The following is a 57671-nucleotide window of genomic DNA, read 5'->3' as shown; positions in this document are numbered from 1 at the left end:
CTTAATTTTGTAACAGGTCCTAATCATTGTAGTTTCTGTTGTCCCGTACAGGTTAACGAGCTGTATTCTTGCATCAAATACGGTATACCAATTGGCTAATTCTGACGGAATGATTTTTTCTCCAGACATTAAAACATGAGTAAGAGTTTTAAAGTTATTGGCAGTAATTTGATTATTGTTAAATACTCTAAATAAACTCGGAACACAGTGAATTAAATTAATTTTTGCATCATCGATCCAAGACACCATTTTTTCGGGTGTAAAGAAATCTTCATCGCTTGGTGGAATACAAATAGTTCCTCCTGCCAATAAAGGCGCAAAAACATCTCTTAGAAAAGCATCAAAATAAGGACTAATAAACTGACTAATTCTGGTTCCTGAGGTAATAGAAAAAGTGTCTATCTCCCATTTTAAGAATTGCAATAAGCTACTGTTCTTGCCAATTATACCTTTTGGTTTTCCAGTAGTTCCTGAAGTGAAATATACATAAGCACTGTCTTGCGAATCATATTTTGGATACTGAATGTTTTGATGGTCACTATCGTTATCACAATCCAATATATCTTCTATGAAAATATATTCTATAGATGGATTTTGACTTAGTAACGGACTATCTTTGGTAGTAATCATATACGATAGATTCAAATCTTTTATGATGTTTTCCATTCTATTGTTTGGCATGGTAACGTCTAAAGGAACAATGACTCCTCTAGCATTTAATGTTCCTATGATAGCGTAAATCAGGTTTGTTTTATCTGCCAATTGTAGACCTACAAAGGCTTCAGAAGGCATCTTTTTATTCAATAAAACAGTGGTAATCTTGTTTGCAATTTTCAGCACATTGGTATACGTTACCAGTGCATCCCCATTATCTATAGCTACTTGATTATGATAGGTTTTAAAGCTTTTTATTAGTTCATTTTGAAAAATCATAACAGTGTTTTTTTCAGTTATTATTGTTTATGAATGTTGTTTGTATTTTTTAAGAAGTGAGAAATGATTTCAATTTCTTTCCTTGGTTTATTCTGTTTTATGAATAGGGAACCCCATTGCAACGAGAAACTACTGTAGAAACAGTAGCTTCGCTACATTTTTAAAATAATCTGTTTATGCTAAAGGGTTTTTTTATAAAAGTCTATTGTAAAGACAGGAGGTAATTAAGATTTAAAAAACTTATCTAAAAGCATTCCAAAAGTGATTACAACAATTAATAAATCACTTTCAAAAGGAGCATTGACTGTAAACCCTTTTTGGCTATACTTCTTTTTAAGTTTTTCGATTTCGTCTGGGTTAAAAAATCCTTGTTTCTTTATCAAATCGTATGACAATAGATCATTAATATATTCGATATTCTTTTGTAATAAATAAGGGCTTCCCGGAGCAATGAAATGAAATTTTTCTCTTTCGAAGACTTTCTTTGGTAAAAATCGAGTAGCCATTTGTTTCAAAATATACTTCTCTGTAAATCCATTAAGTTTTAAGTCAGAAGGCAAATGTGTTGAATACTCTATGAGTTCCTTATCTAAAAATGGATATCGTACCTCTACCGAATTTGCCATGGCCATTCTATCACCGTGATCAGAAACCAAATGATCAACCAACCTCATCTTGTAATCGATATATGCTCTTTTATTTAACACATCTCTGTTTTTTATACGATCTGTATTAATTAAAGGGTGATTTAGGCAATTGATTTCGTCGAACGAAGCATTAATATCTGCTGAATATATACCTTTTTTGAGTGAATTAAATTCGGTGTAGTTCCTTTCATAGAAAAAAGATTCGTCTCCCCAGAGTTTTTTTCTCAACGCTCGTTCTTCTGGAGCTATTGGATCTTGAGTGGTATTTAATCCTTTCATTTTATCGAACCTGTATCCCACGTATCCCGCAAAAAATTCATCGGCTCCTTCACCAGAGAGAATTACTTTTATATCTTTCTCTCTAACTGCTTCAGATAGCGATAATGATGCTGTGTTATATGTTTCTTTAATAGGGCATTCACTATGATAAACAGAATGTAGTAATCTTTCGCTAATATCATCATAGAAGAATGTTTTCTGATTAAGCTTTGCATTACTTTGCTCTGCTATTAATTTTTGATAAACAGACTCCGAATATTGTGAGTCTATGAAATCAATAGAAAACGCTTCTTTCTTTATATCGGGAACCAATTGATTTACTTTCGCTGTTATCATAGAAGAGTCTAATCCTCCGCTTAAATATAACCCAGAAGGAACATCGGCTCTTAACCTTAAATTGATAGCATCATTAAATACTTCCTCTAACTCATTTATATAAGCAGTTTCTGGTTTACCGTTCATTTTCATTTCTCCTTCTGGATACATCAAATCCCAGTATTCAACATCTTTTATTTCTCCATAGGCATTGACCAAAAGAAAATGTCCGTTCTCTAAACTTTTAATATCCTTGAACATGGTTCTTGGGCTTACTAATCCCGGAAAAGTAAATACTTGATCCAATCCGGTTAGGTCTACTTGTCTTTTTACCAAAGGGTGCTCTAGGATAGCTTTAATTTCTGAACCAAAAATAAATGTGTTCTCAACAAAAGTGTAAAAAAACGGAATGATACCCATTTGATCCCGTGCACAAAAAAGTCTTTTCTCTTTTGTATCATACAAAGCAAACGCAAACTGCCCATTTAACTTATCTAAAAAATCAGTCCCGTATGTTTCATACAAATGAACAATAACCTCTACATCAGATTCAGTTTTAAAAACATGTCCTGCATTTTTTAGTTCTTTTTTTAATTCGATGTAGTTGAAGATTTCTCCATTACATACTACTAATATCGACCTATCTTCGTTATATATAGGTTGCATACCATTTTCTAATCCGATAATACTTAATCTGGTAAACCCTAATGCAACATTATCAAAAAGTAATGTATCCTGAGCATCGGGACCTCTATGAATAAGTTTATTATTCATATTTTCAATTATTCTATTATCTTCTCCTGAAACCCCACTATCGAATTTCAAAAAACCACAAATTCCGCACATAATTTTATATTGTATTTTTTAATAAATTAATGTTCAAATCGATTTTGAATGACTACAACTCAAAACTAAAATCCATAACTTGATTTTCTAACATAACATCCTGAATTTCAACAGAATCATCTTCTAAAATTGTATTTAATATGTTAGAGAAATACCCCTTTAACACCTCTATCATTTCTTTATCATAAAGTTCTTTACAATAAATAAAATCAATATGCATCTGATGATTGCTTTCGCTTACTTCAATTTTAAATTCATAAGGAGAAGTTCTGGTGTTGTTATTAATTAGTATAGGGTTGAATTTTAATGTCTCTAGCTCCTCATCACCTTCAACTGTATCAGAAACAGCAAAATGCACATCTACTATTGGGTTTCTTACTACTCTTTCTTCTTTATCAACTATATCAACCATCTGATCAAATTGAAAATCTTGATTATCATAAGCTTCAAGTACAGATGTTTTTACTTCTTCTAAAAATTGCTTGTAAGACATGGTAGCGTTAACATCTATTCGTAATGGTAGAATGTTCACAAATGTCCCTACAAGATTTTTAAGAGATGTGTGGGTTCTTCCTAGTACGTCTGTACCAATTATAACATCACTTTTCCCAGAGATTTTTGATAATAGAATATAGTATACTGATAGCAAGAACATGAAATTAGATACTTTGGCTTGCTTTGTTTTCTCCTTTATTCCTTCGTATAAAGAGCCTGTAACATCTAATCTATCTACATCCACATAAAAAGTTCCAACTTCGTTTCGATCTTTACGTGTTAGCAATTCAAGTCGAGGTAATTTGCCTTTAAGTTTATTACTCCAATATCCTTCTTGTTTTTCAATTTTAAGGTTCGAATTTCGTTGCCAAGAAGCATAATCTACGTAACGAGTTGCAATAGGTTCCAGATTTTCTTCAAAATATAATGCCGTAAAATCCTTAATTAAAATATCTAATGAGATTCCGTCGCAAACAATATGATGAACATCTATAAATAAAAGATCCGAAGCTTGATTTCTTTTTAGCAAAGCACAACGAAATAATGAGGTCTCTGATAAATCAAAAGAACGGACAAAGCTTGAAAAAGCATCTTCTACATTAGTAAACAGATCTTCTTCTAACTGCTGAAGTTCAAAACCTACATCTTCATTTACTTTTTGTACCACACCATCTTCTAGTAGTACAAAACTTGTTCTCAGACATTCATGACGATCAATGAGTTTTTGAAATGTCGCTTCAAGTTTTTCTGCACTACTTTCATCACTAATCTCTAAAGCGGTAGAAATGTTCCATCCTAAATCTTCTACATCTAATGATTGCTGATAATACATTCTTTCCTGAGCGGGAGAAGTTGGATAATATTCCTTTTTTTCTACCGAAGGAATGACAATTTCTTTTTGAACTGTCGCCTTTTCAATTACCTGAGCAAGTTTCTGAACTGATGGATTATCAAAAACATCTTTTAAATTGAGCTTTACTGCATTTAATTTTCTAATTGCACTAATCAAAAGGATGACTCTTATAGAATTCCCTCCTAGTTCGAAGAAACTCTTATTTACACTAATGGATTCTTCATCCAATTTTAAAACTTTAGCAAATACTTCTATCAGATTTTTTTCTAGCGTAGTAGATGCAGGAATATAGTCGTTATGAATAGCTGTATCCGGCAATGCTTTTTTATCCAGTTTACCATTTTGTGTTAAAGGCATTTCTTCTAATTGTATAAAATTAGATGGAATCATGTATTCTGGTAAACTCTCTGCTAAATGAGCTTGTAATTTTGAAGAATCTAATTCTTTATTAGCTACATAATATGCAAATAATGTTTGCTCTCCCTGAATTTCTTTTGGTACAACATATACTTCGGTTATTTGATCATACAATTCGATTTGTGTTTCTATTTCTCCCAGCTCAATTCTAAATCCTCTAATTTTCACCTGGTCATCTATTCTTCCTTTATACATCAGGTTACCATCATCTAATTGTATTACAATATCACCTGTTCGGTACATTTTTTTACCTTTCGTAAAAGGATTTACTATGAACTTTTCGTTGGTTAAATCTGCGCTATTCCAATATCCTCTTGATATACCATCCCCGGATAAGTATAGTTCACCTTCAACCCCATTGGGCACTAGATTTAAATAATTATCTAATACATATACCTGCATGTTGTCAATTGGTTTTCCTATAGGTACCGAATTAGTATGCTCCTTAGCATCAAATTGATAAATCATACAACCTACCGTTGCTTCTGTAGGACCGTATTCATTATACTGGATTACTTGATCCGAAAACTGATCATTAATCGATTTTGCCAATGAAGTTTCAAAATTCTCTCCTCCCACAATTAGCTTTTTAGGAGTTGTATTTAATGAAGTGCAGGTGCTATTTTTAATTATTTTTAAATGAGAAGGTGTAAGTTTTATCACGTCTACTTCTTTGTCAAGAAAAACTTTCTCTACCAGTATTTCGTTTTCACTTTCAGGATATAAAACTATTTTATTACCGGTAATTAATGGAGTAAAAACAGATGTAATAGTTAAGTCAAAAGAAATGGAAGTAAATAGTGCAAATGTTGCTTTTTCATTATTCACATACGTTTTTGCGCTCCAATTAATATAATTAGTTAATGATTGATGTTCAATCATCACACCTTTAGGTTTCCCTGTAGATCCAGAAGTATAAATGATATACGCTAAATCAGTATTTTTTACAGAATGACCGAGGTATTGTTTTTCAAAGGAAGCTAGATCCTGTTGTACCTCATCAAGGTTAATCACATCAACATCCAACTCTTTTAACGGGTTTTTATCACAAGTTAAAATCGTTTTTAGATTTGCTCCTTCGATAATAGCATGTATTCTTTCTTTCGGAAGCTTCAAATCTATGGGAACAAACACCGCTCCTGCTTTTAATGTTCCCAGAATAGAAGGTATCAAGTGTTCATATCGATCAAGTAGTATTCCTACAGTATCACCTGTTTTGATATTTTTTTCATGGTGGAGGTATCCATAAATTTGATTCGATTTACTTTGCAGCTCCCTGTAAGTCAAACTTAGATCATTACATTGAAGAGCGATTTGATCAGGTGTATCCTGTACTTGGTTTTCAAAATGTTCTACAATCGTATTCTTTTTCTGATACGCTGTTTTTGTAGTATTCAACAATTTTAGAAGTTCTTTTTCTTCCTTATCCTCTAACAGTTTTATATCAGATAATTTGCAATCAGGGTTAGTAATGATCTGATTAATAATCTTTTTATAATACTTGATAAAGCGTTCTACAGTTTCACGTTTAAAGAGATCATATGAATATTCTAGTTTTAGCGTTAGATGATCTCCATTTTCTACAGCAGACAGTAGAAGATCGAACTTAGATACATTAAGAAACTTTTCATCAACACCATTAAAAACAGTTAATTCTAAATCAGGAATTTTAAGTTGTGTTTCTTCAGTACTTAATTGATACTCAAACATGGTATCAAATAATGGGTTTCTACCTTTTGTTCTGTCTATTTTAAGAGCTTCTACCAGTTCTTCATAAGGATAATCTTGATTATCAAAACAAGCGATCGCCCTTTGCTTTACCTCAGCAAGAAATTCTCTGAATGTATAATTCCCTTTCGGATAATTACGAATTGATAATGTATTTACAAACATCCCAATGACGCTATCAAAATCTGCATGTTGACGGCCTGCAACAGGCGATCCTACAGTAATATCTTCTTGATTGCTTAACTTGGATAATAGTATATTAAATACGGCCAATAAAACCATGTAATTTGTAGCTCGCTCCTTATCAGCAAGTTTAGCCAAACCATCAATTTCTTTTTCTTCTAACTTTATCCAAACTGATTCTCCTTTATTACTTGACTCCAGAGGTCGAACAAAATCTGTAGGCAAATCAGACGGTACAATATCACCAGAGAATTGTTCTAACCAAAACTCTTTTTGATTTGAGATACGCGCTTGTTGTTCTTCGGCATGTTGCCAATGTGCATAATCTTTGTATTGAAGATTTAATGGAGGTAAGTTTTCATTATTATATAATTTCATAAAATCTGAAATCAAAATCCCTTGAGAAATCCCATCAGTGATTATGTGATGCATATCAACCATTAAGATATGTTCTGATTCATTTATTTGAACAAGTCCAACCCTTACTAATGGTGCCTCATTCAAATCAAAAGGACTTATAAAATCATTAATTATAGTAGGGATTTCATCTAAATTCGCCTTAATTTGAGTGATCTCAAAATCATTGTGCTCTTCTATTTTTTGCATTGGCACTCCATTAATCAAGGAAAAAGAAGTGCGGAAACTTTCATGTCTTTCCAAAAGCTTCTCAAAAACCTTGGCAAAACGTGTTGTATCTAAATCACCTACTAACTTTACAATTTGAGGTAAATTATAGGCTAAAGATTCTTTGGCATATTCATGAAGGAAATAGAGTCTTTTTTGTACCGAGCTAAGTTGATAGTACTCATTTTTCTCAGCTTTAGGTATGTTAGTATACTCTTTTGAAGAACTCTCTAATTCGGCTTTTTTTGTACTAATACATTGGCTAACCAAACGTACTGTACCACAATCGAAAAATTCTTTAATAGACAATTCTACATTGAACGCTTTATGAATTCTTCTAAGCATCGTTAGCGCTTTTAGAGAATCACCGCCTATTTCAAAGAAATTATCTTCTATTTCTATAGATTTCCCGAAGAAATCCTCCCATAATTGTATTAGTCCTTCCTCAAGAGAATTTAATGACACATCACTGTCTTGTAGCCTTGTGTCTATAAGAGATGAGTTACTTTCTTCAAGATTTTCTTCAGAATTTCGTTTAACCCAATCGTTTAATCGCAGTTGTAAATCTGTTTTTGAAACTACAATTTGCTGAAGGTCCTTTAATGATAAAACATGTTCAATAGCTTCATATATTTCTGAAACATCGAGACTAGCACCATCTGATGGATTTTCTGAAAAATTCAAGCCATCAAAGTTGACACATAACCAGTTTTTTAAGCTTCCATTAGACAATTTTTCCTTTACAAAATAATCCATAAAACTATTTGCCGAAGCATAGGCAGCAAAGCCCAAACCTCCTAGAATAGATGATAATGAGGATACTACAAGACAAAAATCTAAACTTTTATCTTTGAAGACTTCTTCTAAAACTTTTATACCTATTGTTTTGGCAAAGAATTGGTCTTCAAAATCCTCTTTTTGCAAATGTTCGATCAGGTTAATTGAAGCTCCATGAATAACTCCTGCAGCATGTACAACCCCATTTATTAATCCAGTTTTTTCAATCTTCGCTACTAGCTTTTCAAAGTCATACTTCTCAATGATATCACAAGAATAATATTCTATTTCTCCATTAAATTTTTCAAGTTCCTGATATCTTTCAATTCGTGTTTTAAGATTTTCACTGGTTTCTTTGCTACTTACTATTTTTTTCCACTCGCTTCGGTCGGGTAATTCTGTACGACCAGTGAGTATTACTTTAGCATTAAATTTTTCAAGTAAGTATTTAGAAAGTATATACCCTAAATTACCAAGGCCACCTGTAATTAAATAAGTTCCTTGATTCTTAAATACACTTTCTGTCTTTATATTATCTACATTAATCGGCTCATACGTTTGCGACCATCGATGTGCATTTCTTAAAGCAACACTTTTTCCTGGCTCTTTATATAAGATTTCTTGATATATTCTTTCTGCATCTTTTCTTTTATCCTTTGAGTGTAATGAAACATCAATATGACCTGTACTGATTCCCGAATATTCTTGCGCTATTACTTTTAATAATCCAAGTTGCATTCCTTCTTCAGAATTTCCTTCTTCATTTCCAACAATCGTATGCAAATCATTTGTTAGAACAATAAGTTCTTTTTCTTCCAGATTGAAATAAGCATTTAAACTTTTGATGGTATTAAACAGAGTGTAGAAATTCGTTTCTTCAATTTTATACTCTAATGAGGGTTCATTCTTATCATCAGAAACAGGCCATGCATATACTATTCTATCTGGCTGTATTCCTTTTTCATGCAAATCAGAAAAAAGCTGTTCGATATTTTCTTTACTCTCAGGATTTACGTGGTATGTTCCTGAATCGTCTTTATAAAAATTTTCTCCTCTTTTTACACAAATTACAGATGCTGCATTTTTCTCGAATTCCTCCTGTAAAGATTTTCCAATACCTAATTCATCAATAAATAATAGATTAACCTTATTCTCGGATGGATCAGTATTGATGTTCAACACAGATGTTTTCTTCCAGGAAGGTTCATAATATCTTGAAAAATTATTTCCGTTAACCGACCCCGAGATTTCGGTCATCATTTTATAAGCATCTACATTGGTTGGATATGCCACTTTATCAAATGCGTATGTTGGCAAAGATACTTTAAGGCGTCTCTCATTTTGGTAAAAGGCATCCCAGTCTGGTTCTACTCCTTGTTCCCAAATGCTTCCTAAACTTGATAATAGATAACGTTGATCATTGGCTTCTTCTAAAGAATGCCTTACCAAATTTACAATTGCCTGATCTTTATTTCTTGACGGATTAGATCGTACTAATGAACTTAATACTCTACCCGGCCCAACTTCTACAAATAGAGTTTGGGGTTTTTTGGCTAAATTTTCTATACACTTTGAAAACCTTACTGTACCTCTTAAATGTCTTACCCAATACTCAGGGTTAGTAACCTGATCATCAGAAACCAATTCTCCCGTAAGGTTCGAATAAAAAGGTTTTTGAGGCGAGCTCAGCTCTATTTTACCCAGTATTGAGCGAAATTCTTCTAAAATTTCATCCATCATATGAGAGTGGAATGCATGAGATGTTCTCAATTCTTTACAAGAAAATTCTTTTCGCTCTAAGGTTGCCTTAATTTTTGCAATCTCCTCATGACTCCCAGAAAGTACACATAGGTCCGAACTATTTACCGCTGCTAAAGAAATTGCATTATTTCGTAAAAGATAGGGTTGTAATTCTTCTTCAGATATAGATACACTAAGCATTGTTCCTCTAGCCGCTTTTTGCATTAGTTCTCCTCTCTGTACTACTAAAAATAATGCATCTTCTAATGAAAATACGCCACTCAAACATGCTGCAACATACTCTCCAATACTATGCCCGACCATAACTTCGGGATGTATACCCCAAGAAATCAATAATTGTGCAAGAGCATACTCAATACTAAACAATAAAGGTTGTGCATTTTCTGTATTATTTATTTCGGTTTCATTTTCAGAAAATAAGATACTTTTTAGATCCTTATCTGTGAAACGTCCTAAAATCTCAAAGCTCTTATCCAAACTTTCTTTAAAAACTTCTTCACTATTATATAGATCAAGGCACATATTAACATATTGAGAACCTTGCCCTGAAAACATAAAAACTACATTAGGTTTTCTCTTTTTCGAAATAGATTTATTCGAATGCTCTATTTTTAGATTTGATAATGCATCAGCTACATTTTCTTTTCCTTTGCATACTATAGTCTTTCTGTATCCCAAAGACGCTCGTCCGGTCTGCAAAGTAGAAGCTATATCTGATAATTTTAATTCATTATCTTTTTTAATAAATTCTGAAAACCGTTGTATATTTCTTTCTAAAGCAGCAGTAGTTTTAGCAGAAAACGTTAGTAATTGATAATCTCTACTCGCTGAAGAAGGATCTATTTCTGGAGCTTCTTCAAGTATAACATGTGCATTTGTTCCTCCGATACCAAAAGAACTTACCCCTGCTCTTAAAGGATATTTATCATTTGTCCATTCTTTTAAAGTAGTATTAACATAAAATGGACTTTCTAAAAAGTTTATTTTAGGGTTCGGATTTTTAAAGTGCAGAGATGGCGGAATTACCTTATTTTTTAAAGACATTGCAGTTTTTATAAAACCTGCAACACCTGCAGCAATATCCAGGTGACCAATATTTGACTTTACAGATCCGATAGCACAATATTTTTCTTCACTTTTACCATAAGAATGTGTTAGTGCTTCAACCTCGATTGGATCTCCCAACTTAGTAGCTGTTCCATGCGCTTCGATATAACTAATACTTTCAGGTTCTATCTTCCCCATACTCATGGCTTTATGGATAGCCTGTGATTGCCCATCAATACTTGGCGCAGTATATGCTATTTTATTAGATCCATCATTATTGATTCCGCTACCTTTTATTACAGCATATATATGATCCCCATCTTTAATAGCATCTGATAATCTTTTTAATATGACTACTCCTACACCTTCTCCTCCAATTGTTCCATCTGCATCTGCATCAAATGTTCTGCAATGTCCATCAGATGAATCTATCATTCCTTCTTCATAGAAATACCCTTTCTTAGAATAGTTTTTAATGGTAACTCCTCCGGCAATAGCCATTTTGCACTCACGCAATAATAAGCTCATACATGCTCTTTGAATTGCCACCAATGATGTAGAACATGCTGTGTTAATATGTACCGAAGGTCCTTGTAAATTTAAAAGATACGATACTCTTGAGCACATAAAAGTGATGTCTCTTAAATGAAATGCATTAAAATTATTAACTGCATTATCTAAATTAGATAACAAAGAATATGTCAACCAATTTACATTAGATGAAGCTCCTGCAAAAAGTCCTATTTTATCAGTATTTGTGGTTATATCATAGCCTGCATCTTCTAACGCTTTCCAACAATTTTCATGAAATAGCCTTGCTTGAGGATCCATTAATTTTGCTTCAGAAGGAGTATATCCAAAGAACTCTGAATCAAAGTATTGTTTATCATCTAGATAAGCATTTGCCTTTACATAAGAAGGGTTATTAATATTTTCTTTTTTCTCTCCCTCTTTTAAAAGTTCTTCATCATTAAAAAAGTCTATTGATTCTACTCCGTTTTTGAGGTTCTCCCAAAACTGATCAATATCTGTTGCTCCTGGAAATTGCCCTGACATTCCTACAATGGCAATTTCTACACCGTTATATTTTTTCATATGAAATAAAGGTTATTCTTGTTCGATAAGATTAAACATACTTTCCATTTCCGAAACCTCGTCTTCAGCTGCTTTTTTATAATCTTCTTCACTAGGTTTCGAACTGTTTTTATATGCAATTAATGATGCGATTGATGGATACCGGAACATTTCTGGTATAGAAACCTCCCAATCAAGTTTTTCTTTCATTAAGGAGTTTAGTTTCAATATTTTCAATGAATTTCCACCTAATTCAAAGAAACTCTTTTCTACACTAATTCGATTTATGTGAATCTCCAGGACCTCTGACCAGATCTCTACCAAAGATTCTTCTTGGCTATTAGATGGAGCTACGAAATCATTTTCATGAACCAATAATGGATTGGGTAGTGCTTTCTTGTCAATTTTTCCATTTGGAGTAAGTGGCATTTCATCTAATTGTATAAAAAATGAAGGTTGCATATAACTAGGTAAGTAATCATACAAGTACGTTCTAATGTCATTAGAATCTAATACTTCTGATGCCATATAGAAAGCTGCCAGATATTTTTCTCCTTCTATATCATTACATACTACCACAGATTGCTGAATCAAATTATGAGTATTTAATTGTGATTCGATCTCTCCCAGTTCTATTCTATGTCCTCTTATTTTTACCTGAGCATCCTCTCTACCAATTAATTCTATAGTTCCATTGGCATTCCACTTCGCTATATCACCGGTATTATAGATGATATCGTCTTTCTTAAAAGGATTTTGTATAAATCTTTCTTTGGTTAACTTATCGTTTTTCCAATACCCTTTAGCAACTCCTTTACCACCAATGTAGAGTGTTCCTGGAACTCCAATAGGTACCATCTTCTTATTTTGATTTAGGATTAGGATCTGAGTATTAAGAATTGGAGTTCCTACAGTAACTTTTGTATCCTTTTCAGAAAACTTATGTATTGATGACCAAACGGTAGTCTCTGTAGGGCCATACATATTATAGATGTCTGAAGACATTTTTTCTTGTAATTGCTCTACAAGTATTTTAGGTACCGCTTCACCCCCAAGTAATAATGTCTGTAATGATTCTAAGAATTTTCCTGAACTTCCACCTTCTTGAGTCATTTTTATAAATGACGGTGTAGATTGCATCATTGTTATTGGTTGATGAGCTTTATTCCCTTTTAAGGCAAATAACTGTTTTAGCTCCTCTAAATGAGTTAAACTTTCTAAAACTTTATTATTATCTACCCCAAAGTCAATCAAACATGCTATTTCATCAACACCAATCTTCTTTAGTTTTAAAACCAACTCGCTACATTTGCTTTTTGTACCAATCAGTGAGCTATTTTGGTAATATCGTTTAAATGCATTCTTTAATAAAACCTTCATTTCATCACCATCAATATCATCAGCATTTAATCCAGACTGTTCCATCAGCAATTTATCAACCCCTATTGAAGTTTTTAAATATTCGGTAAATGGCTCCTCAACAATGCTTTCTACTTCTTCAATATCTTCGCCAATAAATGAATGCAACATCACGGCTATTTTTCCACCGTTTTCGTCATGACCATTTTCTACCCGAGCTTGTCTATATAGTTTAATTTTTTCTTCGAGATCTTCTATATTTTGCCCTAATAAATGGGTTAACAAATTAGCTCCGCTCGCTCCAGCACTTTTAAAAGTTTCTGCATTACCACTTGAGGTTATCCATAAAGGCATTTCTTTTTGAATCGGTCTCGGAAAAACTGTAATATCAACTTCTTTTCCTAAACCATTTTCTCTTTTAATAGATTCTCCTCTCCATAATTTTTTCATTACATCTACTTGTTCATGCAAAATTTTGTGCCTCTCTTTATATGAATCTTTAGCTAATGAGAAGTCATTAGGGTTCCATCCAGAAGCAAATGATAATGATACCCGACCGTTAGATAAGTTATCAACTACAGACCATTCTTCTACAATACGTATGGGATCATGTAACGGAGCCACGATACTACCACTTCTTAACTCAACCTGATCTGTAATCATGGCAAGTGCAGCACTTGTAATTGAAGGATTAGGATATAAACCACCAAATTCATGAAAATGTCGTTCGGGTGTCCATACTGCATTAAACCCTGCTTTATCAGCAAATTTTGCAGATTCTAATAGTAAGTTGTATTTATCTGCTTCTTTGTTGTTATAACTAGAAAAGAAAAACAAACTGAAATCCATAGATAAATCCTCTCCGGCCACATATCTATCAAGACCAGATAAAGAAACATTAGAAGGATGTATTACGATCTCTACTCCATTACATATCGTCCAAAAAAGTTCGAGAACAGAAATATCAAATGAGGTACTGGTTACTGCTAACATTGCATCTTTTTCTGTAGCTGGGATACGATCACTAATACCCGCTATAAAATTTACTACATTTTGATGTGTGATAACTACTCCTTTTGGTTTACCTGTCGATCCAGATGTATATATTAAATAGCAGGTATCATCAGGACGTATATGATTAGAAGGGTTCGTTTTCTTCTCATTTACAGTTTGACTTAGATAAACAACTTTTTTATCTATTGTAACTTCGCTCTCTATTTCTTCATCGATCAACAATACTTTAGCGCCACTATCTTGTAACACATACGATATTCGTTCTTTGGGATAAGCCGGATCAATTGGTAAATAAGCAGCTCCCGCTTTTAATATACCTAACAGACCTATTACTAAACTTTCAGAGCGATCCATCATAAAACCTACAACATCATTCTTTTCAATTTGACAAGAATTCTTAAGATAATGAGCTAACTGATTTGATTTTTCATCGATATCTTGGTATGTTAATGTTTGCCCTTCATAAACAACCGCTATCTTGTTAGGTGTTTTTAATGCTTGCTTCTCAAATAAAGACACTACAGTTTCCTGTTCAGAAAAATCTTTTGTTGTCGTATTAAATTCTACTAAAAGTGTTTGTTTTTCTTTTTCTGGAAGTGTTTCTATATCATTAATCGCGATAACCGGATTAGAAGTTACTTCGGATATAATTTCATTGAAATATGAAATAAATCTTTGTATTGTTTCTTCTTTGAATAATTGAGTTGAATACTCAAATTGTAATTGAAGTTCATCTGTAGCTTCATAAACTTGCAAACTCAAGTCAAGTTTAGATACATTATGCTCTGGCTCATATGGTGTAACTTCTAAATTAGAAATTTCTAATGGCTCATTGTCAAAATTCTGATAAGCAAACATGACATCAAACAATGGATTATGATTGATATCCCTACCAAGTTCTAATGCATCAATTAATTCTTCATATGGATATTCCTGATGATTAAATGCATCTAATACTTTAGATTTTACATTTGACAAAAATGTCGTAAAACTAAGATCTCCTTTTGGGAAATTTCTTAATGCCAGCATATTAATAAAAACTCCAACAACAGATTCTATATCTGCATGCTGTCTTCCGGCAACAGGGCTTCCTATAGTTATATCCTCTTCATTAGTTAATTTACTGAGCAGAATATTAAATATCGAAAGTAATACTACATAAAGTGTGGTTTGTTCTTGCTTAGCCAGTCCTTTTAATGCATTCGTTTGTTTGGTATTTAAACTGAAATATGCTACTCTACCTTCATTAGTATTAACAGCGGGTCTGGTATAATCCGATGGTAAATTTAAGCTAGATTGTTTATTTTTAAATTCATCCAACCAATATTCTTTTTGCCTTTGTAATACGAGTTGTTGGGATTTTTCCATTTGCCACTCTACATAGTCTTTATATTGTACAGAAAGCTTAGGTAATTTTTGCTTATCATAAATAGCCATAAATTCCTTAATTAGTATGCTTTCTGAAACACCATCAGTAATAATGTGATGCATATCCACAATAAGCATGTGCTCTTCCTTTGAAATTTTAACTAATCCAACTCTAAGCAAAGAAGGTTCTTGCAAATTAAATGGTCTAATAAATTCTTTAATCGTAGTATTGAGCTTATTTTCTTCGCATTCGTAATATTCTAACTCAAAACTTACCTTGTCATGAACTTTTTGCACGGGATTAGCGCCTTCCATAAGGAATGATGTTCTTAAAATTTCATGCCGTTTTACGAGTTTTTGAAATGCATTCTTAATCCCACTCTTATTCGGCTTACCTTTAATTTTGACTATTTTAGGAATATTATAGGTAACAGCCTCAGGATTAAATTCATGTAAAAAATAAAGTCGTTTTTGTGCAGACGACAATGGGTAAAACTCTTTTTCGGAGGCTTTTTTTACCGGACTGTAGGCCGTTTCTTTGTTTAAACTATCAATGTATTTGGCCAAACTCTGAATTTCGAGGTTATCAAACGCCTCATTCATAGGTACTTTAACATTAAGCTCTTTCTGAATCTTATTTAACATGAGCATCACCTTAATCGAATGACCTCCTAGCTCTAAGAAATTTTGAGTGATCCCAATTTCATCTTCAGCTAATCCTAATAGCTCAGACCAAATTTTTTGTAATACCTTTTCGGTTGTACTTGCTGGTGCTATATATTCTTTCTTTGAAATAATCTCTGGATGAGGCAATGCAGATTTATCAAGTTTACCATTAACCGTCAAAGGGATTTGCTCCATTTTCACAAAATAAGATGGTAGCATATAATCCGGTAATCTTTCTTGCAAGAATCGTTTTAAGTTGATTGATTCTATTTCTTCTTTAGCCGTATAATAAGCAACAACATATTTTTGGTCGTCATTATCCTTAGTTGCTACTGCACAATCATCAAGTTCTGTATATTTTGATAATTGATTTTCTATTTCTCCCAGCTCGATACGATATGCGTTAATTTTTACCTGATCATCTTTTCGCCCAGAAAAAACAATAGTACCATCCGGCATTCTTTTTGCAAAATCCCCTGTTCTGTACATCGTTGTACCAGGCACAAAAGGGTTTTCGAAAAAACGTTCTTTTGTTAATGTATCATTGAACAAATATCCCTTAGCTACGCCTTCTCCTGAGATGTATAATTCTCCCAGCATTCCATTAGCTACCGGATTTAAAAAATCATCTAGTATATAAATCTGGGTATTATTAATAGGAGTACCTATAGAAACAGAAAGACCATTATCTTCGTGGTTGTACTTATAAATCATACATCCAACAGTAGCCTCTGTAGGGCCATATTCATTGTATATTTCTATATTACCATTAAACAATTCATAGATAGCTGCAGCTAAATTCATTGAAAGTTCTTCTCCTCCGACAATGAGTCTTTTTATTTTGGTTCCCTTTGCTATCTGATTTTTTAATACAATACTTTCTTTTATAATTTTTAAATGAGACGGAGTTAATTTTATAGTATCACAGAGGTTATCTTCTATAATTTTTTCTATTAGAACTGTAGTTTCGTCCTCTTTATATACAACTATAGTATTTCCTGTAATTAACGGCGCAAAAATAGATGTAATCGTTAGGTCAAAAGAAATAGACGAGTACAAAGGCATAGTTGTTTTTTCTCCCTGGAAATAATGGTTTGATGCCCAAAATGCATAATTAATTAAAGCTTTATCCTCTATCATTACTCCTTTAGGATTTCCTGTAGATCCCGAAGTATAAATTATGTATGCCAGATCGGTATTCTTTCTTTCTTTATTCTTCTTAGGTTTTTGGGCCTTTATCTTCTTTTGTTCTTTGTTTAAATTCAAAACAGACAAGTCCTTTTCTATAGAAAGTTCATTCTCTCCCCTAACAACAAGGGTATTAATTTTAGAATCAGTAATAATTCTTTTGACTCTTTCTTCTGGATAGCTTACATCTATAGGCACATACGTGGCTCCAGCTTTTAAAACTCCTAATACTGCAGGAATTAGATAGTGTTCTCTTTCTAACATTATCCCAATCAAATCACCTGGCTTGGTATCATATTGATTCGCTAAATACGTGGCAAATTTATTAGCCTCATCATTTAGTTCCCCGAAGGTCATACTTTGGTTTGCCGTTTGCAGTGCTACATGATCGGGTGTTTTTCTAGCTTGCTCTTCGAACAAAGCTGTTATGGTCGACTCGCTCGGGAAATCAGCATTTGTCTTATTAAACTCATACAGATACTGATTTTTCTCTACTTCTGATAGCAAGTTAATATCAAAGAGATTGATCCCTTTGAGATTCAATTTAGACTGTTCCAATGTTTTCTTTATTAAATGTTAATAATTGATTTTTGAGCTTAAAGTGAGTTAAACAACTTCAACTTCGCTAGGCAATAAGACTTGAAGAATCACATGATTCAAATGTGCTAATATGTTTTGTACTGTAGTTTTATCGTACACATTAGCATTATATTCGATTTTAATTTCAATTTCATCATTGGGTACAACTACCAAAGACAGATCGTAATTTGATTGCACAAACATTTCGACATTTTTTACTAAAAAGTCTGTTTTATCCGTGCTCGTTCCTTGATCTTCTAAAACCGGATAATTTTCTACAATAACTATATGATCAAATAGTTCTCTTCCCAGAGTACTATAGGTTTGAATTTCTGACAGAGGGTGGTATTGATGTTGTTCTTTTTCCAGTGCATTTTCTTGCAATTGTTTCAATACGTCTCCCAAATCTTCTCCATCATTATACTTAATCCTTACAGGAATAGTATTGATGAACAATCCTATCATACTTTCTATTCCTTCGATCTCGGTAGGTCTTCCTGAAACAACAGCTCCAAATACTACTTCATCAACATTATTGTATTTGGCTAATAACATTCCCCAGGCACATTGAATAATTGTATTAATGGTTACGCCATATTCTACAGTTAGTTGTTGTAAAAGGCTTGTTTCGCTTTTTTCAATTTTCAAATGTTCAATGGCTAAATCATAATCTTCATCTTTACCAGAACTTAGATTGGTTTTTGGCATTGACACTGGTTGATGATAACCTTCTAAGTAATTTTTCCAATAGCTCTTCGAGATTTGTCTATCCCTGTTTTCCAGCCATTCTATGTAGTTATAATATGAATTAACAAAAGGCAACTCTACTTTTAATCCTTTTTTTCTACTCGAGTACATTTCTCTAAACTCAGATAAAATAGTAGCTGTACACCAACCATCCATTAATATATGGTGATAGTTCCAGATAAGCGTATATTTTTCTTCATCCGTACGCAATACTGTTAACCTCATGAGCAGATCTTTACTAAGATTGAAGTTGTTATGACTTTGATTTTCTTTACACCTATCAACCTCTTTTATAATACTATCTGCTGATACTTCACTTAACAGATCTCTATATTGTACATTTGATTTTCTTTCTTTTAGAACTATTTGTATTGGTCTTTCATAGCCTTCATGAAGAAAAACAGTACGTAAGACTTCATGTCTGGCTATTAATTCATCCATGCTTTCTTTAACAGCTTCAATATCTAATTCTCCATGAATTTCGAACGTCATTTGTCCGAGATAACTTTCTGAATCTGGGTTCATCAAATAATGAAACAACATCCCTTCTTGCATTGGGGATAAAGGATAAATATTTTGAATGTCATAACTTTCTGAAATAGTATCTAATTGATCAAAAGAAAGTTCTTTATACCCAAAATCTGATGGCGAAAATTCTTTCTTACTATAGTTACAGCAGTAAGTAATAAGTTTCTCCAGATTATCTTTCAGAGAAGACATTATCGCTGAGATAGTACCCTGACTGTATTGTTTATCACTATACATCAAGCTCATATTTAGTTTCCCTTCAGTAATAATACCTGCTAGATCCCAATCATAATCTCGTTGTTTTTCGGCAGATACCTCATCTCCTTTGTCTTCTTTTCCAATAGAGAAAGAACTATTAGCGATATCAGCATCAAATTGCCCAAGATAGTTGAAGCTTATCTGTGTCTTATTCTCGGTTTCAATACTATTTTCTGTGAAGTATTTATAAATCAAATAATCGATTCCTTTATTTGGAACTTTTCGTAGTTTTTCTTTTACTTCTTTTACTACTGTACTTAAGTTGTTCTGGTTTGTTTTTTCTATTTGTAGTAAAACCGGATAAAAACTTGTAAACCAACCAACCGTACGGCTTATATTTTCATTTTGCCCTAAACTTTCTCTTCCATGGCTTTCTAAATCAACGAGAAGATCGTTGGTATCAAAAAATTCACTATACGTCCACAAAAATGCTGTTAATAAAATATCATTTATCTGAGTTCCAAACGGGAAATGAACTTCGGATAACAGTTTTGAAGTCACTTCTTCGTCTAACTGAAATTGTTCAATAGCTTTATACTTAAATAAGTTACCTCCCTTTGGATAATCTCTTTTTAATATAGAATGTGGTTTTTGTAATTCTTGGTTCCAATAGGTTTTTGCTGATTTTATGGTATCACTTTTAGAATACTCGAGTAGCTTATTAGTCCAACTTTTAAAAGAATCTGTTTTTAAAGGTAATTTAAGAGCTTCCTTATTTTTTATCTGTTGATACAATGTTTCAATATCTTCGAATAAAATGCGCCAAGAAACTCCGTCGACTGCTAAATGATGTATTACAATCAACAAGCGACTTCCTTTATCCATTTGAAATAATCCTAAATGCATTAAAGGGCCGGTCTGTATGTTAATACCTGATTGTATTTTTTTACTTTCAGATAACAATACCGCCGAAGCATCTTTGGCGCCTCTTAAATCAAAAACATGTAACGAAACCGGAGATTCATCAGTGTCTAAATAACAAGATGTTGGTTCTTCGGTATTTTCTTTATAAACTGTTCTTAAAACATCGTGGTGTTCTTGAATCTTGGTAAAAATTAATTCAACCTCGTTTTCAGTTATACCATCACAAAAATCAAGCAATACAGATTGGTTGAAATGATTTCTTTCTGTATCATTATTTTCAAAAAACCATTGTTGAATCGGACTTAATATTGCATCACCAGTAACAGGTGATTGATCTGATTGCTGCTGTGTTTTTTTCAGTTTTGTTGCTAAGTTTTTAATGTCTTTACTGGTAAGAATTTCTTTTACCGATACTTCATATCCCAAAGACCTAAGTCTGGAACTTATTTGTATAGATTTAATGGAATCTCCTCCTACCAAAAAGAAATTATCGGTGATTCCTATGTTTTCTGTTCCCAGTACTTTGCTCCATACTTTGGTTAATATTTCCTCTTCTTGGTTTGTAGGTGCTACATATTCAGAAATATTTTCTGCAGGTTCGGGCATTAATTTTCTATCCAGTTTACCATTAAGAGTGTATGGAAATTTTTCCATTCTCATAAAATATGAAGGCACCATGTAGTCTGGTATTCTTTCTGACAGAAAGCTTCTTAATTGATTTACGTTTAAATCAACATCTGAAATATAATAAGCAACAAGATACTTTTGCCCCTCTTTTTCTTTTATAATTACTTCGGACTGCTTTATATCATTATGGGTTGTAATGTGATTACTAATCTCCCCCGGTTCTACTCTAAAACCTCTAATTTTTATTTGATCATCCTTTCTTCCTGTAAGTTCAATAGTACCATCTGGAAGCCACTTTGCTACATCTCCGGTTTTGTACATTTTTTCGTACGTACCGAAAGGATTATTTACAAACTTCTCGTCTGTTAACTCCTTATTATTGATATACCCTTTGGCTATTCCTTCTCCGGCGATATGTACTTCACCCTCTACTCCTAGTGGTAACAAATTAGATTGATTATCTAATATATATATCGCAGTATTGGATATTGGTTTACCTATGTTTGAGGTGGTATGAACATCTAGTGTTAAATTATGGGTAGAACCTATCGTGGTTTCTGTTGGACCATATTGGTTCTCAAGACTTATCGCTGGTAAGATCTTTTTACTTTTATTAATTAAATTGACACTTGATTTTTCACCTGCCAAAACAACAAAACGAATTTGATTAGGGTGTCCTTGAGCCTCTATTTCATCTAATACCTCGTTATACAATCCCGGAAGCATGGCAAAATTGGTTACCTTCTTAGTATTAATCAAGCCTGTGATATATTGTGTATTTAATTTTAATTCACGGGGCACCGTAATCATTGCACCTCCAGAAAGTAGTGCTTGATAAAAATTAGAACCAAAGCCATCAAAATGGTATGATATTAATTGTAATGTTACATCTTGAGTAGATAAATTATGATAATCTATTCCCCAAAGTGCATAATTTACAATCCCTCTATGTCTAATTTCGACACCTTTTGGTTTCCCTGTAGTACCTGATGTATAAATTACATATAACAAATCATCTAGATCAATATTTTTTGCTTCTACAGGTGGTCTATCTACTTCATGAACTTCACCAATTACAATAATTTTGTCTTCTTCAATTATAGAAGATTCTGCTTTTTGATCTTCGTAGATTTCTTCTTGCATTAGCAAAAGACTGGCATCACAATTGGATAAGATATATTGCTTTCTGTCGTCTGGATCCTCTGCAGATAAAGGAACATAAGCGTAACCTGATTTTATAACTCCCAATAGACATACTATCATCTCTATAGAATGATTGAACAGCAATCCTATTTTGTGATTGTTTCCTGAAATTTTCTCATGAATTCTTTGGGCTATTGCATTTGCCTTTCTATCTAACTCTAAATAAGTTAGTTCTTGTTCATGATGAATTAAGGCTATATTATTTGGATTACTTTTTACTTGTTCTGCAAACAATTCGGCCACATTCTTCTCTATATTAGCTACCGTAGTAGTATTAAACTCCACGAGTACTTTTTCTTTTTCTTCCTGAGACATAATATCAATATCAGAAAGTAATACCTGGTGATTATCAATAATGACAGATACAATATTTTTAAAGTAAGAGACAAATCGTTGAATAGTTTCTTTTTTAAATAGCTCTGTAGAAAAAATGAGTCTAAGGAATAATTGATCTGCATCATCAACAGCTAAAAGTGTCATATCAAACCTCGAAGAAGTATGATTAAACTGCTCTGGTTTAAAAACCAAACCTTCAGTTTCATTTTTGGCCTCTTCATAGTTTTGGTATACAAACATTACATCAAAAAGAGGATTTCTACTACTGTCTCGGGCTATTTTTAGTTCGTTAACCAACTCCTCAAAAGGATATGACTGGTTTTTAAAACATGCTAATGTTTTGTCTTTTACTTCTGACAAAAATTCCTCAAAAGATTTTTCTCCTTCTGGATAGCTACGTAAACAAACGGTATTAACAAACATACCTATCAAGTTTTCGAGATCTGCATGTTGTCGACCAGCAACAGGAGTTGCGACGATGACCTCTTCTTGACATGTTAACTTACTAAGCAATACATTAAGAATAGCCACTAGAACTGTATATACAGTTGTCCCATCTGCGCTAGCAATATCTTTTAGTTTTTTAGTCTCTTCTTGTCCTATTTCAAAACGAATAAAATCTCCTTCATTATTTCTCTCTAATGGTCTAACAAAATCGGTAGGCAGCTCTAAAGGCTCCAAGTCTCCTGAAAACTCATTTAACCAAAAAGATTTCTCCTCGTTTATACGTGTCTTTTCTTCTTCACTATTTTGCCACTCGGCATAATCTTTATATTGTAGTTTTAATGGTAATAAACTCCCTTTATTATACAGCGTATTAAACTCTTCTCTTATTACAAACCTAGAGACACCATCCATAACGATATGATGAGAATCCATAATTAATAAATGCTCTGTTGGACTCTTTTCTACCAACCCAACTCGTAATAAGGGTGATTTCTTATCTGTCAAATCAAATGGGCGAATAAATGATTTTACGACTTCATCCAATTGATCTTCACGATACTCTAAAAATTCAAGCTTAAAGTCATATTCTTCAGATACTTCTTGCTCTAATTCATCACCCATAAAGGCAAAAGAGGTTCTTAAACTTTCATGTCTTTGAATGATTTGTCTAAATGCATCTTCAATTTTCTTTTTGTTTATCTCACCTAGTACCCATAGCACTTCGATTTCATTATATAGTGTACTCTCTATATCTAATGCCTGTAACAAAAACATTCTTTTTTGTTCTGAAGACGTTGCATAGTATTCTTTAGGTGAGGTATTAGGAATTGTAATGATCTGATTATCATTTCCAATTTCAGATAATTTACTTATTATTTCATTGATTGTTGGATATTGATAAATGTCATTAATCGCAAGGTTTGACCCAATCTTTTGATTTATCCGAGCTGCTAAACTCATTGCTTTTAAAGAATCTCCGCCTACCTCAAAAAAGTCCTCGGCAAGGCCTATTTGCTTACCAAAGAAATTAGAATATATCTCTTTTAAAGTTTTTTCTAAATCATCAACTTCGTTTACAATAGTATAATCTACTTCTCCAGAGGTCTCGGTTATATTGTTTTTAAATTCTTTTAATCGCAACCTTTGAGAGGCCATTACTTTTTTGAGATCACCTGGAAATATATTGAATGTAGATTCTTTATTTTCAAGACATCTGAAGAATAATTCAACTCCTTTCTGCGGAGTTATAGCATGGTCAATTCTCGAATTGATTTCGGCTATATCTTCAATATGATCTTGCTCTCTAACTGCATTTACTGTTAGTCCTACATCATACCAATCACACCAATTAATTGTAAATGCATGAACTCCCCATTGTTTTTTTGCGTATTGTGCATAGCTTTCAAGAAATTCATTCCCTGCATTATACCCAACTTGACCAAATTTTACTTGATAAATAATGTTCCCGATGGAAGAAAATAAAGCTAAAAAATCCAGGTTCTGAAACTTTAAATATTTCTCGAATAATACGATCCCATGAATTTTTGATGCGCTATATTTTATGAAATCTTCTTTTGATCTATTTAAAATAATTCCTCCATAGTCTACTTCTCCAGCAGCCCAAACTAAACCATTAATTTGTACTTGGTTCTTTACTAATTTTTCTGAAAAATCTTTTACGTTAGACTCATTGGCTACATCTAACTGATGTAATTCAACGATAGAACCTAAGTTTTCTATCTTCTGAATTTGAATAATCTTTTTACTGATTTCATCATCGTTACCTTGCGTTTTTAGCCACTTGTTCCAATTTTCTTTTTTCGGAAAATCATTGCGATGTACTAAAATGAAGTTCCCTTGAATTTCAGAACTCATTTGAGCAACTATTGACAATCCCATACCTCCTGTACCGCCTACAATTAGATAAGTTCCATCTGCAGTTAAGCTTACATTTGACACCGTTTTTTCATTGGTAGAAAATGGTTCTATATCCTTAAACCAACGTTCTTTATATCTGTATGCTACACAAACATCTTCTGTCTCAAAAAACATTTCATTGATAACTTTTTCTGCATAGTCTGTCTGTTCATCTTCAGAAGTAAACGGATATGGAATATCTATAACCTTACACTGAAGTGAGTTGATTTCTGAAGGAATAATTTTTGCAGGAGAAAGTATTGTAGCTTTTAGAGGATCTATATCATCATCTGTCACAACTTTAACCAAGTGATTGCCTAAAATCGTTATTTTTACTTCTTCATTGCTCTGGTAATTAGCAATAGTTTTGGTGATATAAGATAATCCTAGATAGTTTTTATCTAGTCCTTTCTCAACTGCATTATAATCCAGAAGCGTATATTTTTCAGAAAGGGGCAAGCTATAAATAATTTCATCTGCTTTAAATTTGATTTTTTCTAGTGCACTCCATAATTGTGTGATATGATCTAATACGGATATATTAACCTCAAATAATCCATCATTAACCTTCTTAAATTGCTTACCGTGTTTTACCTGAATTATATTTTGACGTTTTGTTATTAGCTTTTGGCTTAAAATAGTACTAAACTCTTCTGTTCCGGTAAATAGTAAGAAATTAGATTTTTTATTCTCCAGCTCTAGTGCCTCATTGGGAAGAATTGAACGTTTCCAATTATATAGATTAATGAGTTCAGTTTGATGTGTTCCTGCTTCATTTGTATCCGTAAGCAATTGCTTGCTTAGTAATTTGTTTAAGTCAAAATCAGTAGTGTATTCTTTTCTATCAAAAGCATACGTAGGTAATGATATTTTATATCTTTCTTCTTTACCGTAAAATTGTTTCCAATTAATTTCTACTCCTCTTTCCCATAGTTGCCCTAATTTTTCGAGAAGATACTTTTGATCATTAATTTCCTGTTTTACGTGTCTTACTGTGTTGATAGTGTGATGACTATTCGTTTTGTTCTTATTTTCGTTAACATAATTACTCAATGCTCTACCGGGCCCTACTTCTATAAAGCAAGCATCCCCATGGGTTAATAAAGTGTCAATTCCTTCTTTAAAGTACACCGTGTTTCTAAGATGTTGAGTCCAGTAGGAAGGTTCTTGAACTTCTTGAGAAGAAACAAATTCTCCTGAAAGATTTGATATGAACGGAATTTTTGGTGACTTGATATTTACCTTCTTCAGTTCTTTATCAAAATCAGCTAATACAGAATCCATCATTCTAGAATGAAATGCATGTGACGTATGTAATTTTTTAGAAGAAATTCCTTTGTTTTCTAAGGCCTTCTGGAAGTCATCGATATCTTCAATAGTTCCCGAAACAACAACCGCATTCTCGCTATTTACTACCGCTAAATCAATTGTATCATATGTTTCTAGTAGAGTATCAACCTGATCTTTGCTCGCATTAATATTGAGCATAGTTCCTTTACTGGCTTTACTCATTAGCAATCCTCTTTTTATCACTAATCGGATAGCATCTTTTAATTCAAAAACACCACTTAAACATGCCGCAGCATATTCACCTATGCTATGCCCAATCATATAATCTGGAGTTATTCCCCAATTCATCAACAGTTTAGCTAATGCGTACTCTGTAAAGAACAAAAGAGGTTGAGCATATTCTGTTTGATTGATCTTTTTAGAAGGTTTATCTGCATCTGAAAACAATATTGAACGTAAATCGATGCTGGTATATTCTTGCGCATGTTCTAAACATGTATCAATCTCTTCTCTAAATATATTTTCGGTAGTATAAAGCTCCTTGCACATGTTAACATACTGTGTACCTTGTCCAGGAAACATGAAGACAATATGTTGTAATTCTTCCTGATTATTCGAAGAAGCTGGTGCTAATGATGATATATTTTCTAATTGTTCAAGAGTGTTGTTTATATTTTCGCAAATAATTGTTTTTCTGTATTTAAAACGATCTCTACCTGCCTGTAAAGTATATGCTGCATCAGCAAGATTTATCTTTTGATTTTTACTAAGAAATTTTTTAAGTTTTTCTACATTTCCTTGAAACCCTGAAATGGTTTTACCAGACAGTGTTAATAACTGATAATCTCTACTATTTTCAGAAAGTCCTTTTGAAGGAGCTTCTTGAAGTACTAAATGAGCATTTGTGCCTCCAATACCAAAGGAACTAACCCCTGCTCTTAAAACATCAGATGTTGTTCCCCATTGTTTTAATGCATTGTTAACATAGAAAGGGCCATTAGAGAAACTTATTCCTGGGTTTTGTTTAGTGTAATGTAGACTAGGAGGTAGTTCTCTGTTCTTTAAAGCAAGAACTGTTTTTATGAACCCCGCTACACCAGCCGCCGAATCTAAATGACCAATATTAGACTTTACCGAGCCTATTGCACATTCATCTTTATTACCTTTACCAAATGCTGTATTTAAAGCTTCAACTTCTATAGGGTCGCCCAATGCTGTTGCTGTTCCATGAGTTTCAACATAGCTTATACTATTAACATCAACTTTAGCCATTGCATGGGCCCTTTTTATAACCTCGGTTTGCCCTTGAACGCTAGGAGCTGTATATCCAACCTTACCACTTCCATCATTATTTATGGCAGTTCCTTTAATAATAGCCTGAATATTATCTTTATCCCTAATGGCATCTTTAAGTCTTTTTAATACAACAACTCCAGCTCCTTCTCCTCCTACAGTACCACTGGATTGAGCATCAAAAGGTCTACATTTACCATCTTTAGAGTGTATCATTCCTTCTTGATACAGATATCCTTTTTTAGAATAGTTTTTAACATTTACACCCCCTGCCAGTACAACATTGCATTCTCCTAATAGCAAACTATTGCAAGCCTCATGTATGGCAACTAATGACGAGGAACATGCAGTTTGGATAAAAACAGCAGGGCCTTTGAGATTTAATTTATATGACATTCTTGAACTTAAGAAAGTAGCATCCCTTAAATGCGAAGCCGTAAAACCATCAACAAATCCACCTTCAGGAGGATTCTGGGTAGTATGTAATATCCACGGGATATTTGGGTATCCTGCAGAAAAAACGCCTACTTTTAGAGTACGATCTTGCAGGTCGCACCCACTATCTTCAAGGGCTTCCCAGCAACATTCATGATATAGCCTTACTTGAGGATCCATCAATTCGGCTTCATGTGGAGTATATCCGAAAAATTCTGAATCAAAGTATTTTTTATTTTTCAGATATGCATTGGCTTTAACATAGGAAGGGTTTTTTAACAGTGATTCTTCTTCTCCTTCTTCTGCAACTTCTTCTGCTGTAAAATCACTTATACAATCTTTACCATTCTTTAAATTCTCCCAAAACTGTTCGATATTATCAGCTTCAGGAAACTTACCTGCCATGCCGATTACGGCTATTTCTAATCCTGTATATTTTTCCATAACTACTTTTAAAACTGATTTAATAAATTTATGGTGTCGTTCATGAGTTCAAAATTTCCCATATCTGTTTCTTCTTCAGATTCGACATTGTTGTTAGTTTCATTGCCTAAGAATTGGGCAAGCATTGATATTTCGGGGTAAGCAAAAACTTGAGCCACTGTTATTTCAACTTCAAAAGTTGAATTTATTTTGTCTACCATTTTCATTAGTTTTAGAGAATTCCCTCCGATGTCAAAAAAGTTACTGTGTATTCCAATTTTCTCATTCTCTATCTCCAATATGTCTGACCAAATCTTTACCAACCCTTTTTGAATCTCATTTTTAGGTTTTGAAGATGCTGTAATATCAGCGAGTTTAGGCTCGGGTAATGCTTTGGTATCTAATTTCCCATTTGAAGTTAATGGGATTTCTTCAAGCTCAATAAAATACGATGGTAGCATATAGTCTGGAAGCTTATCTAACAGAAAATGTCTTAGTTCATTTTCATCCAGATTATCTATTGATTTATAATATGCAAGAATATATTTATCTCCCGACCGCTCTTTAACTGTAACCACGGCCTCATCGACTTTTGGATGAGTTAAAAGCTTATTTTCTATTTCTCCTAGTTCTATCCTATATCCTCTAAGCTGAATTTGATGATCTATTCTTCCCATATACTCTAATTCCCAAGAATCTAAAATTCTTGCCAAATCTCCAGATCTGTACAATTTTTCTTCTGGGTTATATGGATTAAGTATGAATTTTTCCTTTGTTAATTCTGCTTTATTTAAATATCCTCTAGCCACACCACTTCCTCCTACATAAAGTTCTCCTATGACTCCTTTGGGCACCAAATTCTGATATTTATCTAATACGATGGTAGATAATGTAGAGATCGGTTTTCCTATATTGCTTATGTTATTATGGATTTCGTGTTCGGTAATTTCCTTATACGTAACATGAACGGTAGTTTCTGTTATACCAAACATGTTTATTAATTTTATATCAGGATATTTTTCTTTCCATTGTTTCAGTTTTCGAGGGTTTAATGCCTCTCCGCCAAAAATCACATAACGCAATTCGAGTGATGTATCTAAGCATGATAATTCTGCTTGAATTAAATTATAAAAAGCACTAGGTGTTTGATTTAAAACAGTAACCTTTTCTTGTTTTAAAATATTGAGATATGCTTTTGTGTCTTTAGCAATTAATTGCGGAATAATAATTAGTTTTCCTCCAAACAATAGTGCTCCATATATTTCCCAAACACTAAAATCGAAGCAGTGGCTATGAAACATCGTCCAAGTGTCATTCGAGGTAAAATCAAACAATGGTTTTTCATTAAAGAATAACCGAACCACATTATGATGTTCTATCATCACACCTTTAGGATTACCAGTAGTTCCAGAGGTATAAATTACATAACACAGATCCGAAGGACTACCAACATTGTTTATGGCCAAATCTGCAGTGCTTATAGTTTTTTCAAAGGCTTGCTCTATATACAGTACCTGCAAATCTGCGTTCAGTTCATTAACCTCATCAAAAGCCGTAGTTGTTAGAATTAAAGATGTACCGCTATCTTGTATGATATATTCTTTCCTGTCTTTAGGATAGTTTATGTCTATTGGAAGATACGCTCCACCGGCTTTAAGAATTCCAAGCATACCTATTATAGTATCAATGGACCTGTCCATTAACAATCCTATAATGGTATCACTTTTTACTCCAAATTCTGTTAGAGCACAAGCAACCTGACTACTTTTTTCATTCAATTCTTCATAGCTAATCGCTGAATCTCCACACTTAATGGCTATCTGTTTTGGGTTTTCATCTACTTGTTTTAAAAACAGATCAATTATGTTCAGATCTTTAGGATAGTTAATTTGTGTATTGTTGAGTTTTTGTTGAAGAACATTCTTTTCTTCTTCTGAAACCAACCTCAAATTTGTAATACAAGAATCTTTATCAATTATTAATTGTTCGATAACATTTTCAAAGTGAGATAATATCTGATGTATTGTAGTTTCGCTATATACATTTTGATTATAATCTATTTGAACTTGAATTTCTTCTCCAGGTATAATGATTACATTAAAATCATAATTGGTTTGTTCAAAAATGTCTACTTCGGTAACCGAAAAACCATTTTCATCATCCTCTACTCCTTTTATATTATCTGAAATCGGGTAATTCTCAAAAACTACAATATGATCAAACAATCCATTTCCTAGCTCGCTCAGCTCCTGAATATCTAATAATGAGTGGTAATGATGTGGTTCGCTCTCAAATGCCGAGGCCTGAGTCTTTTTTAACAACGTTTCTAAGGTGTCTTTTTCATCATACCGAACTCTTACAGGAAGGGTATTTATAAAAAGTCCTACTACATTTTCAATTCCGGCGATTTCAGATGTTCTTCCCGAAACAACATTGCCAAATACTACGTCATCTACATTGTTATACTTGGCTAAAACTACTCCCCAAATGGTTTGAAAAATAGTACTTAATGTAACCGCATTACTTTTTGATATTTTTTGTAAAACATTTGTTTTCTCTTTGCTTAGAAGATGTTTGCAACTCACTAAATCGTAAGATTTTAAAGCATTAAAATCTACATCTTTCTTCGGTAAAGAAGCCAAATGCTGGTAATTTTCTAGATATGTTGACCAGTATTCTTTAGATTGATCCTTATCTCTTGATTCAAGCCATTTTATATATTGAGAATATTTTGGAGAAGGCTCAAGTTTTACAGGATTATTTTTACTGAACCCTAAATAAAGATTTTTAAAATCATTCCATAAAATCGAGGTACACCAACCATCCATAACAATATGGTGGTGAGACCAAATCATTCTATATTCTTCTTTCTGAACTTTAAGAAGAGTTACACGCATTAATATATCCTCGGATAAATTAAACCCTTTTGATTTGTCTTCTGCTATATATAAATTAACAACTTCATCAATTGATAAACGCTCACATTCTTGTTGAATATCTTTATAAATGAAGTCTAATTTTCTTTCTTTTAAAACAACCTGTATTGGATTTTCTAAATTTTTATGCAAGAATATTGTTCTAAATACCTCATGGTGCTTTACCAAGGCCTCCATACTTTTTTCTACTGCTGTCGTATTCAGGTTGCTTGTAAGACTCAATATTTTTTGATCGAAGTACACCTTAGATTCAGGTTCTAATACCGAGTGAAATAGCATCCCCTCTTGGGTTGGTGCCAAGGTGTATATATCTTCTATCTCAAAGTTGGTTTGAATATGATTAAGATCATCGATAGGTAACTCACTGTATGTTAAATCTGAAGGAGTCAACGTTACCTCATTACGCTGACAACAGTGATTTATAACATCTTTTAGACTTTCTTCAAATAACTCTATAAAAGAAACTATGGTTTCTTTTTGATACTGTTGTGTACTATAAACTAATTCTAGTTTTAGTTTTCCTTCAGAAACCCACCCAATAACATTCCAATCATAGTGTTGCTCCATGTTCATGGAAATCTCATCTCCTTTGCTCTCATTCAGCATGTGAAAATTTTCATATGCCGACTCAAATTGCCCTAAATAGTTGAAACTAATACCTGCGTTGCTTTTTTCCTCTAAAGGAAGTATATCGGTGTATTGTGTGATCAAATAATCTACCCCTTTATTTGGTATAGTTCTTAACGTTTCTTTTATATTTCTTATCACATTCGAAATATCTTCACCTCTTTTCTCTAACAAAACAGGATAGATACTTGTAAACCAACCCAACGTACGACCTACATTAATTCCTGGAACAATTTCTTCTCTTCCATGCCCTTCTAAATCAACCCATATATCATTGAGGTCAAATTTCTTGCTTACGGCTAATAAAAATGCCGACATTAAGAGTTCATTTATTTGTGTTCCATATGCAGCATGTGCTTCCGTTAGTAATTGCTTTGTCTCAAGCTGATTTAATTCTAATATCTCGCTACCATGGTTCTTATAGATATTTAGACCATCAGGAAAGTCTCTTTTGATGGTTGAGTTTTCTTTTCTTAATTGAGTTCCCCAATATGATTTGCCTTTTTGATAGCTTTCACTATTCGTATATTTTTTGACTGCTTTTGACCAATTTTTAAAAGAATCCGTCTTTAAAGGAAGTTTAAGAGAACTATTATCTATGATTTGGCCATATAAGGTATCTATATCTTCTAACAAAATTCGCCATGAAATTCCATCTATAACTAAATGATGTATCACGATGAGCAAGCGACTTTCGGTCTTAGTCTGAAATAACCCTAATTTTAGTAAAGGACCATCGTCTAAATTTATCTGAGATTGCAAATCATTTGCATGATAAAGGATCGTCTCCTCAGGGTTTTCTAATAAAGTTAAATCATATTCCTTTATATCAACCTTTATAGTATCCTCTTGATTTTGTTGATGGATATTTTCTCCCTCTTTCTTAAAAACCATACGAAGAGCATCGTGATGAGTAAGAATTTCAGAAAATATTTTTTGAACTGTTTGTACTGTTACTTTTGAATCAAAACTCAGTACAGACGATTGATTAAAATGATGTTGATCAGTTTCAGATTTATCAAAAAACCATTGTTGAATTGGACTTAGCACTACTTCTCCAGTAACTGTCGATTGATCTATCGGAGTTGTTAAAGGTTTAGTTACAGAAGCCAACGCTTTTATAGTTGGATTTCTAAAAATATCCTGAACTGATACCTCAAAACCATCAGCTCTCATTTTTGAACTTATTTGAATTGATTTTATAGAATCTCCACCAATCAAAAAATAGTTGTCTGTAGTACTGATTACAGAAACTTTCAACACATCAGACCAATGCTTAACCAATAATTTTTCTATGGTAGTCGAAGGTGCATGATAATCATCAACTACTAAGGAATCTGCCTCAGGCAGTTTCTTATAGTCTAGTTTTCCATTTGAGGTTAGTGGTAATGCCTCTAGTTTTATATAGTACATTGGAAGCATATATGCAGGGAGTTTCTCTTCTACATATTTTTTTAAGCTATCGATAGCCATTTCACTATCTGATAAATAATATGCTACCAGTATCTTGTTATTGTCTTTCTCTTTAACGGCTACTACCGATTCTTTAATTTCGGGATATGCAGAAAGTACATTCTCAATTTCTTTTAACTCGATTCTATAACCCGATATTTTTATCTGCTCATCTATTCTACCATAAAAAAGAATATGATTGCCTTTCTCCCTTATAGCATAATCCCCTGTTTTATACATCTTTTTACCGGGGTTAAATGGGTTTTGAATAAATCGTTCCTGCGTTAGATCTTTTCTACCTAAATATCCTCTTGCTAAGCCTCCTCCAGCTATATATAATTCTCCTTTTACCCCAACCGGAACAGGGTTCATATTAGGATCTAGAATATAAATCTGAGTATTATTAATCGGGTTACCTAGGGATACCGATCCAGTGTTTAGAGCAGTATCAAAATCATAAACCATACAACCAACGGTTGCCTCTGTTGGCCCATATTCGTTATAAATTTTTATATCGCCGTTGAATTTTTCTATAATATCTTTAGCCAAATGATATTCTAATTCTTCCCCTCCTACAATTAGTTTTCGAATATTACTTGTTGCAGGATCAAACAAATCATTATCTCTAATTATTTTTAAGTGTGAAGGAGTTAACTTAACGATGTTAATTCTATTATCCTTAAGTACTGCATCAATTGGTAGTTGATTAGATTCTTCTTTATAAACTATAATGGTATTTCCTGTTATTAACGGTGTAAAAATCGATGTAACTGTTAAGTCAAAAGAAATAGAAGAATATAATGGAAAAGTGAGCTCTTCTTCATTCACATAATACGTTGCAGCCCAGTAAATATAATTTAGCAAAGTAGCATGCTCTATCATAACTCCTTTTGGAGTTCCTGTTGATCCAGAGGTGAAAATTACGTAAGCTAAGTCATCTTCCAGAGTATTTTCTTGCGATAAAACATTTATTTCAGGAAGACTTATCATTAGATCTTGCACATCAATTATCTGAGAAGTTGTGCTTAATGCTGAATCTAATTCCTTATTCTCTGTAACTAAAAGTGCTAATTTCGATTGTTCTAGAATATTATTAATTCTACCAACCGGATACGTAGGATCAATAGGTACATAGGCAGCTCCTGCCTTTAGAACACCTAAAATTATTGGAACTAAATTAAAATCTCTTCCCAGCATTAAACCAACCAATGCTCCCTTTTGAATTCTTTTTTCTTGTTTTAGGTAGGCCGCAATTTTATCGGATAAATCTCCTAATTCTTGATAAGTCAATTGTTCTGACCCACATAGTACAGCAACTTTATTAGGAGTTGATACTTGCTGTTTGGCAAAAAGAGAGAGTACCGTTTCTGATTTTGGTAGTTCTGCTGCAGTTTCATTAAATGTCTCTATTTGCCAAGCTTCCTCTTTTTTACTTAAAAGCCCAAAAGAATGCACTGGTAGAGTAGGATTTTCCTGAATTTGATTCAATATTCTTTCTAAAGAAATTGAAAATAAATTTATATGGTCTTCACTAATTATTGAAGGTTGGTAGATCAATTCTAACTCTAATTCCTCCTTTAGAAACACTGTTATTACCAAAGGAATACCAGTGTTTTCATATACCGATTTTAACTTCACTTCAAAACCTGGATTTCCATTGATAGCTTTTTCATCTAAGGGATAGTTCTCGACAACAACAACGACATCAAATAGTTCTTCAGATGCTTTAAGTTCCAGCAATTTTTTTATTTCATAGTAAGAAGTGTTTGAATTTTGGTTTCTCACTAACCCCTCTTCATAAACTCCTTTTGCAATATCAATAAATGATGTATCCGCGTCATTAGCTTCATTGGTTATTCTTAAAGGGATGGTATTGATAAAGTTACCAACAAGATCTTCTACACCTTCTATAGCAACATCTCTTCCTGATACAGTAGTCCCAAGAACAATATCAGAAGCTGCCGTAAGTTTTTGAAGTAAAACACCAATTGCGGCATAAATTATCGCTGCGGGTGTTATTTTTTGTTCTTTAGATAGTTTTTTAATTGATTCTATTCCAACTTTTAAATGCTTTTTTTCTACCGAATCCCCTGTTTGATTTTCGTTATCTTTTGCAGAAAAACATGAAGTAATTTGATATTCATTTAAATACTTCTTCCAATAGTCATGTTCCTTTTCTAAATCATTTTCTTTTTGCTTAGACAGAATATATCTCTTATACGATACTTTTTGATTTGCTTTTAACGCATTTCCATTAATAGTTTCATTATAATTGACAAAAAGCTCTTTTAATAAAATACCCGTGCTCCATCCATCGTATAATATATGGTGATTCGTAATACATAATACAAAAGATGTTTCTGTCTCCTTTATTATGGATACTCGCATCGGAACTTGCGAAAGATCAAAACGCTTTTTTTGATCTTTCAAAGCATATTCTTCAATATACGCCTTACGGTCCCTTTCATTTTTATTAGAAACATCATGGTATTTGATCTTAATGGGAGCCGTTTTTAAGATAATCTGTAGCGGTTTACTTACTCCTTCCCATCTAAAAACAGAACGCAAAACTTCATGATTAATTTGCACACTATTTAATGCAGATTGTAATGTATTTACATCTAAATCACCATTAATATTAAATACTAATTGAGCATTGTAGGTGTTTCCGGTTCCGTCCTTTAAATGATGAAATAGCATTCCTTTTTGGACCATACTTAGTTCAAAAATATCTTGGACGTTTTGTTTTTCTATCTTATTATCCACTTGTTTCTTTTTATAATTTGAAGTATCAATTTGAATTGAAGTTTATTGAATGATATACATTCAAATTACTCTTTGTATTTCCCATAAATTGGTTGCCCAGGGAAAACACCATTTACAATTTTTCCTTTCTTCAAGATTGGAACACCGTTGACCAGAACATATTCAACTCCTTCTGAAAATTCTATTCCTTTTTCGAACGTAGACTTATCTATTATACTCTCAAAATTGAATATTGCTATATCTGCGTCTGCACCCTCTTGAATCCTGCCTTTACGTTGCATTATAGGAGCGATTTTTTCTAATCTTCTGGCTGGGAGAAGTGTAATCTTCTCTATAGCTTCAATAAGATTAAGCACCTTATCTTCTCTAACATATTTGCCTAAAACTCTGGAGAAAGTACCCGAAGATCTAGGATGAGCTAGCTTTGCATAAGGCATTCCGTCTGAGGCTATAATTGTACCCTTTGAGGCAATTCCTAATTCAATCCATTCAGGTTTCATGTTATGTATTACTACTGTTCCTCCTTCTTTTCTATATTTGGCAAAAGTGTCCTCGGTTAATCGCTCTCCAGAAGCAACCCACTGCAGATCTTTAAAACTTATACCCAACTTTTTTTGCCAACCTGTATCAAAAATTGCTGATTTTAAATCTGTCGATCCGGCTGTATATGGATATAACTCTGTTGTAATATCAAATCCAGATTTTTGAGCAGTATTTACCATCTCTATGGCTAGTCCTATTTTGCTTAGAGCCATGCTATTAATATGAGAAATATGCAATGGCGCCTTGGTAAGTACTGCATCTGAAATAACTTGCTGAACAGCAATAATCCCACCCTCTCTAACATGGGCATAAATGGGTGATTTTAATTCTCCTGCCAATTGATAAACTCTAAAAACTTCTTCAGTGCTCGCTCCCGGTAAATATCCAATGGGCATACCAATACCTAACCCTCCGCTTTTTAATGATGCTCGAACATACTCTAGCATTTTTGGTATTTTATCCGTAGGTAGTTCCTGATAAAAACTCCTGCCAAAAGCGGGCATCGTTTTCGTTACGGGTAAACCTTTGGTAGCCATGGTCTCCTTTAAAAGATTTAATTCCTTATGATAAGCGGCCAATGATTGCACTCTGGTTATTGGCCAATTTACACTGGCTCCGAAGTTTATAATAGCTTTTGATTTTCTTAATTCATACCATTCTTTTAAAAATGGTAGCCCCCATTCTAACTCTAATGCAGTGGTTATACCATCCTTTATTTGATATTCTTGTTCGGTATTAGTAACACCATGTACATGCAAGTCAATAAATCCTGGTGCTACAACTAGACCAGAAACATTAATATTTTCGACTCCAGACAATGGCTTAGCTGAGATTTCAATAATTTGCCCATCACGGATACCTATATTTCGAATAGCGTCAAGTTTTGTTTCAGGGTCTATTACTCTTCCTCCTTGCAAAACAATATCATACTGATTATTTAGTTGTGTAAATCCTAATTGGGCGATACCCAAAAAAAGTATACAACTACAAATGTCTTTTCTGAATGTTTTAAATGGTTTAAAAAGAATACTGATCATTATTAAAATTTTATTAGTTTTTACTTTTTAAAAGAGAGATTCTAAAGCATAACTACGTCATTATCTTACCTTGATAATTCGAAATTATTATTAATACATTAAACAGTTTACATTAGAATACAGGCGTACTCTTTCTATGTATTGAAGTGAATCTACCCACATCTATTATTCTTATGTGAGTCTATATACTTGTTTACTTTTTGATAAGTTGTTCAAAAAAACAAATACAGATATTCATGATTTTCTATATAATCATGACGTACTATCGTGGTAATTTCATTCAAATTGTACTATGCATACATGATGATCATACCATAATCGCGATAGAGCATTATAAATTGGTTGATACTCTACTGCGATGTATTTGAGAACTATATTTTTTAGCCATTCCTACAAGGATTTTTCTGTTTCCTTCATAAGGTTCTCTTCCGTGCGTATACAACATATTATCCAAAAGAAGTAAGTCTCCTTTACTCCATTGAAAAGAAAATTTAGTATCCTCAAACACTTTTCTTATGATCGAAAGTGCTTCTTCATCTATTGGGGTACCATCACCAAAGAACGAATTACGAGGTAAATTTTCTTCACCAAACAACTCTATTAACCCTTCTCTAATTTCTGAATCTAGACTGCTAGAGTGAAACAAATGAGCTTGGTTAAACCATAACATCTCTTTTGTAGTTGGATGCATGATCGTAGCTTGATTTACCTGACTAGTTCTTAATCCATTATCTGTCCATTCAAATGTTAGATTGTTTTCATTACAATATTGCTCTACCTCGGTTTTTTTAGTTGTCTGAAATACTTCTTCCCATGGCAAATCTATATCTGAATAGTTTCTAACATACATGATATTTTTTCTTTCAAATTCTTCCCTTATTTCAATAGGAATTTTTTGGTATGCTTCTCTGCTATCTGAAATTGGAGTATTCCCCATTTTATCAGCAGGAACCAAACAGGTAAATCCTATTCGCATTGGCCAGGAATTCGAATATGCATTTTCATTATGCTGAGGAATTACCTCAGAAGCATGATATTCTGTTGCTGTATACACTTTACTTTGATTTACTTCTCTTCTTGGAGTAGATCTGTATGTATAATTTGCTAATTCTTCTCCAAATACTAATTCTAAAGCTTCTCCAAATTCTTTATCATTAGAAATTCCTAAGCCACGAATTAATAGTGCTCCATTAGTAGAAATAAAATCTTCTATATCTTCTTTATATTGATGTAGCCAATCAAAAATATTAACCTTGTTATCGTTGATTTGAAGCAACATCTTTTTACCCGAAATTGTTTGTATATCATGTGATTTCATATCATTATTTTTTATTTAATAATTCTAAAATGAGTTTTATCTAAATGCTATTTAAGAGAATAGAGAATCTAGTTCTTCTTGTTCTAAATCGATTGCTTCAAAATCAGAAGGGGTGAAATGGATATCTTTTTGATCTTTGGTATGACCAATGATAAGAGATAATTTCATTAAGAAGAATTTCAAAAATCTAGAGATAGTTTCGTTTTTATGAAACTTACTATTATAATTAGCAGAAATCTGTAACTTTTCTTGAACAACCATGGCATTAATCTCAAGCTTGGTTGTCAATATATTCTCAAGACCGACTTCACTACCATGAAATACTTGTGAGAATTCAAATAGATCGTTTGTAAGCTCCTGATCAAATTGCCCCAGGTAATTAAATCGTAATTCTGAAAGCTCATTATTATCTGCAAGATTTGTATCTCTCATATATTTAGAAATACCATATCCTAATCCATTATTAGGAACACTCACTAGCTGCTCTTTAATACTTTTTATCTGATCGTCTATTGTTCCTTGTATTAAAGTAAGTTTTACAGGATACATCGCGGTAAACCATCCACTTGTTCTAGAAACATCAACATCTTCTACATGTCGGCCATGATTTTCAAATTGAATAACAAACTCTTCTTTATCTAACCATTCTTGAAGTGCCAATGACAGTGCAGTACTCAATAATGTAACTATATTGGTTTTGTACGACAGATGTGCTTTCTTTACCAGGTGTGCTGTTTGATCTTTATCTAGGTTGACTGTTATTTGTCTTGAGTTTGCAAAACGCCAATCATTTGTTTCTGTATCACATGGCAACTGAAAATCTTCTTCTTCTATACTTTTCCAGTACTCTACTTCATTTGCTGTAAAATTAGTTTCCTCGACTAAACTTGTAAGTGAAGTTTGCCACTCCTTTAAAGACATGGTTTTCATCGGAAGCACAGGTTCATCACCTAACAATAACGACTGATAAATTGCCTTTAGATCATCAAGTAAAATTCTCCAGGAAATTCCATCAACAACTAAATGATGTGCGGTAATAAATAATTTTTCAGAAGCATCTGGGTATTTAATAATAGCCGCTTTAATTAACAAACTATTTTCAATATCCATACTGTTTTTAATATTCGTACATACTTCGAATAATTCATCATCAACTTTAATATTGTATTTTTCAATTTTGAATGGATAATTTATGTACGCTTCATTAAACCATATTTTATTTTCATTTTGTTTATAGTTTATTCTTAATCCATCATGATGATTAATTAGCCTCATAAAAGCTTGTTTTAAAACTTTATTATTTATTGGCTTATTAAAATTTAATAAAACTGATTGATTATAATAATTAGGGTTTGGCAGTTTTTGATTTATAAACCAGCTTTCAATAGGGCTTAGAGCTTTAAGTCCTTCTACAAATCCTTGGTCGTACTTTTCATTTTCAAGATTAATATTAGCGTAGGGTGCAGTAATCGCAATGGTTTGATACGTTAATATATCTTTTACATCAAGAGTAATTCCTCTCATGTTTAGTTTAGACGAAATCTGAACGGCCTTGATCGAGTCTCCTCCCATTTCAAAAAAATTGTCGTCAACCGATACGTTTTCAGTCGCAAATATTTCTTGCCATACTTCTAATATTGCCCGCTCTATATTATTTTCGGAAGTTTTTCTTATTGTTTTACTAGTACTAAACTCTGGTGCAGGTAATGCTTTATAATCGATTTTACCATTTTTGGTTAAAGGCATTTTTTCTACATAAGTAAATGACCTAGGAATCATATAGTAAGGCAAACGGCTTGCTAAAAAGCTTACCAAATCAGAATACCTTATTTTTTGATTGTCAACGCTTCTGTAATATGCGTGCAATGATTTTTCTCCTGATACATCTGCGCATACAACAATTGCTTGTTTTATATGTGAATGATCTAATAAACAGTTTTCGATTTCAGGAATTTCAATTCTATACCCATTAATTTTAATCTGTTGGTCTGATCTACCAATGTACTCTAACACTCCATTAGAACGTCTTACTGCAATATCTCCTGAACGATACATTTTTTGACCTGCTACAAACGGATTTTCTACAAATTTCTCATTGGTCAAAAGAGCATTGTTAAAATAACCATGGGCAAGCCCATCTCCCGCAATATATAGGTCACCTCGTACACCCACTGGTACAGGTTTTAAGAATTCGTCTAGTAAATAAATTTGAGTGTTTTGTATAGGAACCCCAATTGGAACAGTTCTAAAATCATCAGTAGGTGTAAATTTGTATATCATGCAACCAACAGTCGCTTCAGTTGGACCATATTCGTTATAAAGTTCTATATCTTCACCAAATTGATTGTAAACATCTCTCGCCAGAGAAGTTTCAAGCTCTTCACCACCTATTATAAATCTTTTAATTGAGTGTTTATTTTGCACATTCAATTCTCGGATGATTTTTAGATGTGATGGAGTTAATTTTACAATGTTAGCAATAGAATCATTAAGCACTTTTTCTATTAATACTTCTTGTTGTTCCTCTTCATAAATGACTATTGTATTTCCAGTAATTAAAGGAGTAAAAATAGAGGTTACCGTTAAATCAAATGAGATGGATGTATATAAAGGGAATTTTGCTGATTCTTCTTTAATGTATGTTTCTGCTGCCCAACAGGTATAATTCGTTAAAGCAGTATTTTTAACAACAACTCCTTTGGGTTTCCCTGTTGTACCAGAAGTATATAAAATATATGCTGGACTTTGAGGATTGTATTTGAATTCTATATTAGTATTTAGAACTTCATTAGAAGATATACCATCATCTATGGTAATACATGTTGGTAGTATATCCTCATTCTCAGAATTAATATTCAACTCCTTATTAGAATTGGTGATAAGATATTTACACTGGCTATGCTCTAAGATATAATTAATTCGATCCTGAGGTAGATCGGCATCTAAAGGAACATATACTCCCCCGATTTTCATTACACTAAGTATAGAAATCACAAGATCAAAAGACCTTGGCAATAAGATACTTACAACATCTTGAGCCTCTACTCCTTTTTCTTTTAATACAGAGGCAAAGTGATTAACCTGAGTATCTAACTCTTTATATGTCATTGTTTGAGAACCGAATTCTAACGCTATAGATTTTGGTACTCTTTGTACTTGTTCTTCAAATAGATGATATACACTTTTTTCTTTAGGATATGTTTTAATATCGTTATTAAACAAATAAGTATATCGATCAACTTCACTAGTATTTAGCAACGATAATGTTGCATAAGGAATGTCTGGATCGTTTAGTATTTCAATTGCTAAATTTTCAAAACATGTTTGAAGGTTTAGTATCGTATCTCTTTTAAATAAGGTAGTATTATATTCTATTCCGTACTTAAGGGATTTGTCATTTTCAAAAACTTCCATTGAGATATCGAACTTAGAATAACCAGGGTCAAAAAAGTACCTCGATAAGGTAAAATCTTGGCCAATGAGTGTAGTTGTTCCCATATTTTGATATACAAACATGGTATCAAAAATTGGATTTCTACTAGTATTCTTTGTGTTTGCTATAGTAGTAACCATCTCATCAAAAGGATAATCTTGATGTAATAATCCCTCAGAAATACATGTATCTGCACTTTTTAAAATTTCACTTACGGTTTCTTCTCCTTTTATAACATTTCTTATAGGAAGATTGTTAACGAACATGCCTTGCATAGTTTGTACATCGGGATGTTTACGACCTGCAATCGGTATTCCTATTATTGTCTCGGTTACTCCAGAATATTTAGCAATCAATATTTGATATATGGTAAACATCAATACATGCAAAGTGCAACCCTGTTCTTTAGCAAGTATTTTTAATCTTGTCGTGGTTTGATTATCAAACTCAAACTCAATTTTTTCGCCTTTAGGAGTAAATAGTGGTGGCCTGGGATAATCTAACTCTATCTTTAACTCGGGTAAATCACCGCTAAGTTGATTTAACCAATACGATTTATGCGAAGCTAAAGCCTGCTCATCTCTACAATTTTTTTCCCAATTAGTGTAATCACCATAACCAATGCTTAATGGTTCTAATGTTTTACCCTCATATAGTGTTATCATTTCTTTTACAAAATGATGAATAGATACTCCATCTGAAATGATATGGTGAAAATCTAAAAATAAAACGGCTTCTTTATTTTCAATATTTAAAACTGTAACTCTAAATAATGGTCCTTTGGTAAGATCAAAAGGCTCAACGAGTTTACGCAGTTCATTTTGAATATTACTACCTTCACTATTCTTAATAGCAATGGATACTTCATTTATTGTATCTATAGTAAAAACCGGATCTGGCTTCTCATCAAACACCATTCGTAAGGCATCATGTCTTTTTACTAATTCATTGATTACCTTTTTTATTTTTTCAGTACTTACTCTTCCTTGTATTTTAAATGCAATAGGAGTATTGTATGCTATACTTCTTTTATCCATTTTCCAGGCATAGTATAGTCTTTTTTGAGCACTAGAAACAGGGAAGAAATTTGAGGTCTCTGATTTAGGGATTGCATTATACTTTTTCGGTTTTAATGTAGTTAACACAGAAGCCAAACCTCTTATTGTATCATATTTATACAATATATCATGTGTAATTTCTACTTGAAACTCTTTAACCAAAGCCATCATCATTTCGGCGGCTTTTAGTGAGTTACCTCCAAGTTCAAAAAAACTTTTTTCTACACTTATATTTTCGAAGTCGAGAACATTTTTCCATATGGCAAGTAATTTATGTTCTTTCTCGGTTACCGGTGCTACTATATCGTCGAAACTATTTTCAACGATTAAAGACTTCACTTTTTCATTTACTTCATCAAAAGTTCCCTTTCTATACTCAGATAATAACTTAAAGCGCTGTAATTTTCCGCTCGTGGTTTTCGGCATATTTTTTACAGGCACTACATTATCTATCTCAAGCCCAATTTCTGTATTTACAACTTCTTTTAATGCAGTTATGACTGGGATAAACTTATCTAAACTCCCTCTATGAAACACAAAAGCGATAATTTCTTCTTTTTGTGTACTCCCATTAAAAAAACCTCCAAAAGCAACCTTATTCAGTTCAATTCCATCTACTTTTTCGGCGATACGCTCTATATCATGAGGGTAATAATTTTGCCCGTTGCTAAAAATAATATCCTTTAATCTTCCGGTTACATATAGCTCGCCATCTTTGATAAAACCTAAATCCCCTGTTTTAACCCATCCATCTTGTAGGACTGCATTTTTAGTAGCTTCTTCATTATTGTAATAACCAGAAGTTACATTATGTCCTTTAATCTGAATGTTTCCTATTATTTCTTCTTTAACCAATTCATTAACTTCATTAGTAATTCTTAGAGAGCAATGATTAATAGGTTTTCCAACTTTGACGAATGACACTGAATTTTTTTCTTGCTCAGTTGTTACATGTACTTTATCTCCAATTTTTAGTTGATCTCTATCAAAATAAAAAGAAACAATTGTATCCTCAAGGTTGGATATGGTAACAGCCAAACTTGCTTCTGCTAAACCATAAACGGGACACATTGCAGATTTTTTTAAACCATATTTAGATAGACTTTCTAAAAATTGATCACATATTGCTTCAGATATAGGTTCTGCACCATTGTAAATTAATCGAACCGTGCTCAAATCCCACTGTTCTGAACTGTCAACATTGCAATGTTTCAAAACATATTTGTAACCAAAATTAGGGGAACATAAAATGCTTATTTGATGTTCGCTAGCCTTATCTAACCATATAGATGGTCTTCTTACAAAAAGATCTGTAGGCATCAAGTAATGATTCATCCCTATAAATAAAGGATTTAAATGAAACCCTATAAGCCCCATATCATGAGTAAGTGGCATCCAGCTAATCATGGCATCTTCTTCGGTATAACTTGAAGCAGTGCTAATATCCAATATGTTTGTTAGTAAATTCTTATGAGTTAAGACTACTCCTTTTGGATTTCCGGTAGAGCCCGAAGAAAATTGAATAAAAGCAATATCATCTTCTTTTGCATCATATATTACTGCATTCTCACTTGTGCTACTTACCCCCTCAAAATCAATAATTTTTTTCTGAATCTCTGCAAACTTATCTTCCTGCTCATTATTTTTAAGCTTGTTAATCTCATCTTTTGAAATCGCCAAATGAGGGTTATTTAATATTGGCCAAATATTGAAGAGTTTCTGTTTATGTTCTGAATTTCTTCCAATACTCAAAGGCACAGGAATTATACCACCAAGAATACAAGCCCAAAAAAGAATAATAAACGACTCATTATCATTGATTTGAAACACCAATTCATTTTGAGGTTTTATTCCTTTCTCCTGCAGATAAGACAATTTTGCTACGGCCTTATGGTATAGCTCATTGTAGGAAAGAAAATTTTCTTTCTCACTACCCTCGATAAAAGTTATCCCCTTAGTTGAGTTTTGTCTAGATTCGAGCACTTGAGAAAGTGTCTTATATTTTTTTAAAGAATTCATTATACATAAAATATTTAATGGATGATGGAATTATAAAAATTTACAATTTTCATTTTCTTAAAAATTCAGAATACATCTTTGATCGTTCTTAAACCTTTACAGACTAAGGGAAAATTGTAGTTATTCGTGATATTGCAATAAATTGGCTAGAGATATGATGTCCTCTTGTGCAATCAAAATTTCTATTTAAATCACAGAGGTATTTTCAAGAGATTGGTTGGGATTAGTTATAAGCTCATTTAATGTTCTTAAGTATATTGACAACATGTACTGCATTGTAACAGGTTTAAAAATATCTGAATTATATTGCCACTCTAAAGAGATTCTTCTGTCTGTTTGATTTACTAAAGAAAAATCAGCTTGTTCTTGTGTTGTATTTACCACTACATTGATGTCAAATGTAGAAAGCTCGTTATATCCTTTTATTATTTCGATTTCGGCATCTAATAATGACATGTTTTTAATTGGAAAATCAATAAAGCTAAACATGTACCTAAATAATGCTTGAGGATTAAAACTTCTTTCTGGGCATACCTTTTCTACAATTTTTTCAAAAGGAGTATCACCACATGCGTATGCATCTAAACAGGTTTTTTTAACATGATCTAAAACCTCTAACAGGCTATGATCATAATTAAAACTGTTTCTTAATGGAATAGCATTTACAGTAGCTCCTAAAACCTCTTGATGTCCTTGATAGAAAGTATTTATTAATGAAGTTCCTACACAAATATCAGTTTGACTACTATACTTACTCAACATTACTTTAAAAGCCGAAATCATTGTGATAAATAAGGAAACATTCTGCATTTCAGAAAACTGCCTTAATTTCTCAGAAAACTCTAATGATAGAACGTGCGGTATACTCTTTCTTGTTTTTATCTGCTTTTTTGGCCTAGCATTATCGACAGGAACAAGTAATTCATTTGAAAAGTTATATAATTTATCCTGCCAAAAATCTAATCGTTTATTGAGGGCTGCTTCATTTAGGTTTTCTTTTTCTAAAAACGCATAGTCTTTATAACTAACCTTTGGTTTTTTAATTTCGAAATCAGGATTTCTCTTTAGTTCATTATAAACATCTACAAAATCCTTAAACAAAATTCTTTGAGCCCACTTATCAAGAATCATATTGTGGCTACAAAATATAAGCACATTTTCTTTCGTTGAAAATTTTAGCATCTCCACTCTAAAAAGAGGTGTTTTTTCTATTTCGAAAGAAGGGTTTTTAGTATTCTCTATGCAATCGATAATTACCTTCTTCTGGTCTTTTTTCTTTAATCCTAAATAATTAATAACCGGAATACTAAATGTATATGGAGGTAGTATCTTTTGAAAAGGTTTCCCATCTATCAACTCAAAAACCGTTCTTAAAATCTCATGTTTCTCTATAAGTTTAGAAAAAGTCTTTTCTAATAAAAAATGATCTACATTACCCTTTAGTTTAATAGCCCTAGATTCATAACAAAATTGATGAGTAGCATCGAGTTGGTCCAAAGACCAAATCGCTTCTTGGGCATATGATAAAGGATAAAGCTCAAGATTAGGCGCTACTATCTTTTGATTTTGTTTCTTTTTTAAAGAAGGAACTAATTTGCTAATTCCTTTAATTGTTGGAGACTTATAAAAATCCTGAATCGATAAATCTATTCCTTTTTTATTTCTTACTGTACTTATAAATTCATTAGCAAGCAATGAGTGCCCCCCGAGTTCGAAAAAACTAACGTTAACATCTATTTCGTCTAATTTCAATAATTCTTTCCAAATTGCTGCTATCTTTCTTTCTTCTAAGGTTGAAGGTAGTTTAACCACTTCTTCAATATCCGAAAACTTAGGCTTTGGTAACTTTTTTACATTAATTCTACCATTGGGAAGCAAAGAAATTGCATCTATAATTACAAAGTGAGTTGGAATCATGTAATCAGGTAAATATCTTTTTAATTTAATACTTAATGTTGTTATGTTAACAAAAGACTCATTTGCTATAAGGTAAGCTATCAAGATTGGATTATTATGAACTTGATCAATACACACATAGCTATCAACAACGTATATATTAACACGTTGAATAGCTTTCTCGATCTCTTTAATTTCTATTCTATAGCCTCTGTAACTTGACTGGTCATCATTTCTTCCATAAAAAATTGGTTCATTAACATTACTACCATCCTCTATATCATTGACATAGGAAACGAACTCTGCTTGATTATTTTCTGATATCTGGTAATCTAACCGATTATACCCTTGTATCTTAGAAGTTTTATTTTCCATCACACCGCTTTTGAGATTTTTGACAAAAATTGCGAAGGTATTGTTGCCGTAATACTTTGATTTATTGAATTTAAGCGAACAACAATCTTACTTTCATTATTTACCTTTAACACTTCACATTCTAAACCGGCAAGTGAGCCGTATTGAATCATCATGACTTCTCCAACTTCAAGAGTATCATTACTTTTACTAACATTAGTGACGTCTTTAGAACCTAGAAAAAGTTTGATTTTTTGTATTTCATCATCTTGGGCTAATGCATATTCACCACCACAACGAACAAAGGTGCAAGCACCTTCAATCGATGATGCTTTATAGAAATCTTGTGCAGAATTAATCTTGACGAAAACATATGAAGGAAAAAGAGGAGCTTCAATTATTTTCTTTCTATCGCTCCATTGTCTTACAGTCTTCACCAAAGGAAGAAATGACTCCAGATGACTCTCTTTTAGCAAGTTGTCAACTTTTTTTTCTTGACGTGATCTAACATATAGAACGTACCAACCTATTTTAAGAAGTTTGCCCATAATTATTGTGTTTTAGATGATAGTTTACTTACTATCTTAAGTATATATTCGTGTTTTGTAATAGTGATAATCAAAAGAAATTTAGAAAAAGCCTATAGCTTCGCTTCCTTGACTCACATCAAGTGTATTCTCAAAAAAATAAAGGGTAATCATTAGTAAAAGCAGCTACTTTTACTTTTAATCTATCACAGTAAAAAGTTACTTACTGCTTACAACAAAACTTTTAAATCAATTTTATACATCTCAACTTTTCAGTTTGCAAAAACGATGCTTTTCTTAATCAAAAAGTTTAATACAGATAATCGAATATGATTTGAATTAATAATATCTAGTTCGTTATCTGTTACAAACATAGATCAAAACTAAGGCACTAAACAAATGGTTAAAACCCGTTTTCAGGAATCAAGACCCGTAATTCATGGAATTACGGGATAAAAAAAATTACTTAATTATTTAAAAATCAATAATTTAACTGCAAATCAATTGAAAAAACGAATTATAAAGAAAACTGTATATTTGTGTTCTTATTAACCGGGGCTTATTTATATTTTCACATTGAAACAAAAAAATCCATACACATTTTTTGAAGAATTTTGTATACGTACACCTCTGCTATCGTTAGATTTTTACTACCACTTAACAAAGGATAAACAAATATCAATTGAAGCATATAGAGAAATATGGAATGACAATGTTGTCAAGGAAGCTATTTTTCTAGCCTCTCCAGAACTATTTTTAGAAATAGAAAAATGGTTATCAAACCAGACAAGTGATCCAAAAAAAATTCAACGATTACAGTCCTCTTTACTTAAATATCTATCAAGGATGTCATCCAGATGTACCCCTTTTGGGTTATTTGCAGGATGTAGTATTGGTACATTTGGGAAATTAACGACTATAGAGCTTCCGCATTATAGTGAAAATCAAAGGCAGACTCGGTTTGACATGAATTTTCTAGTTGCATTTTCTCAAAAATTATCTAAAGAAAAAAACATAAAAAACCAACTATTATGGTTTCCAAATAATAGTTTATATAAAATAGGACAGCAATATAGATATATTGAATATACATATAATAAGTATAACCGCAGACAGCATAGCATTGAAGCCGTTACCCACACTCCGTATCTAGAAATAATTATTAAGAACGCCCAATCAGGAAAAAAAGTTGAAGAATTGGCCTCTCTTTTGGTTGACGATGAAATATCTAAAAACGAAGCTCAAGAATTTATATACCAGCTCATTGATAATCAAATTTTGGTTAGTGAATTAGAGCCCTCTGTTAGTGGAAAAGATTTTTTACTTCAAATTCATGAGACCCTCAAAAAATTAAAGGATACAGATGCAATCATTAATCAAATCTCCTATTTTCAAGAATTTCTAGATCGAATAGATCAAACCGTCGGAAACTCTGTTGACACCTACCATAAGAACAACGAAGAAATAAAAAAACTTGATATCGATTTTGAGCTTAAGTATTTATTTCAAACAGATATGTACACTAAAACGCTACAAAATCAACTAGATGTACAGTTTGCATACAAGGCAAAAAGGGTAATGAATCTTTTAAACAAAATAAGCACTCCTCCACAAGATTCTAATCTACAAAGATTCAAAAATGCTTTTATAAAAAGATATGAGACTCGAGAAATTCCTCTTGCCCAAGCCTTAGATACAGAAATTGGTATTGGATATCTTCAAAATCAAGAAGCTGCAGATTATAACCCATTTTTAGATGGTATAGATATCCCGCCTCGACATCAGGAGACTCAAAACATCTCTTGGAATCCTGCAAATGAAATCTTACATAAGAAATTACATCAATTAAGTAAGGATAATGCCTATATCTTACAATTAGAAGATCAAGATTTTGAACATCTACCGGCAAACTGGAATGACTTACCCGATACTTTATCTTCACTCGTAGAAATTATAACTATTAATGGCAAACAGAAGCTTGTATTACAAAATATGGGTGGTTCATCTGCCGCAAATCTTTTAGGACGTTTTTCTACAGGAAATACTCAAATCATGAAGCAGGTTCAACATATTGCAAATCTTGAACAAGAAATGAATCACGATAAGCTTCTAACCGAAATCATACATTTGCCAGAATCCCGGACAGGTAACGTCATACGTCGAGCAACAATTCGAAATTATGAAATCCCTTACCTGGGAAAATCCAACCTTCCCAAAGAGCAACAAATCTTTATTGATGATTTAATGATTTCTGTAAAACGAAATAGGATAGTTCTTCGGTCTAAAGTAAACAATACAGAAGTTCTTCCCAAACTAACCAACGCCCATAATTACAGGGGACAAAACAGCTTACCGATTTATCATTTTTTATGCGATCTGCAACAACAAAACTTAAGAAGTTCTATTGGGTTTTATTGGGGAAAAATGATGGATAAAAACACCTTCTTGCCTAGAGTAGAGTACAAAGATTTCATTTTTTCTAAAGCTAGATGGAAAATCACTACAAAAAATATTAGTTCTTTACTCGAAAGTATAAATAATACACAAAATAGTATTGTAGAAATAGCAAAATGGAGATCTAAGCACCAAATCCCACAATATGTTCAATTAATAGATAATGACAACACCTTATTGATTAACCTAGAAAATATGTCTTCTGTTAAAATGTTATTTAGCGTTGTTAAAAACAGAGCTCAATTTATACTAGAAGAATTTTTATTCACAGAAGAGAGCGTTATAAAAAGCCAGAAAAAAAACTATTCTAATCAATTTGTGTTTTCGTTTTATAATGAAGAAAAGCTAAATCATTCGAAAAAGAAAAGCACTGCACTACTAACACCAGATACTAAAACGAAAAATGAAGAGAATATTCTTATTAGGTGACGAATGGTTGTATTACAAATTGTATTGTGGTGCTAGAATGTCTAACATTATATTAACCGAGACCATAAAACCGTTAGTAGAACAATTAATTAAAAATAAACTTATAGATAAGTGGTTTTTTATACGATACAATGATCCAGAGTATCATATAAGGATTAGATTACGTCTTAATGAAATCAAAAAGATTAATGAAGTAATCCTTGCAATGAATAAAGCATTAAGATCATATATAGATGAAGATATAATACATAAAATACAAGTCGACACATATCAAAGAGAAATAGAGCGGTATGGATCAAATACTATTGAAGAATCCGAAGCGCTTTTTTATCATGAAAGTACAATGTTATTAGAAGCTATGTCAATAATAAAAGATGAAGAGCTATACTTTTTGTTTATATTAAAGGCAATACATCAATTATTAGAAAACTTTGAATATAAAATTGAAGAAAAGGTACTATTGGTTTCTAATAATAAAGATAGTTTTAGAACAGAATTTAATGCTGATAAAAACCTTAATAAACAGCTCAATAAAAAATATGGGAGCATAAAAAAGGAAATATCTGTCTTTTTAGGTGATACTTCTTCCAATGAAACATATGAAGTTTTAGATAAAATTTTACTTAATAAAGCCAATAAAACTGAAGAAATTACTAAGCATCTTTTAAATCATAAAAATAATGACTCCTTAGAAATATCAATAAATAACCTTATAAGTAGTTATATCCATATGATGGTTAATCGGGCTTTTAGATCTCAACAACGTTTTTATGAACTTATAGCTTATGATTTTTTAAGCAAAAAATATAACTCTGATACTATGAAAACTATATCATTGAATTCTAATTGAAAACACATCTCTTAGGAAATGAAAAAAATTAAACACAAAATCGTCTTTCTTGCAATTTTTATATTTCTTCAAAATATCTATGGCCAAGGTATAACTGAAGAAAATATAAATCTTGTTCAAAAACAATACCCCGAGCTTTTAGAAAATTTTCAACAGTTTATAGGAGACTCGGTAAAGGCTCAAAAATATGCAAAAGCGTTCCTTTTAAAAGCAAAACAAGATAATAATATCATAAAAAAGGCGAATGGATACTATATGCTAGCATCAATTTCTGAACACGACACAGCTTTATTGTATGCCGACAGTATTATTGCTATTACAAAAAACGTAAGTGATTTTGATTACCCGGCCAAAGCTTATTTATTAAAGGCAAGAGTTTATGGATCAAAAGGTTACTATCAAAAATCTATGAATGAATTGATGCAGGCCAATACCTACGCAAATAAAAATGAAAATAGTGATCAAAAATACAAAACAAAATATTTTATTGCCGTTTTAAAACATAATCTTGGCGAATACCAAGAAGGTCTAGAACTTTTACAATCTACCGTAAACTACTACGAGAACAAATTTAAAGAACACAAAGAGTATGAATATGATTACATTAAATCTCTTTATGCTACGGGTACTATATATAATGCCATAAAAAAATACGATTCAGCTTATGCCATCAACAAAAAAGCTATCAACTTAAGTTTAAAGTCAAAAGATAGTCTTTTATATACCAGGCTTCTATTGACTACAGCAATGGCACATTATTATAAAAAACAATATCAACCTAGCCTGGATAGCATTACTAAATTAAAAAAATTAAGAGATTATAAAATACAAGGTCCTGGTACTGCAGAAAGAGCAGAACTCTATTTAGGCAAGATTTACTTTTCTCAAAATGATTTTGACAAATCCATATCCCATCTCAAAAAAGTCGACTCAATAGCCTTTTCTACACAATACTTCTTCCCTAAAATAAGAGAAGCGTATGAATTGTTAATCAAATACTATAAAGAACAAAATAATACTGATCAGCAGATTCTTTATATCGATAAACTATTAACTGTAGATAGTATACTTGACAATAATTTTAAATACTTGTCCCGACAGATTAACGAAGAATATTCAACACCCAATTTAATCTTAGAAAAACAAGAAATCATAGATTCTCTTGAGAAAACCAATAAGACCAAGATTATTGTTTTAATAATTTTATCTATAGTTTCTTTAGTATTATTAATAGTTCTTTTCTTAAACGAGAAAAAGAAAAGAACATATAAGAAAAGATTCTTAGAATTATTAAATGACAATAAAAAGCCTTCTGAAAAAACAATAATAGTACCTACAGTTACGAAAAAAACAGAAAGCAGCAAACCTACAGATATTGGAATATCAGATATCATTGTTAATGACATCCTCAAAAATCTTGAATCATTCGAAAATAATAATGAGTTTTTAGAAGCTAATCTAACCGTTAGTAGTTTATCTAAACGATTTAAAACAAATTCTAAGTATCTATCCAAAGTGATTAACATGCATAAGGATAAAAGCTTTAGTAATTATGTAAACGAGTTGAGAATTGATTACGTAGTCGAAGAATTAAAATCTAATTCAAAATTCAGAAGATATACTATTAAAGCAATTGCAAATGAGATTGGCTTTAATACCACTGAAGCTTTTTCTAAGTCATTTTATAAAACTACGGGAATCTACCCCTCATTTTTCCTAAAACAACTCGAAAAACAGCAATATAATACGGAAAATCAGGAAAACCTATAAGAATCTGATTTTCAATTATTTAACAGTCCGTTTTCAGGAATCCAGACATCTGCATTCCTGAAAACCAGACAACTACAGCCTAAATCCTCCTTTGTTTTTAAGATTTACCTAATACTTTAGCACCATCAAAAATCTTAAAAACAAAAACATGAAAACATCACACAATAAAAAGGCTAAACTTACTCTAGATAAATTAAGAATTTCTAAACTTGATAATCCTGATACTATTAAAGGAGGAGCTATAGGAATTCAAAAGAAAACCGATGATTGTCTTCGCGTTTCTGACACTTTTGGTTGTACTTTAGGAGAAGGTGATATAATGTGATTAAAGGAATAGTATTCAAAAACTCTAAAAAAACTACCACAACTATAAATTGGGAAAATCACAAACTAAAATATACAACATGAAAAATTCACACAATAAAAAGGCTAAACTTACTCTAGATAAATTAAGAATTTCTAAACTTGATAATCCTGGTATTATAAAAGGAGGAGTTCAAGGAAACCAAAACGGAGGCAATGTTCATCTTAATTCTGATACTTTTGTTGATGAAATATGTCAGTTAGAAGATCTATTATAATTAAGAAACTGGGATTCAAAAAATTTTTCGGCTTCTTAGACTGTAATTAGATAATTTATATTGCTAATTCATATCTAAGTTAAAAGTTCTTAAAATATTAATAAATATAGTTTATACAGTATCCTTTCATTTTACAAAATGAAAGGATGCTATATATTCAATTTAAAATAACCTTTTCATAATTCATTTACGATATGATCATTAAAATAAAAACACCCTGAAAACTTAATTATACAGTAATTACGATAAGTTTAATAGTAAACTTATGCCAATAATATAACCTGAAAATCACAAGCTCAATTCTTGCAAATGAATTTTTAAATTATGTATAAAAAATTTGTCCTCTCTTTTATCCTTTTATCTCAATATATAATCTTCTCCCAAGATAAAAAAGACATTTTACCTCCTAAGATTGTGGTTGAAACATATCACGGTCAAAAAATTGAAGACCCTTATCGGTATGCAGAAGATCTCAATCATCCGCAAGTAAGTCAATGGATTAAAAATCAAAATAAAATTTCTACAGATCTATTAAGTAGTATCAAGAAAAAACAATACTTAATCAACAAACAGATTGAATTTGATAAGAAAAAAGCATTTGTCGTATCTAAAATAAAGGTGACAGAAAATAATAATCATTTCTATCTAAAAAGATTACCCAATGAAAATGCTCCTAAGCTCTATTATAAGAAAACATTTTCAAGTCAGGAAGAACTCCTTTATGATCCAAAAAACTTTAAACCCAAATCCAATACAGAATACATCATCAACTACATACAGCCTAGTTGGGATGGAAAAAAAATTGCTGTAAGTCTTACCACTAAGGGCAAAGAAGTTTCGGAAACGATTGTTATTGATGTAATTTCAAAAGAAACACATCCAGAAGTAATACAAAATACATGGCCATCATACTTGGGTGGAGTGGCATGGTTACCAGACAGTTCGGGTTTTATATATCTGCATTATCCTAGTGTTGATGTTACATCTATGGACTTTCTAAAAAATACCAAATCAGTTATTTACAAACTAGGAGATGATCCAAACAATATCAAAGAAATATTTTCATATACAAATAATCATGACCTAGATTTGAAAGAAGATGATTTTCCTATTGTCATGTTTGAAAATAACGACAGTAAGTATTTGGTAGGAATGACACCAGGTGCTGGCAGCTATTATAATTCATATTATTTACCCATTAAAGAAATAGAAACAAAAAATTGGAAACCTTTATTTAAAAAAACAGATCAAATAAAAAAATATATACTAAAAGGAGATTCTATAGTCTATCAAACGGCAAAACATGCTCCAAATTTTAAAATATGTGCTACTTCTATAATTAATCCTGATTTCGATAACCCAAAAGTTTTAGTTGAAGAAAAACAAAATGAAGTAATTACAGATTTTGAGTTAACCAAAGACGGACTCTATGTTGTAACTAGTAAAAATGGAGTGAAAGCGAGTCTATTTAAACATGAAAATACAACCTATAAAGAAATAAAGCTCCCACAGGTCTATGGTGATATAAGTATTACCGCAAAAGGACTAGGACACTCTGAATTATGGATTACGGCAATCGGTTGGACTACCGATAACAAAAGATACGAATATAACAATAGTACACTTATAGATAAAAACCTAAATGAAACTATTGATAGTAAACAGTTTGATGAAATCATCATCGAAGAAATCGAAGTAGAGGCTCATGATGGAGAAAAGATACCCCTTTCTATATTATACAAAAAAGGAATACAAAAAGACAGTAAAAACCGCCTTTTAATGGATGGTTATGGTGCATACGGTATCTCGTTTAAACCTACTTTTTCGTTACGTAGATTGCTATGGGTTTTAGAAGGAGGAATATTTGCAACTGCTCATGTTAGAGGTGGCGGAGAGAAAGGTGACGCTTGGCATAAAGGTGGATATAAATCAACAAAACCTAATACCTGGAAAGATTTAATATCCTGTGCAGAATATTTAATAACGAATAAATATACAACAAAAGAAAAATTGGCGGTATGGAGTGGTAGCGCAGGAGGTATAATGATAGGAAGAGCCATTACCGAAAGACCTGATCTATTTGCTGCAGCTATTATAGAATTTGGTTCACTGAACATGTTACGGTCAGAGATGAGAGCAAATGGAGCTACTAACATTAAAGAATTTGGCGCACTTAAAGACGCTACCGAATTCAAAGGTTTATTAGAAATGGATGCCTACCATCATATCAAAGAAGCAGAAAAATATCCTGCAACTCTATTATCTGTAGGGTTGAACGATGCCAGAGTACCTGCCTGGTTTTCTGTTAAATTTGCAGCTAAGCTTCAACAAGCAAATACTTCATCAAACAAAATTCTATTGCTTATCGATAAGGATACTGGTCATGGGGTAGATAATACTAAACTAAAAGGGTTTAACAGGTTTGCAACCGTTATGTCTTTTGCCTTTTGGCAAACAGGTCATCCAGAGTACCAACCAAAATAACAATAAAAGCTCAAAAGAATTCTATCTTGTTATCTATCTGCAGAAAGAAATTTAACCATTTTTAAGAGTAAAATAGTATATAAACATAGTATTTCATTATCAGTACAAAACAAAAAAATCCCGAAGATTTTCTTCAGGATTTTAATTCTGTGGGCGCGAAGGGATTCGAACCCCTGACCCTCCCGATGTGAAATCGGGATGCTCTGAACCAACTGAGCTACGCAGCAATTAGCTTTTCTATCATTTTTCTGCTTTTCCATTTTTTGATCTGAAGTTCTCTTTTGAATGCATCAGATTTCAACTCATATTCTTCGCTATATTTCAACACCCAATCTTTAGCTTTTGAAGTAAAACCTTTATGATTCCAAAGGTGCTTCTCTAACCGATCCGATATATCTTTTGTAGTCCCCACATAATATCGGTTCAATTCTTCCGAAAACAGAATGTAAACATAGTATTTCATTATCAGTACGAAACAAAAAATCCTGAAGATTTTTCTTCAGGATTTTAATTCTGTGGGCGCGAAGGGATTCGAACCCCTGACCCTCCCGATGTGAAATCGGGATGCTCTGAACCAACTGAGCTACGCAGCAATTAGCTTTTCTATCATTTTTCT

18 protein-coding genes (1 of these 18 running past the window's edge) are annotated in these 57671 nt (G+C 32.3%); 6 read left to right on the top strand and 12 right to left on the bottom strand.

Features of this window, described 5'->3' with window-relative positions:
- The 11 genes from ABW637_RS21670 to ABW637_RS21620 all read right to left on the bottom strand — a co-directional run.
- Nucleotides 1-933: the beginning of a non-ribosomal peptide synthetase gene (locus ABW637_RS21670; RefSeq protein WP_367586830.1), read on the bottom strand. It extends 2226 nt beyond the left edge of the window; the window shows 933 of its 3159 coding nt (coding positions 1-933); it begins with the start codon at nucleotides 931-933; its stop codon lies beyond the left edge, outside the window.
- 224 nt (nucleotides 934-1157) lie between these two features.
- Nucleotides 1158-3020, bottom strand: coding sequence for an asparagine synthase (glutamine-hydrolyzing) (gene asnB, locus ABW637_RS21665; RefSeq protein ID WP_367586829.1), 1863 nt, complete (start codon nucleotides 3018-3020; stop codon nucleotides 1158-1160).
- Nucleotides 3021-3072: 52 nt separating this feature from the next.
- Complete coding sequence (locus tag ABW637_RS21660) at nucleotides 3073-12000, bottom strand: hybrid non-ribosomal peptide synthetase/type I polyketide synthase (RefSeq protein WP_367586828.1); 8928 nt, start codon at nucleotides 11998-12000, stop codon at nucleotides 3073-3075.
- A 12-nt stretch (nucleotides 12001-12012) separates the two neighbouring features.
- Complete coding sequence (locus ABW637_RS21655) at nucleotides 12013-18132, bottom strand: non-ribosomal peptide synthetase (protein ID WP_367586827.1); 6120 nt, start codon at nucleotides 18130-18132, stop codon at nucleotides 12013-12015.
- Nucleotides 18133-18180: 48 nt separating this feature from the next.
- Complete coding sequence (locus ABW637_RS21650) at nucleotides 18181-28542, bottom strand: non-ribosomal peptide synthetase/type I polyketide synthase (RefSeq protein WP_367586826.1); 10362 nt, start codon at nucleotides 28540-28542, stop codon at nucleotides 18181-18183.
- A gap of 8 nt (nucleotides 28543-28550) precedes the next feature.
- Nucleotides 28551-36302, bottom strand: coding sequence for a non-ribosomal peptide synthetase (locus ABW637_RS21645; RefSeq protein ID WP_367586825.1), 7752 nt, complete (start codon nucleotides 36300-36302; stop codon nucleotides 28551-28553).
- Nucleotides 36303-36367: 65 nt separating this feature from the next.
- The gene (locus ABW637_RS21640) at nucleotides 36368-37882 is read right to left on the bottom strand and encodes an amidohydrolase family protein (RefSeq protein WP_367586824.1); all 1515 of its coding nucleotides are present in this window, start codon (nucleotides 37880-37882) and stop codon (nucleotides 36368-36370) included.
- 331 nt (nucleotides 37883-38213) lie between these two features.
- Complete coding sequence (locus ABW637_RS21635; protein ID WP_367586823.1) at nucleotides 38214-39200, bottom strand: TauD/TfdA family dioxygenase; 987 nt, start codon at nucleotides 39198-39200, stop codon at nucleotides 38214-38216.
- Nucleotides 39201-39251: 51 nt separating this feature from the next.
- Nucleotides 39252-45710, bottom strand: a complete 6459-nt coding sequence (locus tag ABW637_RS21630; RefSeq protein WP_367586822.1) for a non-ribosomal peptide synthetase — start codon at nucleotides 45708-45710, stop codon at nucleotides 39252-39254.
- 186 nt (nucleotides 45711-45896) lie between these two features.
- Entirely contained in the window at nucleotides 45897-47981 is a 2085-nt protein-coding gene (locus tag ABW637_RS21625; RefSeq protein WP_367586821.1) for a condensation domain-containing protein, read from the bottom strand.
- Nucleotides 47981-48508, bottom strand: coding sequence for a UpxY family transcription antiterminator (locus ABW637_RS21620; RefSeq protein WP_367586820.1), 528 nt, complete (start codon nucleotides 48506-48508; stop codon nucleotides 47981-47983). The genes ABW637_RS21625 and ABW637_RS21620 overlap by 1 nt, the downstream gene beginning before the upstream one ends.
- A 555-nt stretch (nucleotides 48509-49063) precedes the next feature.
- Here ABW637_RS21620 and ABW637_RS21615 point away from each other — a divergent pair.
- The 6 genes from ABW637_RS21615 to ABW637_RS21590 all read left to right on the top strand — a co-directional run bounded on the left by ABW637_RS21615 (nucleotide 49064) and on the right by ABW637_RS21590 (nucleotide 57055).
- Nucleotides 49064-51370 carry a lantibiotic dehydratase family protein gene (locus ABW637_RS21615; protein WP_367586819.1) on the top strand — a complete coding sequence of 769 codons (2307 nt, stop codon included), beginning with the start codon at nucleotides 49064-49066 and terminating at the stop codon, nucleotides 51368-51370.
- Nucleotides 51345-52220, top strand: coding sequence for a thiopeptide-type bacteriocin biosynthesis protein (locus tag ABW637_RS21610; RefSeq protein ID WP_367586818.1), 876 nt, complete (start codon nucleotides 51345-51347; stop codon nucleotides 52218-52220). The genes ABW637_RS21615 and ABW637_RS21610 overlap by 26 nt, the downstream gene beginning before the upstream one ends.
- An 18-nt stretch (nucleotides 52221-52238) precedes the next feature.
- The gene (locus ABW637_RS21605; RefSeq protein ID WP_367586817.1) at nucleotides 52239-53990 is read left to right on the top strand and encodes a helix-turn-helix domain-containing protein; all 1752 of its coding nucleotides are present in this window, start codon (nucleotides 52239-52241) and stop codon (nucleotides 53988-53990) included.
- A 148-nt stretch (nucleotides 53991-54138) separates the two neighbouring features.
- Nucleotides 54139-54315 carry a hypothetical protein gene (locus ABW637_RS21600; RefSeq protein WP_367586816.1) on the top strand — a complete coding sequence of 59 codons (177 nt, stop codon included), beginning with the start codon at nucleotides 54139-54141 and terminating at the stop codon, nucleotides 54313-54315.
- Between the two features lie 79 nt (nucleotides 54316-54394).
- Nucleotides 54395-54571, top strand: coding sequence for a hypothetical protein (locus tag ABW637_RS21595; protein WP_367586815.1), 177 nt, complete (start codon nucleotides 54395-54397; stop codon nucleotides 54569-54571).
- A 324-nt stretch (nucleotides 54572-54895) separates the two neighbouring features.
- Nucleotides 54896-57055, top strand: coding sequence for a prolyl oligopeptidase family serine peptidase (locus ABW637_RS21590; protein WP_367586814.1), 2160 nt, complete (start codon nucleotides 54896-54898; stop codon nucleotides 57053-57055).
- A 217-nt stretch (nucleotides 57056-57272) separates the two neighbouring features.
- Here ABW637_RS21590 and ABW637_RS21585 read toward each other — a convergent pair whose 3' ends face one another.
- Entirely contained in the window at nucleotides 57273-57518 is a 246-nt protein-coding gene (locus ABW637_RS21585; RefSeq protein WP_367586813.1) for a GIY-YIG nuclease family protein, read from the bottom strand.
- Nucleotides 57519-57671: the final 153 nt, after the last annotated feature.

The sequence above is a fragment of the Aquimarina penaris genome (assembly GCF_040786285.1).
Classification (GTDB): Bacteria; Bacteroidota; Bacteroidia; order Flavobacteriales; family Flavobacteriaceae; genus Aquimarina.
Note: the sequence above shows the minus strand (reverse complement) of the source record. Positions and strands in the feature narration are given on the sequence as shown.

Coding starts and splice junctions, on each gene's coding strand:
- asnB (WP_367586829.1), bottom strand. CDS start 3,020: ATGTGCGGAATTTGTGGTTTTTTGAAATTCGATAGTGGGGTTTCAGGA.
- ABW637_RS21660 (WP_367586828.1), bottom strand. CDS start 12,000: ATGAAAAAATATAACGGTGTAGAAATTGCCATTGTAGGAATGTCAGGG.
- ABW637_RS21650 (WP_367586826.1), bottom strand. CDS start 28,542: ATGGAAAAATATACAGGATTAGAAATAGCCGTAATCGGCATGGCAGGT.
- ABW637_RS21640 (WP_367586824.1), bottom strand. CDS start 37,882: ATGATCAGTATTCTTTTTAAACCATTTAAAACATTCAGAAAAGACATT.
- ABW637_RS21635 (WP_367586823.1), bottom strand. CDS start 39,200: ATGAAATCACATGATATACAAACAATTTCGGGTAAAAAGATGTTGCTT.
- ABW637_RS21630 (WP_367586822.1), bottom strand. CDS start 45,710: ATGAATTCTTTAAAAAAATATAAGACACTTTCTCAAGTGCTCGAATCT.
- ABW637_RS21625 (WP_367586821.1), bottom strand. CDS start 47,981: ATGGAAAATAAAACTTCTAAGATACAAGGGTATAATCGGTTAGATTAC.
- ABW637_RS21620 (WP_367586820.1), bottom strand. CDS start 48,508: ATGGGCAAACTTCTTAAAATAGGTTGGTACGTTCTATATGTTAGATCA.
- ABW637_RS21610 (WP_367586818.1), top strand. CDS start 51,345: ATGAAGAGAATATTCTTATTAGGTGACGAATGGTTGTATTACAAATTG.
- ABW637_RS21605 (WP_367586817.1), top strand. CDS start 52,239: ATGAAAAAAATTAAACACAAAATCGTCTTTCTTGCAATTTTTATATTT.
- ABW637_RS21600 (WP_367586816.1), top strand. CDS start 54,139: ATGAAAACATCACACAATAAAAAGGCTAAACTTACTCTAGATAAATTA.
- ABW637_RS21595 (WP_367586815.1), top strand. CDS start 54,395: ATGAAAAATTCACACAATAAAAAGGCTAAACTTACTCTAGATAAATTA.
- ABW637_RS21590 (WP_367586814.1), top strand. CDS start 54,896: ATGTATAAAAAATTTGTCCTCTCTTTTATCCTTTTATCTCAATATATA.
- ABW637_RS21585 (WP_367586813.1), bottom strand. CDS start 57,518: ATGAAATACTATGTTTACATTCTGTTTTCGGAAGAATTGAACCGATAT.